General features: G+C 45.1%; 41 protein-coding genes (1 of these 41 cut by a window edge). 20 read left to right on the top strand and 21 right to left on the bottom strand.

The window, feature by feature from the left end:
• From BQ8014_RS09795 to BQ8014_RS09775, 5 genes are all read left to right on the top strand, one after another.
• Positions 1 to 1,101 carry the 3' portion of a SusC/RagA family TonB-linked outer membrane protein gene (locus BQ8014_RS09795; RefSeq protein ID WP_080904180.1) on the top strand. It extends 1,872 nt beyond the left edge of the window, so the window shows 1,101 of its 2,973 coding nt (coding positions 1,873-2,973); its start codon lies beyond the left edge, outside the window; it ends in the stop codon at positions 1,099 to 1,101.
• Positions 1,102 to 1,112: 11 nt separating this feature from the next.
• Positions 1,113 to 2,633 carry a RagB/SusD family nutrient uptake outer membrane protein gene (locus BQ8014_RS09790; RefSeq protein WP_080904179.1) on the top strand — a complete coding sequence of 507 codons (1,521 nt, stop codon included), beginning with the start codon at positions 1,113 to 1,115 and terminating at the stop codon, positions 2,631 to 2,633.
• 18 nt (positions 2,634 to 2,651) lie between these two features.
• Positions 2,652 to 4,142, top strand: coding sequence for a glycoside hydrolase family 30 beta sandwich domain-containing protein (locus tag BQ8014_RS09785; RefSeq protein ID WP_080904178.1), 1,491 nt, complete (start codon positions 2,652 to 2,654; stop codon positions 4,140 to 4,142).
• Between the two features lie 6 nt (positions 4,143 to 4,148).
• On the top strand, positions 4,149 to 5,486 hold the full coding sequence (locus BQ8014_RS09780) for a DUF5125 domain-containing protein (RefSeq protein ID WP_080904177.1): 1,338 nt from the start codon (positions 4,149 to 4,151) through the stop codon (positions 5,484 to 5,486).
• Between the two features lie 76 nt (positions 5,487 to 5,562).
• Positions 5,563 to 7,788 (top strand): glycoside hydrolase family 3 C-terminal domain-containing protein, encoded by a 2,226-nt coding sequence (locus BQ8014_RS09775; RefSeq protein ID WP_080904176.1) that lies wholly within the window; start codon positions 5,563 to 5,565, stop codon positions 7,786 to 7,788.
• A gap of 780 nt (positions 7,789 to 8,568) precedes the next feature.
• Here BQ8014_RS09775 and tatC read toward each other — a convergent pair.
• On the bottom strand, positions 8,569 to 9,408 hold the full coding sequence (gene tatC / locus BQ8014_RS09770; RefSeq protein ID WP_080904175.1) for a twin-arginine translocase subunit TatC: 840 nt from the start codon (positions 9,406 to 9,408) through the stop codon (positions 8,569 to 8,571).
• A 6-nt stretch (positions 9,409 to 9,414) separates the two neighbouring features.
• Positions 9,415 to 9,615 carry a Sec-independent protein translocase subunit TatA/TatB gene (locus BQ8014_RS09765; RefSeq protein ID WP_080904174.1) on the bottom strand — a complete coding sequence of 67 codons (201 nt, stop codon included), beginning with the start codon at positions 9,613 to 9,615 and terminating at the stop codon, positions 9,415 to 9,417.
• A 138-nt stretch (positions 9,616 to 9,753) separates the two neighbouring features.
• Between BQ8014_RS09765 and fabD the strand changes: the two genes are divergently transcribed.
• The 5 genes from fabD to BQ8014_RS09740 all read left to right on the top strand — a co-directional run bounded on the left by fabD (position 9,754) and on the right by BQ8014_RS09740 (position 15,985).
• Positions 9,754 to 10,635, top strand: a complete 882-nt coding sequence (fabD, locus tag BQ8014_RS09760; RefSeq protein WP_080905911.1) for an ACP S-malonyltransferase — start codon at positions 9,754 to 9,756, stop codon at positions 10,633 to 10,635.
• A gap of 95 nt (positions 10,636 to 10,730) precedes the next feature.
• Positions 10,731 to 11,411 carry a 7-cyano-7-deazaguanine synthase QueC gene (queC, locus tag BQ8014_RS09755; protein WP_080904173.1) on the top strand — a complete coding sequence of 227 codons (681 nt, stop codon included), beginning with the start codon at positions 10,731 to 10,733 and terminating at the stop codon, positions 11,409 to 11,411.
• Positions 11,412 to 11,422: 11 nt separating this feature from the next.
• Entirely contained in the window at positions 11,423 to 11,896 is a 474-nt protein-coding gene (queF, locus tag BQ8014_RS09750; protein ID WP_080904172.1) for a preQ(1) synthase, read from the top strand.
• 145 nt (positions 11,897 to 12,041) lie between these two features.
• A complete protein-coding gene (locus BQ8014_RS09745) occupies positions 12,042 to 12,722 on the top strand; it encodes a 3-keto-disaccharide hydrolase (protein ID WP_369808826.1) in 681 nt (226 codons plus the stop codon).
• Between the two features lie 851 nt (positions 12,723 to 13,573).
• Positions 13,574 to 15,985, top strand: coding sequence for a TonB-dependent receptor (locus BQ8014_RS09740; RefSeq protein ID WP_080904170.1), 2,412 nt, complete (start codon positions 13,574 to 13,576; stop codon positions 15,983 to 15,985).
• A 124-nt stretch (positions 15,986 to 16,109) separates the two neighbouring features.
• Here the strand turns inward: BQ8014_RS09740 and BQ8014_RS09735 are convergent, their stop codons facing one another.
• Positions 16,110 to 17,309, bottom strand: coding sequence for an L-serine ammonia-lyase (locus BQ8014_RS09735; protein ID WP_080904169.1), 1,200 nt, complete (start codon positions 17,307 to 17,309; stop codon positions 16,110 to 16,112).
• A 94-nt stretch (positions 17,310 to 17,403) separates the two neighbouring features.
• On the bottom strand, positions 17,404 to 17,904 hold the full coding sequence (locus BQ8014_RS09730; RefSeq protein ID WP_080905910.1) for a UpxY family transcription antiterminator: 501 nt from the start codon (positions 17,902 to 17,904) through the stop codon (positions 17,404 to 17,406).
• Positions 17,905 to 18,034: 130 nt separating this feature from the next.
• Between BQ8014_RS09730 and BQ8014_RS09725 the strand changes: the two genes are divergently transcribed.
• From BQ8014_RS09725 to BQ8014_RS09700, 6 genes are all read left to right on the top strand, one after another.
• On the top strand, positions 18,035 to 19,357 hold the full coding sequence (locus BQ8014_RS09725; RefSeq protein ID WP_080904168.1) for a Gfo/Idh/MocA family protein: 1,323 nt from the start codon (positions 18,035 to 18,037) through the stop codon (positions 19,355 to 19,357).
• Between the two features lie 136 nt (positions 19,358 to 19,493).
• Positions 19,494 to 21,029 carry a TldD/PmbA family protein gene (locus BQ8014_RS09720; protein ID WP_080904167.1) on the top strand — a complete coding sequence of 512 codons (1,536 nt, stop codon included), beginning with the start codon at positions 19,494 to 19,496 and terminating at the stop codon, positions 21,027 to 21,029.
• Positions 21,026 to 22,345, top strand: a complete 1,320-nt coding sequence (locus BQ8014_RS09715; protein ID WP_080904166.1) for a TldD/PmbA family protein — start codon at positions 21,026 to 21,028, stop codon at positions 22,343 to 22,345. The genes BQ8014_RS09720 and BQ8014_RS09715 overlap by 4 nt, the downstream gene beginning before the upstream one ends.
• A 365-nt stretch (positions 22,346 to 22,710) precedes the next feature.
• On the top strand, positions 22,711 to 22,935 hold the full coding sequence (locus BQ8014_RS09710) for a helix-turn-helix domain-containing protein (RefSeq protein WP_080904165.1): 225 nt from the start codon (positions 22,711 to 22,713) through the stop codon (positions 22,933 to 22,935).
• A complete protein-coding gene (locus tag BQ8014_RS09705; protein WP_080904164.1) occupies positions 22,932 to 23,246 on the top strand; it encodes a HipA N-terminal domain-containing protein in 315 nt (104 codons plus the stop codon). The genes BQ8014_RS09710 and BQ8014_RS09705 overlap by 4 nt, the downstream gene beginning before the upstream one ends.
• Positions 23,247 to 23,257: 11 nt before the next feature.
• Positions 23,258 to 24,196 carry a HipA domain-containing protein gene (locus BQ8014_RS09700; RefSeq protein ID WP_080904163.1) on the top strand — a complete coding sequence of 313 codons (939 nt, stop codon included), beginning with the start codon at positions 23,258 to 23,260 and terminating at the stop codon, positions 24,194 to 24,196.
• Positions 24,197 to 24,351: 155 nt separating this feature from the next.
• Here the strand turns inward: BQ8014_RS09700 and BQ8014_RS09695 are convergent, their stop codons facing one another.
• The 13 genes from BQ8014_RS09695 to BQ8014_RS09635 form a co-directional block, all read right to left on the bottom strand.
• On the bottom strand, positions 24,352 to 25,026 hold the full coding sequence (locus tag BQ8014_RS09695; protein WP_080904162.1) for an ABC transporter ATP-binding protein: 675 nt from the start codon (positions 25,024 to 25,026) through the stop codon (positions 24,352 to 24,354).
• A 42-nt stretch (positions 25,027 to 25,068) separates the two neighbouring features.
• Entirely contained in the window at positions 25,069 to 26,400 is a 1,332-nt protein-coding gene (locus BQ8014_RS09690) for a DUF4933 domain-containing protein (RefSeq protein ID WP_139785109.1), read from the bottom strand.
• Between the two features lie 35 nt (positions 26,401 to 26,435).
• A complete protein-coding gene (locus BQ8014_RS09685; RefSeq protein ID WP_080904160.1) occupies positions 26,436 to 26,867 on the bottom strand; it encodes an energy transducer TonB in 432 nt (143 codons plus the stop codon).
• A 15-nt stretch (positions 26,868 to 26,882) separates the two neighbouring features.
• Complete coding sequence (locus BQ8014_RS09680) at positions 26,883 to 29,234, bottom strand: ABC transporter permease (protein ID WP_080904159.1); 2,352 nt, start codon at positions 29,232 to 29,234, stop codon at positions 26,883 to 26,885.
• A gap of 105 nt (positions 29,235 to 29,339) precedes the next feature.
• Positions 29,340 to 31,703 (bottom strand): ABC transporter permease, encoded by a 2,364-nt coding sequence (locus BQ8014_RS09675; protein WP_080904158.1) that lies wholly within the window; start codon positions 31,701 to 31,703, stop codon positions 29,340 to 29,342.
• A gap of 11 nt (positions 31,704 to 31,714) precedes the next feature.
• Entirely contained in the window at positions 31,715 to 32,965 is a 1,251-nt protein-coding gene (locus tag BQ8014_RS09670; protein WP_080904157.1) for an efflux RND transporter periplasmic adaptor subunit, read from the bottom strand.
• A gap of 14 nt (positions 32,966 to 32,979) precedes the next feature.
• Complete coding sequence (locus BQ8014_RS09665; protein WP_080904156.1) at positions 32,980 to 34,461, bottom strand: TolC family protein; 1,482 nt, start codon at positions 34,459 to 34,461, stop codon at positions 32,980 to 32,982.
• A gap of 200 nt (positions 34,462 to 34,661) precedes the next feature.
• Positions 34,662 to 35,528 (bottom strand): hypothetical protein, encoded by an 867-nt coding sequence (locus BQ8014_RS09660; RefSeq protein ID WP_139785108.1) that lies wholly within the window; start codon positions 35,526 to 35,528, stop codon positions 34,662 to 34,664.
• A 950-nt stretch (positions 35,529 to 36,478) separates the two neighbouring features.
• Positions 36,479 to 37,939, bottom strand: coding sequence for a DUF4933 domain-containing protein (locus BQ8014_RS09655; RefSeq protein WP_080904154.1), 1,461 nt, complete (start codon positions 37,937 to 37,939; stop codon positions 36,479 to 36,481).
• 19 nt (positions 37,940 to 37,958) lie between these two features.
• Positions 37,959 to 39,530, bottom strand: a complete 1,572-nt coding sequence (locus BQ8014_RS09650; protein ID WP_160150066.1) for an ABC transporter permease — start codon at positions 39,528 to 39,530, stop codon at positions 37,959 to 37,961.
• Between the two features lie 233 nt (positions 39,531 to 39,763).
• Positions 39,764 to 40,318 carry an ABC transporter permease gene (locus BQ8014_RS09645; protein WP_080904152.1) on the bottom strand — a complete coding sequence of 185 codons (555 nt, stop codon included), beginning with the start codon at positions 40,316 to 40,318 and terminating at the stop codon, positions 39,764 to 39,766.
• A 105-nt stretch (positions 40,319 to 40,423) separates the two neighbouring features.
• On the bottom strand, positions 40,424 to 40,855 hold the full coding sequence (locus BQ8014_RS09640) for an energy transducer TonB (RefSeq protein WP_160150065.1): 432 nt from the start codon (positions 40,853 to 40,855) through the stop codon (positions 40,424 to 40,426).
• A gap of 26 nt (positions 40,856 to 40,881) precedes the next feature.
• Positions 40,882 to 43,254 carry an ABC transporter permease gene (locus BQ8014_RS09635; RefSeq protein WP_080904150.1) on the bottom strand — a complete coding sequence of 791 codons (2,373 nt, stop codon included), beginning with the start codon at positions 43,252 to 43,254 and terminating at the stop codon, positions 40,882 to 40,884.
• A gap of 805 nt (positions 43,255 to 44,059) precedes the next feature.
• On the opposite strand from BQ8014_RS09635, the gene BQ8014_RS09630 reads away from it, so the two are divergent.
• Positions 44,060 to 45,415 carry a sigma-54-dependent transcriptional regulator gene (locus tag BQ8014_RS09630; protein WP_080905909.1) on the top strand — a complete coding sequence of 452 codons (1,356 nt, stop codon included), beginning with the start codon at positions 44,060 to 44,062 and terminating at the stop codon, positions 45,413 to 45,415.
• The gene (locus tag BQ8014_RS09625) at positions 45,412 to 46,704 is read left to right on the top strand and encodes a sensor histidine kinase (RefSeq protein WP_080904149.1); all 1,293 of its coding nucleotides are present in this window, start codon (positions 45,412 to 45,414) and stop codon (positions 46,702 to 46,704) included. Before BQ8014_RS09630 ends, BQ8014_RS09625 begins: the two co-directional genes overlap by 4 nt.
• A gap of 25 nt (positions 46,705 to 46,729) precedes the next feature.
• On the opposite strand, the gene BQ8014_RS09620 is transcribed toward BQ8014_RS09625, so the two are convergent.
• The 4 genes from BQ8014_RS09620 to BQ8014_RS09605 all read right to left on the bottom strand — a co-directional run bounded on the left by BQ8014_RS09620 (position 46,730) and on the right by BQ8014_RS09605 (position 52,179).
• Positions 46,730 to 47,593 (bottom strand): N-acetylmuramoyl-L-alanine amidase-like domain-containing protein, encoded by an 864-nt coding sequence (locus tag BQ8014_RS09620; protein WP_369808790.1) that lies wholly within the window; start codon positions 47,591 to 47,593, stop codon positions 46,730 to 46,732.
• A gap of 8 nt (positions 47,594 to 47,601) precedes the next feature.
• Positions 47,602 to 49,620: an excinuclease ABC subunit UvrB gene (gene uvrB / locus BQ8014_RS09615; RefSeq protein WP_080904147.1), complete on the bottom strand. Its 2,019-nt coding sequence runs from the start codon at positions 49,618 to 49,620 to the stop codon at positions 47,602 to 47,604.
• Positions 49,617 to 49,820: a PspC domain-containing protein gene (locus BQ8014_RS09610; protein ID WP_080905908.1), complete on the bottom strand. Its 204-nt coding sequence runs from the start codon at positions 49,818 to 49,820 to the stop codon at positions 49,617 to 49,619. Before BQ8014_RS09610 ends, uvrB begins: the two co-directional genes overlap by 4 nt.
• 160 nt (positions 49,821 to 49,980) lie before the next feature.
• Entirely contained in the window at positions 49,981 to 52,179 is a 2,199-nt protein-coding gene (locus tag BQ8014_RS09605) for an alpha-galactosidase (protein WP_080904146.1), read from the bottom strand.
• Between the two features lie 127 nt (positions 52,180 to 52,306).
• Here BQ8014_RS09605 and mfd point away from each other — a divergent pair, with 127 nt between their 5' ends.
• Both mfd and BQ8014_RS09595 read left to right on the top strand, forming a co-directional pair.
• A complete protein-coding gene (gene mfd / locus BQ8014_RS09600) occupies positions 52,307 to 55,696 on the top strand; it encodes a transcription-repair coupling factor (RefSeq protein ID WP_080904145.1) in 3,390 nt (1,129 codons plus the stop codon).
• Between the two features lie 11 nt (positions 55,697 to 55,707).
• The coding region (locus BQ8014_RS09595) for a glycoside hydrolase family 2 protein (RefSeq protein ID WP_080904144.1) at positions 55,708 to 57,671 on the top strand (1,964 nt) is incomplete at its 3' end.

Here is a 57,671-nt window from a genome sequence, read left to right as displayed (position 1 = left end):
CAGTCGGGACTGAATGATTACGCCTATTTACAACGGTATAATATTAATCGTATTGACTGGACGAAACCGGAGAATGTAAATGCTGTACCTTCCATTACTCCGGCCAATCTCCGTACCCCCGATTTGAAATGGGAAACAACGACCCAAACCAATGTGGGTATCGACTTTACGGCCTTCAAAAGCAGATTATCTGTTACCCTCGATTATTATTATAAAAGTACGAAAGATATGTTGATGAACGTAACCCTGCCTTCCGGCGCCGCCATCGCGAATACGATTGCACGTAACGAAGGGGAAATGACCAATAAGGGATTTGAAGTCTCGGTTAATTCGAGGAACCTGGAAGGGGTATTCAGTTGGAATACGGATTTCAATATTTCTTTCAATAAAAACAAACTTACGAAACTGGAACTGACTCCGATCTATACAGGCGGTAGGACCAGTGATTTTGTTAATGAAGATGTGGTACGCAACGAAGCCGGACGTCCATTGAGCGGCTTCTTCGGATACATCAGCGACGGAGTCGATCCGGAGACCGGAGAATTAATCTATCGCGATATCAATGGGGATGGCAAGATTTCGTCGACCGACCGTACCTATATCGGCGATCCGAATCCAGATTTCACATATGGTCTGACAAATACGTTCTCATGGAAAAATCTGACGCTAAGCGTTTTCATCCAAGGATCCTACGGCAATGACATATTCAATGCCTCCCGCATGGAAACAGAAGGGATGTACGACGGAAAGAACCAATCGACACGCGTACTGGAACGTTGGAGAGTACCGGGGCAGATAACGGATGTTCCCAAGGCCGGATTTGATATGAAAAACTCAAGTTATTTCGTCGAAGACGGTAGCTATCTGAGAGTAAAGGATCTCTCTTTATCTTATAACGTTAAGGCAAATTTCTTACAGAAACTGGGCGTATCCCGCCTTCAGCCCTATTTTACGGCAACGAACCTCCTTACCTGGACAAAGTACAAAGGGATGGATCCGGAGGTAAACCAATGGGGAAACAGTGGGGCTATTCAAGGCATAGACTGGGGAACCTATCCTCACAGCAAGTCTTTCGTATTCGGTGTTAATGTTGAATTCTAACAAATAAAATCATGAAACTAACATATATATTCAGAGGCTTTATCGGATGCTTATTACTAAGCCTGGCCTCTTGTTCTTTAGACTATGAGCCGATAGATACTTACTCCGATATCACGCAGGGAGAAAGTGAAACGGGTGAAAAAATTGTTTTTAGAAACAAGGCGGATGTAGAAAGTCACATGAAGACAATCTATAATCAGATGAGAGACCGCCAGGAACACTGGTATGTAGATCTTCTGTTGATTGCCGATTCTCATTCCGACAATGCATATGCAGGAACAACCGGAGCCGAAGTCGTTCCGTTTGAGAACAATTCAATTGAAGGTTCCAATTCAGTCATCAAAAGGGACTGGGACAGGTACCTGGAGGATGTAGCCAGAGCCAATAAATTGATTGTAAATGTAGATTCCGTAAAGGATGACTCCTTTACCACGGCTGAACGTGAAAGTTATAAAGCGCAGGCCAAAATATTCAGGGCAATGGTTTTGTTCGACATGGTCCGCCTGTGGGGAAACATTCCGGTCATCACTACTGAAGCCGATGATATTACTTCGGAAAACATAGAAGAAGTCTATCCCCAATACTTCCCGAAACAAAGTACGGCGGAAGAGGCTTACAAACAAATCGAGCAGGATTTGCTGGATGCGCTGGCAGCCGCTCCGAACAACAATCCGAATGACAAAACGTTATTCACCAAGTCCGTTGCCCGCACCCTGTTAGCCAAGGTGTATGCGGAAAAACCGCTACGCGATTATGATAAAGTGATTAAATATTGTGATGAGGTAACGACCGATGGTTTTGATTTGGTGGCCGACTTTAGCGACTTATTCGGCATGAACGCAAACAATACCGACGCAAAAATGCGGAATACGAAGGAGTCGATCCTGGAGGCTCAGTTTACCTCCGGAAACGGAAACTGGTGCTCCTGGATGTTCGGACGGGATATTATCAACTGGAACAGTAATTTTACATGGGCAAAATGGGTTACTCCTTCACGTGACCTGATTAAGGCTTATACAAATGAAGGTGATAAAATCCGTTATGAACAATCAATCGTTTATTATGCTTGTACGTGGAGCAATTACTATCCGTCGGATAACTATCCGTTCATGTATAAATGCCGTTCGGCAAACAGCAGCATCATCAAATTCAGATATGCCGACGTTCTCCTTTTGAAAGCGGAAGCGTTGATCATGAAAGGAAGCCCGGATTTGAGTGCCGCCGCCGGCATCATCGACAAAATACGCCAACGCGCCGGACTGACTCAATTGCCATCGTCCGTCCGAAGCAACAAACAGGAGATGGAAGAGGCACTCTTGAAAGAACGTCGTCTGGAATTAGCCTTTGAAGGACAACGCTGGTTCGATTTGGTTCGCCTCGACAAGGTAGAAGAAGTCATGAATGCCGTTTATGCAAAAGATACGGGAAGAAAAACACAGCTCTATCCGTTCAGCACAGATTCTTACCTGCTTCCGATTCCACAGGGTGCAATCGACCAGAATCCTAATTTAGTGCAGAATCCTGGTTATTAATTTCATAATAGAAAAAAAATGAAGATAAAGCGAATTGCATTTATGTCGTGCTTCCTGCTGTCTGCCTTGACAGCCTGCGGGAAAGATAACCCCGGCGGAGGAGAAGAGAATCCGGATCCTCCGCAAACAGGGACAGATGTGACCGTATTTGTGACAAGCAATACACGATCCTATGATTTTACAAAACAGGAGATTGGATTTAGCGACACGCCGAACATGGCTCCCAGCACCATTACGCTCGTTCCTTCGACCCGTTATCAAATAATGGATGGCTTCGGTTCTGCCATTACAGGTTCAACCTGTTTTAATCTGCTACAGATGACGAAAGAAAACCGGACCAAGTTTCTGAAAGAGACTTTTTCGGATACGGATGGAATGGGACAAAGCTATGTCCGGATTTCCATCGGCTGCTCGGATTTCTCATTGAGCGAATACACCTGTTGTGATGTCCCTGGAATAGAGAATTTTGCTTTGCAAAAGGAGGAAAAGGAATATGTTATTCCCATTCTGAAAGAGATCCTGGCCATTAATCCGAAACTGAAAGTTTTGGGTTCGCCGTGGACTTGTCCCCGCTGGATGAAGGTGAATAACCTGAAAGATTTACAACCTTACGACTCATGGACGGGCGGACAGCTCAATCCGGCTTACTATCAGGATTATGGAGCCTATTTTGTCAAATGGATCCGGGCAATGCAGGATAATGGAATCGGGATTGAGGCGATTACGCCGCAAAACGAGCCCTTGAACCGCGGTAACTCGGCATCCTTGTATATGGGTTGGGAAGAGCAACGGGATTTTGTAAAGATGGCTTTAGGCCCGAAACTAAAAGAAGCGGGCTTGGCTACAAAAATCTATTTGTTCGATCACAATTACAATTACGACAATATCAGCGACCAGAACGATTATCCGATAAAAATCTATGAGGATGAAGCAGCCGCCCAGTTCGCCACTGGTGCCGCGTTTCATAATTATGGAGGAAACAGGGAGGAACTTTTGGATATCCAGGCAAAAAAGCCGGATAAAGAATTGATTTTTACGGAAACCTCCATTGGTACCTGGAACGACGGGCATAACCTGTCTGTCCGGCTCATGGATGACATGGAAGAAGTGGCTTTAGGCACTATCAACAACTGGTGCAAGGCTGTAATCGTATGGAACCTGATGCTGGATTCGGATCGGGGCCCCAACCGCGAGGGAGGGTGTCAAACCTGTTACGGTGCCGTGGATATCGACAATTCGGATTTCAAAACGATTACCAAAAATTCGCATTACTATATTATCGGCCATTTATCCTCAGTCATTAAGCCCGGCGCCACTCGTATAGGGACAAAGGGTTATACGTCAAACGGGGTAACTTATTCCGCCTTTGAAAATACAGACGGAACTTACGCTTTCGTTTTATTAAATAATACAAATGAAGTAAAGAAAATCGTTTTAAGTGATGACAATAATCATTTCAGCTATGATATTCCCCTTAAATCGGTCGTTTCTTTTCGTTGGAAAAAATAAAAAGACATGAAAAAACAAATCTATTTATTATGCATGATTTTGTCGGGAGTTCTCCTCTTTAATGCATGTTCGGACGATGACGATGAAAGCAATCCGGGCAACCCGACGATCGAGGTTAAAAACCAGATAGCAACCGCCCAATTCGGAGATAGTCTAAGCTTCAATATAGGCGCCTCCGATCCGGAAGTACCTCTTTCCACCTTAAAAGCGAGACTTTATTTCGGTGAAGAGATGGTTTCCGAAACGGTGATCCGTACAAAAACAAACGGGGATTACAACGGGAAGATATTCATTCCGTACTATAAAGACATACCGAACGGAACAGCGACTTTGAAGTTTGTCCTGCAGAATATTCATCTAACGATCAAAGAGGAAACGATTAACTTGCCGGTTACCCGGCCTGATTATCCATATCTGACACTTGTTGCGGGTGAACAGGAATACCGCATGGAGCGTACGGGATTATACCAATATGAAGCAAAAAAATCTTTCCCGGTAAAGGTATCGGGTTATATCAAAGCGCCGGCAGCGGGGAATGCGGGAAATGAAATAACATTCGGATGGGCGGACAATGCGATCACCCAGGGAGTGACCGCCAATATTCCTTTCTCCAACTCGTCCGCCGGAGAATATGCGATCACATTTAATACGCTTACTTACGAAGCTTCTCCTTTCATCATCGCTTACGCGATCAATGATGTCATACTCGAAAGAATCGACGATAACAATTATAAGGCGGATCTGGAACTGACCAAAGGACAGGAAATGACCATCACCGGTATCGACAATATATCAGACTGGTGGATCGATCCGGACTTCTTCAGTGTCGGCACAGATGGAAAAGTAACCTTCGTCCCGATTAGCGGCAAATACCGTATCACAGCCAATTTCGAGAAAGAATACTTCAAAGTAGAAGCGATGACGGGAAATAATTTCGTTACTTTGCAGGACGACGGGTCAGGCGTTGTATGGATTATCGGTGATAATATCGGCAAACCGTCAGTCGCAACCAACGTAGTCGGCTGGGAACCGAACAATGCGATTTGTATGGCTCCTATCGGAGATAAGAAATATCAGGTGACGCTTATAGCAGGAAAGAGCGTATCGGCGGAGAGTATTAATTTCAAGTTCTTCCATCAGAAAGGATGGGGAGGGGAATTCGGGGCTTCCACCCTGACTACGGATAGTGACCTTATTTTTGTCGGTGACGGGAATAACGGTAGAGACTCCGGAAATCTGGGTATTGTCGAAGGGAAAACCCTTACGCTAGACGCCACTTATGTATTCACGCTGGATGTTTCAAAAGGAAAGGGTGAGGCAAAGTTAACAGTAGAACAAAAATAGGAAATTAGTAACCATAAGACGGGCAGTTCTCAAACTGCCCGTCTTTTAAAAGGAAAAGGAAAAGGAAGTAAACCCTATGCAAAAGACAATTAAAAGTTTTATAGCGATATTGCTGGCCGGTTCTCCGGTTTGCCTGTCCGCTCAGTCATCCGTTCCCGTCTATCTGGACGAGACAAAACCGATAGAACAACGAGTAGAAGACGCACTCTCCAGAATGACGCTGGAAGAAAAAGTAGCCATGTGCCACGCCCAGTCCAAATTCAGTTCGCGGGGAATTCCCCGTTTGGGAATACCGGACAACTGGATGAGCGACGGACCTCACGGGATCCGTGCGGAAGTATTCTGGGACGAATGGGATCAGGCGGGATGGACCAACGATTCCTGCACTGCATTTCCGGCCCTGACCTGCCTGGCGGCTTCCTGGAATCCGGAAATGTCGGCGCTCTACGGCAAATCGATTGGAGAAGAGGCGCGTTACCGGAACAAGAATGTGTTGCTTGGCCCCGGTGTAAACATTTACCGTACGCCGCTGAACGGCCGTAATTTCGAATATATGGGTGAAGATCCCTATTTGTCTTCCCGCATGGTCATACCCTATATACAAGGGGTACAGTCCAATGGAGTAGCCGCCTGCGTCAAACATTTCGCCCTGAATAACCAGGAAACCAATCGCCACACGGTCAACGTCAACATCGATGACCGCACGCTCTATGAAATTTATCTGCCCGCATTCAAGGCGGCCGTTCAAGAAGGAAAAGCCTGGGCGATCATGGGCGCTTATAATAAATACAAAGGCCAATGGTGCGGCCAGAACCAATACCTGCTGAATGATATTCTCCGCGGGGAATGGGGATTTGATGGAGTAGTCGTTTCGGACTGGGGAGGCATAAACAATACCCGGCAGGCCATATACAACGGACTGGATATGGAATTCGGCTCCTGGACGGACGGCCTGAGCGAAGGTACCAGCGATGCATACTCCAATTACTATCTGGCAACTCCTTTCCTCAAACTGCTAAAATCGGGGGAAGTAAAGGAGGAAGAGGTAGATAAGAAAGTACGCAACATTCTCCGGTTGGTTTTCCGCACGACAATGAATACCAAACGTCCCTGGGGTTCATTCGGCACTCCCGAACATGGAGCCGCCGGACGCAAGATAGCCGAGGAAGGCATCGTTCTTTTAAAGAACGAACAGAATCTGCTTCCCATCGACTTAACGAAGGCCAAAAAGATCCTGGTCGTAGGCGAAAATGCCGTCAAAGTGATGACTATCGGCGGGGGAAGTTCTTCCCTGAAAGCCAAGTACGAAATCTCTCCACAGGAAGGAATCAAACAACGCATCGGAAACCAGGCGGAAGTTCTTTTCGCCCGCGGTTATGCCGGGGAAAAGTCTAAGGCGCAGGACGGATTGCAAGTCGGCCAGGATTTAACGGATAACCGTTCGGAGGACGAACTGATTGCCGAAGCCTGCAACCTGGCCAAAGACGCCGACTATGTCCTGTTCATCGGAGGGTTAAACAAAAACGACGGGCAGGATAGTGAGGGCAACGACCGATCCGGCTTGGGATTGCCGTACAATCAGGATAAAGTGATCGGTGCATTGGCAAAGACGAACAAAAATCTCGTTGTCATCAATATCTCCGGAAATGCCGTCGCAATGCCCTGGGTGAATGAAGTTCCCGCAATCGTGCAAGCCTGGTATCTGGGTTCGGAAGCGGGTCATGCCATCGCCTCCATCCTGACCGGCGATGTCAATCCTTCGGGAAAACTGCCTTTTACCTTCCCTGTCAGGTTGGAAGATAACGGAGCTCACAAGCTGGGCGATTACCCAGGGAAGGAAGAAGAAACCTACCGGGAAGGCATCTTTGTCGGATACCGTTGGATCGACAAGGAGAAAATCAAACCCCTTTTCAGCTTCGGACACGGATTGAGTTATACGACCTTCACTTACGGCAAGGTAACGGCCGATAAGAAAGAAATGACTCCGGAACAAACCCTTTCACTCCGTGTGAAAGTGAAAAACACGGGGAACCGGAAAGGAGCCGAAACGGTTCAGCTCTATATCCATGATGACAAATCATCCTTGCCGCGTCCGGTAAAGGAACTGAAAGGATTCAAGAAAGTATTCCTGGAACCCGGAGAAGAACAAGAGGTCGTCTTCACCGTTGACAAAAAAGCGCTGAGTTTCTTCGATCCGGCCAAACATGACTGGATTGCCGAGCCCGGCACATTTGAAGCCTGGGTCGGAGCATCCTCAACAGACATAAAGAGTAAAATAACTTTCAAATTAAATAGTCTTTAAGGTTATCAGATTCAGTTAATAACCAAAATCCTTAACTATAAAAAAATCAAACCATTAATAGTGAATATTGAATTTTCCGGACAGGTAAGTCCAAGGAAAGAGGGTGAACATCATTCGATGCACCCTCTTTTTATTTTCCACCCTTGCCCTACTCCACATATCACTCAATCCTGGCATCAAGAGAATATCAAAAATTAGGGAAATAATAATAGGTTATTCATCCGTTTTATTAATAAACAACTTATTATGAAAGTTCAGTACCCCATTTTCATAGAAGGGAAAATCCAATAAATATAATTGTACAATCTTATCTTAGTGCGAATCGGGATACGAGTAGACCATATAGCCGAGCCCATTCCAATAAACGCATACCCATTTGTTCGGCGGAGTGCTCTCACTCCATCGTGTTGGAATTGCCTATCCTTAAAAAGGATAAGCATTGCGAGGCGGGAGCTTCGCTTTTATCACCGAAGGAAGCTAGAGCTTCCGCCGAACATAACTGGTAGTTTGCCCTGTTCACCGAACTCAATTTAGTGTTTGATGGCTATAGAACACGTGTTTCACAGCCGTAAAACACGTGTTCGACAGCTGTGAAACACGTGTTCGACAGCTGTAAAACACCCAATCAGATGAGATAAAAATGACAGAGAAGTATGTATCTGAATGAAAGTCAATATACAGGTATTCCGTTTTCCCGCTGTTGACCGGAAAAGGGCGAAAAAAAGAGGGCGCTCGCTGTTCGGCGGCACCCTCTTCTTCTATTTTATAAAAATAGAATCTTTATTCCCGGGAAGGCAGGACTTCTTCTTCTTCATCCTCGTCATCCTCTTCTTCTTTCGGCGCTTTCTTGACAAACAAGGCGCTTAATTCAAATAATCCGTATAATGGTAAGAATACGATCGACAGGGTGAACGGATCGCTGCTCGGCGTAATCAAAGCCGCAGCAACCAATAACCCGACAATGGCATGGCGCCTGTATTTGTGAAAGAAGGAACGGTTCAAGAGCCCTAATTTGGACAATAGCCAAGATACCAAAGGCATCTCAAAAACGATGCCCATAATAAAAATCAGCATCAGGAAATTATCCATGTATGAATCGAGGGATACTTGTTCGACAATCGCTGCACTCAGTTGAAAGGTAATCAGGAACCGCAGGGTCATAGGAAATACCAAAAAATAACCCACGGCGCATCCCGTAAAAAACATCACCGTTCCAAAGACGAAGACCCAACGGACGTTCTTCTTCTCATTCTCGTATAAAGCAGGACTGACAAACCGCCAGACTTCAAACATCAGATAAGGAAAAGCCAAGACTAAGGCGAACCAAAAGGAAGAGGTCATGTAAGTAAAAAATTGCGACGCCAATTTAATATTGACTACATCGACATGAAAATTATCGTCGCAGAAATCCGGAATGAAAGAAAAATGCGAACTAATGTTACACATCAACCTATATATGACAAAATCCGAGGAACACGGCGCCATAATCACTTTATCGAAGAGATAAGGCATAACCGCTAATCCGAGAATCGTAAATATAAAAAGCGCCAGTATAACACGAAATAAAGTCCAACGAAGTTCTTCCAGGTGATCCCAGAATGACATTTCTTTCTCCTGCATCGCCCCTTATTTCTTATCCGAATCCGTATCGTCTACTTTAATATCGTCTTCCAGCCCTTTTACTCCGTCTTTAAAATTCTTCACTCCTTTACCTATTCCTTTCATTAATTCGGGAATTTTCTTTCCACCGAACAAGAGAAGTACAATGATAGCAATAATGATTATCTCACCAGTGCCTAAATTTCCGATAAATAGTAATTGATCCATGTTTTTTTAGTATAAAATTACAGTTTAATATATGTATCCTGTAGGCAAAGATACGATTTGAAATAATACCCACTTCTATATATCCTAAAATTATTACTTTTGCAGAATATAAAAATAATAAAAATAGATTATCAAAAAATGAAGGCGTATGTATTCCCCGGTCAGGGCGCACAGTTTGTCGGTATGGGAAAAGACCTGTATGACAACAGTTCTCTGGCTAAAGAGCTTTTTGAAAAAGCAAATGATATTCTCGGATTCCGTATCACAGACCTGATGTTTGCCGGTACGGACGAAGATTTAAAACAAACAAAAGTCACCCAACCCGCAGTTTTCTTGCATTCCGTTATCTTACAAAAGACGTTAGGTACGGATTTCCAACCCGATATGGTAGCCGGGCATTCCCTCGGAGAATTTTCCGCATTGGTTACCTCCGGCGCCTTATCATTCGAAGACGGCCTGAAACTGGTTTCCAAAAGGGCGCAGGCCATGCAGAAGGCTTGTGAGGCACAGCCCTCCACAATGGCGGCAGTATTGGCTTTGCCGGATGAAACTGTTGAAAAAGTCTGCGCCGGAATTACGGATGAGATCGTCGTTTGCGCCAACTATAACTGTCCGGGACAAATCGTCATATCCGGGACGGAACGCGGCATCGAACTGGCTTGCGAACAATTGCTGGCCGCCGGAGCCAAACGGGCATTGAAACTAAAGGTAGGCGGAGCGTTCCACTCCCCGCTGATGGAGCCAGCCCGCGCCGAACTGGCCGCTGCTATCGAAAACACAACCTTCAACCGGCCGGTATGTCCGGTCTACCAGAACGTCAATGCAAAGCCGGAAACCGATCCGGAGAGCATACAGAAGAACTTGATCGCCCAGTTGACCGCTCCGGTGAAATGGACGCAAACCGTACAGAATATGATTGCCGACGGAGCGGACCACTTCATTGAATTAGGGCCGGGCGCCGTATTGCAGGGCTTGATAAAGAAAGTAAATAAGGACGTTCTGACCGAAGGGAAACAGTAACGCATCCTGCCGAAAGGCCGCAAGCTCTTTTAAAAGTAAGTTTGCGGCCTTCTTCCCACGTGTGCTTGACTACCACGATATAAAAAACAAGAAAAATGAATAAAAACAATTCCGCATTAGTCTGCTTTTCCGGCGGGCAAGATTCGACAACCTGCCTGTTCTGGGCAAAGGAACAGTTCACCGAAGTAGAATCCGTCTGTTTTACCTACGGACAGAAACATGCAATCGAAATTGAAATCGCCCGAAAGATAGCACAGGAAGCGAACGTTCCTTTCCAAGTGCTCGACCTTTCGTTGCTTAGTCAGATTACCGGCAGTTCATTGACGGATTCCAGCATACCCATGGATGAGGTACAGCCGGCCGGCGGTTATCCGAACACCTTTGTTCCGGGACGAAACATGCTTTTCCTCACCTTTGCCGCCGTCCTGGCGAGAAGCAAAGGTATTTTCAATCTGGTCACCGGCGTTTCCCAGACAGACTACAGCGGTTATCCGGACTGCCGGGACACTTTCATCCGTTCCTTGAATGTGACGTTGAACCTGGCTATGGACGAACAATTTGTCATCCATACCCCGCTGATGCGCCGGGACAAGGCGGAGACATGGGAATTGGCCGACGAACTGGGCGTATTCGACCTCGTCCGTACCCAAACGCTGACTTGCTACAACGGCATTCCAGCGGACGGTTGCGGCCACTGCCCCGCCTGCAAACTTCGCGCCGAAGGACTGAAGCGTTATCTGAGCAGAAGAAAAACATCCAATAAGGTTACACATTAAATAGATTCGCCATGGAAGAGCCGAACAAATTGCAGCATTTAGGAAAACCGACGGTTTACTATTCCGACTATGCTCCGCAGGTCTTGGAGACCTTTGCCAATAAACATCCCGAAAATGATTATTGGGTGCATTTCGATTGCCCCGAATTTACAAGCCTTTGCCCGATTACCGGCCAGCCGGATTTCGCCACCATCTACATCGATTACATCCCGGACCTGCGGATGGTAGAAAGCAAAAGCCTGAAACTCTATCTTTTCAGCTTCCGCAACCACGGGGCCTTTCACGAAGACTGCGTGAACATCATCATGAAAGACCTAATCCGGTTGATGGAGCCCAAATACATCGAAGTCAAAGGCGTCTTTACCCCCCGGGGAGGAATCAGTATCCATCCGTACAGCAATTACGGCCGTCCGGGAACAAAATTCGAATCACTGGCTGAAAACCGGTTATTTAATTACCGCCCCGAGAACAATATATACAAATGATTCCATACCTTTACGGCATTATATTAACTTTTAAAAGACAAATATGAATAAGAAAAATCAATGGATAAAGGTAGCGTTTGCCTTTATCATTTGCACCGTAAGCACCTCTCTGCAAGCTCAAAAAGAGTATCCAAAGCCGGGACAAATGAAACCGGACATGTCGGAATTCTGGACGCCACAACCCCCGGTAGTCACTCCGGGAGATATCCGCACCTTTAGCGCTCCCTCGGATGCAATCGTACTTTTCGACGGGAAAGACTTGTCCGCCTGGGAGAACACAAAAGGCGAACCGGCAGACTGGACCGTAAAAGGCGGCGTTTTTACCGTCAAGAAATCAGCCGGAGATATCCGGACCAAACAAAAATTCGAGAATTTCCAACTCCATATCGAATGGCAGATTCCTGAAAACATCACCGGCTCAAGCCAGGCACGGGGAAACAGTGGGATTTTCCTGCAAGGAATGTACGAGATCCAGGTATTGGACAATTATCAGAACGAAACCTATGCCAACGGACAAGCCGGAAGTGTATATAAGCAGGCGACTCCTTTAGCTAACGCCATGCGCAAACCGGGTGAATGGAATGTATACGATATCATTTATTCCGCTCCCGTATTCAAAGAAGACGGCACTTACCGCATTCCTCCGCGCGTCACCTTGATTCAAAACGGAATCGTTTTGCAGAACAACACGACGATCCTCGGCACTACGGAATATATCGGCTTCCCGAGAGTAGTGAAACATGGCGCCGGCCCTATCATTTTGCAGAGCCACGGCGACCCCAGCGAGCCCATCAGTTTCCGCAATATCTGGATTCGGGAACTCTAAAGTCAAAACATTTTGCTCCTATTGCCGAGGAATATTAAAAGACTCCCTGATACAAAAGTCCGGATTTTCCCAAGTCCGGACTTTTTTGCCTTTCCCTAAGATATCCGATAGATCCAGAAAAAAAAAACTGTTTCTTATAAAAAGTGATTCAAGAATCGGGAAATTATATAAAAAAATCACGTAAATTCGCAATCATAATGATTAGCAGGATAAAAAGGGAGAGTCGGACAAGAATCAGCATTGCATGGTTGTTGCTTATAACGCTCATGCCACTCGGTGTAGTCAAATGCACCCACCATCATGATTCTGCTTCTCATCAGTCAAGCTGCCAACATCATTCCGATGGAGAAGGCAACTCTCAGGATTCCTGCCTTATTTGCCATTTTACCTTATCTCCCTTTATTCAATCCGATCCTTTTCACATTGTATTTATAGCGGAACTCCTTCCTTACGAGGTTCCGGTTTACTTGAGTAGAGCGACATTCCATGTTTCCTATTTCCATGGTTTGCGTGCACCTCCCGTCATTGCCTGATACATATTTATCTTAGTAACTTTTTAAATTTTCCGAAAGCATTTTAAGAAAGACAATTTCGTTATTTGTTTGTCCTGTTTTTGTGTATTTGCTCCCTTTGCTCAGCTCAAATAGCCCGCTATTTTCGCTTTACAAATGTATCAACTACCCTAAAAACAGAGCTAAATAAATGAATGAGCAAAATTTAAACAGTTACTTAATGTTCTCTGTATATATCATATAAGAGACGATTCCGTATATCGGAAATAAAAACATTTATTAAATAAAGTCAGGATTCAAATATCTTATTTGGATCTTGAACATCATAAATATATAATAATGAAAACTATATATATCATTATCTTATTTGTCTTCTCCGTGGGAACTATATTTGCAAATTCTCCGGCCGGAAGCAAATCATTGAGCGGAAAGGTCACAGACAAAATAGATGGAAATGCACTCATCGGGGTAAACCTATATTTTCCCGAATTAAAAACAGGGGCCATCACCGATGAGCAAGGCAATTACAAGATAACCGGTCTACCCGCTATAAAAACAATTCTGCAGGTAAGTTATCTGGGACACCAAACTATTGTACAAACAGTGGATTTGAAAACGACCGAGACGCTTGATTTTATATTAAAAGAATCCAATGCTACCATGAATGAAGTGGTAATTACCGCATTGACAGGAAATTCCCTGAAAAAGCAAACCCCATCTCCGGTTTCTTATGTATCCCAAAGAGAGTTGAAGCAACAATCATCTACCAATATTATAGATGCGGTAGCCAAACAACCCGGCGTATCGCAAATAACAACAGGCAGCAGCATTTCCAAACCGGTGATCCGTGGATTAGGCTATAACAGGGTAGTTGTTGTTAATGATGGCATACGCCAGGAAGGACAACAATGGGGAGATGAACATGGGATTGAAATTGATGCACAGAGTGTCTACGCCGTTGAAATATTGAAAGATCCCGGCAGCTTGATTTACGGCTCGGATGCCATGGCCGGTGTCCTCAATTTCATCTCGGAGCCGATCTTGCCTCCGGGTTCGATAAAAGCCAATGTAGCTACGGAATACCAAACAAATAATGGGTTGTTTAACTATTCTCTGAATACTGCAGGCAATCAAAACGGCTTTGTATGGAACTGGAGGTATAGCGATAAAATGGCACACTCCTATAAAAATAAATATGACGGATATGTTTACAATTCAGGTTTCATGGAGAAAGCGGTATCCGGTTTGTTAGGCATAAACCGAAATTGGGGATATTCACATCTTACGCTCGACTACTATCATCTTACTCCGGGAATAATAGAAGGAGACCGGGATGAAGAGACCGGCAAATTCCTCAAGCCGGTTATTGTAGACGGAGAGGAAGGAGAGGCAATCGCAACGGATAAAGACAGTAAATCATATAGCCATCAGATGCCTTATCAGCAAATCTATCATTATAAGGCCGTATCCAACAGCAATATAATCATAGGAAAAGGGAGCCTTCGGACTATCATCGGTTATCAACAAAACCGTCGCCAGGAATTTGAAGAGATTGCATCTCCTGATGATTACGGGCTTTATTTCCAGTTACATACCATAAACTACGACGTACGCTATTCACTACCTTATATTAACGGTTACAAAATAGTAACAGGAGTGAACGGAATGTATCAGAAGTCCCTTAATAAAGGGACCGAATTCCTTATTCCCGAATATAATCTGTTTGACCTTGGCGCATTCGTTTTGGTAAGCCGGAATTTTAATAGGCTGGATGTAAGCGGCGGCATACGCCTCGATCGTCGCAATACACATGGCGAGCCGTTATATTTAAATGAAGACGAGGAGGTCGTGGATCAGAATGAGGCCGGAGCAGAAGAAAAATTCACCAACTTTTCCCGTCATTTCTTCGGAATCAGCGGTAGTTTAGGATTGGCTTATCAGTTAACCGATTCATGGTATACCAAATTGAATCTGTCAAGAGGCTTCAGGGCGCCCAATATCAGTGAACTCGCATCGAACGGCGTACACGAAGGTACGGTACGGTATGAGAAAGGAAATACGGAATTAAAAGCCGAGAACAGTTGGCAAATCGATTGGGAAGTAGGATATTCCTCTCCATGGGTGTCGGGAGAACTTTCGCTATTTGCCAATCGGATCAATAATTATATTTTCTCTCATAAACTGCTCGGCGATAATGGGGACGATTTGCTGACTGAAGGCTATCGAACATACCAGTTCGTATCGGGTGATGCCCGTATATTAGGAGGAGAAGCAAGCATTGACATACATCCGGTAGAACGGTTGCATTTTCAGAACACATTCTCGTATGTAAATTCAGTTCAGTCCGATCAACCTGATTCCAGTAAATATCTTCCTTTTACGCCTGCGCCTAAATGGATTTCCGATCTCCGGTATGATCTTATACGACATGGCAAAATACTGAATAACACCTATATATCATTAGGTATAGAACATAATATGAGGCAAGATCATGTCTATTCCGCATTCGGAACTGAAACAGTAACGCCGTCGTATACCTTGCTTAATGCCTCGTTCGGTACGGATTTTGTCCACAAAGGACATACCTTGGCCTCTTTATACTTTACAGCCAACAATCTGACAAACAAAGCTTATCAGAACCATTTGAGCCGGTTGAAATACACCGACGAAAATCTGGTAACCGGAAGGCCAGGTATCTTTAATATGGGGCGTAATTTCGGGATCAAACTGATTGTTCCGCTTAGTTTCTAAAATAATAATAAAAGAGGGTATAAAAAATTCTTCCGTTTTTAGACAAAGTCCGGGCTTAGGGAAGCCCGGACTTTTTTTCTTCTCCGGCAGAAGGGTGACGCTCTCCCTCTCTCCCCATGCTCGTTTATTCGTATTTCTTTGCCAAACCTCCCTCAGAGGTCTCCTTGTATAAGCTGGGCAGATCATTGCCGGTCTGCCGCATAACTTCAACTACCTGATCGAAACTTACCCGATGTTTCCCGTCCGAAAATGTGGCAAAAGTATTGGCATCCAACGCCCGGGCGGCGGCAAAAGCATTTCGCTCAATACAGGGAATCTGTACCAAGCCGTCCACCGGGTCGCAGGTTAGTCCCAGATGATGCTCCAATCCCATTTCCGCCGCATACTCGATTTGTGCCGGCGTCCCGCCGAAAAGCTGACAGGCGGCCGCGGCCGCCATCGCACAGGCAACGCCGACTTCTCCCTGGCAACCCACGTCAGCACCCGAAATAGAGGCGTTGGTACGTACTACATTGCCGAACAAACCGGCAGTCGCCAAGGCGCGCAAGATGCGGGAGTCGCGAAATTCACGGCTTTCCCTTAAATGATATAAGACCGCAGGAATCACTCCGCAGGAACCGCAGGTAGGCGCCGTCACAATTCGTCCGCCGGCAGCATTCTCCTCCGATACGGCCAAAGCATAGGCATAAACCAGTCCCCGGCTTTTTACACTGGCGGTATATCCCTTGGCCCGGATCATATAATCGGAGGCTTTCCGGCGAAGATTCAAACTTCCGGGAAGTACGCCCTCCGCTTCCAAACCGCGTTTGATAGCATCCTGCATGACCTGCCAGACTTCCGCCAGATAGTCCCATATTTCTTCCCCCTCACATAAAGAAACGTATTCCCAATAGGCATGGCCTGTTTCGTAGCACCATTGCTCGATCTCCCGGATAGTATGCATCGCATAGACCTCCTTTGCCTCCTGTTCGTTGAATGATTCGTTGGCTAAAGTGCCGCCGCCGATACTGAAAACCGTCCATGATTCCTTTTTATTTCCTTTGCCATCGAACGATTCGAAAAGCATGCCGTTCGGGTGGAAGGGCAGTACAATCTGAGGCTCCCACAATATTTCAGTCTGGGCAACCGGTTCCAGCACGGCAAGGATAGCCCGATTGGTCAAGTGCCCTTTTCCCGTCGCAGCCAAGCTGCCGTAAAGGGTTACCCGAAACCGTGCAGCATCCGAATTACGTTCCAAAAACATCAATGCAGCCCGGCGAGGCCCCATTGTATGGCTGCTCGAAGGACCCTGTCCGATCCGAAAGACCTGTTTAATTGATTCCATATATATAATATACCTAAAACCGAATTGAGAAAAAGAGACCTTCCGGTTTCCTTATACAAAACTACACAATAAAAGTCACAAAATCGATGAATAGCTACCTTTTCAATAGTCTGTCTATCCGCGCTACGGATCCGGTTTTTACACAAACAGTCGCTCCTAATTGTTCAATATATAAGAGAAGATAATCCTTTCTGATTTTCCGGATTTTCCCCGAAACATGTTTCATCACCCCGGCAAGGATTTCCACTTCATCCCCCGAGCATAAAGGCTGTTCGGCCGCTTGTTCCAGAAAGGCCTGGATCGTATCGATCTCCTTCTGGCGGAGGACTGCCGGTTTATCACAATAAAAGACAATCCGTACTACCCCCGGTATCTTTAGGTAGGTCCGCAATTCCGTATCCGTCGTTCTGACAAACAGATAGGAATTATAGAGAGGGATATCCACCATCTTGACCCGGTCCGACCAGACACGGGGAGTCCGGTGCAAGGGCAAAAAGCATTCCCCCCCCCCCATCTCGATCCGTTCTTTCACTTTCTTTTCCGCCCGTGGAGCCGTATATAAGACAAACCATTCCGTTTGTTGTTTTAGAGACATATTTTTGTTATTTTGTAAAAAAAATAAAGCTTTCATTCACAGAAGCCAAAAATAAGAGTTTTTTTTGTAATATTGCACTTTAGTGTTAACGCGCACAGAGTATATTATTATATAATTCGACCAAAAATCCATGAAAAGAAGAAATTTTATTCAAAAAACGGCACTCTCCGTTGCCGGATTCGGCTTAGCACCCCTCATCGGCAATTCCTATCAATCGGTATACGGCGCCACCGCTCCGAGCAATAAGGTAAAAGTAGCCCTGATCGGTTGCCGGGGCATGGGATATTCCGATTTGAGCACTTTTCTGAAGTATCCGGAAGTAGAATGCATCGCCCTTTGTGACGTCGACGACGAATGGCTCAACAAACGGGCGGCAGACGTAGAAAAGGCCACCGGGAAAAAAGTGAAAAATCTCTACAAAGACTGGCGAAAAGTAATTGAGAACAAAGACGTGGACGTAGTCATTATCGGAACCCCCGACCATTGGCATTGCCTTCCGACCATCTACGCTTGCCAGGCGGGCAAAGACGTATACGTAGAGAAACCATTGTCCAATACGATCGAAGAATGCGAACTGATGCTCAAGGCCGCCCGCAAATACGACCGGGTTGTCCAGGTTGGCCAATGGCAGCGCAGCGATCCGCATTGGAACGAGGCCGCCGCCTTTATCCGTGAAGGAAACATCGGACGGGTACGTACCGTAAAAGTATGGGCCTACCAGTCGGGCAAACCGACGCTGCCCGTCAAGCCGGATTCCCCGGTACCTCCCGGTGTAGACTATGACATGTGGCTGGGCCCGGCTCCCAAGCGTCCGTTCAATATCTACCGTTTCCACTACAATTTCCGTTTCTTCTGGGATTATGCCGGGGGATTGATGTCGGACTGGGGCGTCCACCTGCTGGACTATGCTTTGGAAGGCATGGGCGTCGGACTTCCGTCCAAGGTCTTTTCCGGAGGCGGCAAATTCGCCTATCCGAATGATGCAATGGAGACACCGGATACATTGATGGCCATTTATGCCTATGACGATTTTAATATTGTCTGGGATCATGCCTGCGGCATCGACCACGGATTGTTCGACCGCCGGGAAGCGCTGGCGTTCTATGGAGAAAACGGAACCCTGGTACTCGACCGGGGAGGCTGGGAAGTCATTCCCGAATATTCCGGCAAAGAGGCGCGCATGGAGGCTGTCCCTCTGAAGAAAGGCGAAGGAAAGGGATTATACAATCATGTCGGTAACTTCCTTGATTGCATGAAAAGCCGTAACCGGCCGGCCGCCGACATCGAAATCGGTTCGCGCGTAGCCATCCTCTCCCATCTGGCGAACATCTCTTGCCGGGTAGGCCGGGAAGTACGCTGGGATGAGGCGAACCACCTGTTTGTCAATGATCCGGAAGCAACTGCTTTATCGAAGGCCGTCTACCGGGCGCCTTGGAAACTACCGCAGTTCTAAGTAAAAAACAAAGCGATTTTGTCATTTATTTGGCGGAAAATAAGTTTCTTTGTATTCATCTTAAAATCCGTTTCAGGATTGATGAATACAAAGAAACGCTTTTTAGTACCTATATATCAACCCTAAAGTACGTAATATGAGTTTAAACAGACGCGACTTTATAAAAAAAGGAAGTATGGCCATGATAGGAAGCTTGGCGGTCCCCTCCTTCTTGGGAAGCTGGACCGGAAGCAAAGAAGACAAGGCGGCCGCCATCTCTTTTGCACTCGATTATTTCGGCATTAATGAAACCGATTTAAAAAAAGTTCTGGCCGCAGCATTGGAAAAAGGAGGCGACTATGCCGACCTGTTTTTCGAACACAGTTATTATAATAACATCGGACTACAGGACGGATCCGTTAACCGCGCCTCTTCGAGCATCGATTTCGGAATGGGAGTAAGGGTATTGGCCGGCAACCAGACCGGCTATGCCTATGTAGAGGATGTAGCGCTGCCCGAAATGCTGAAAGCCGCCCATACGGCGGCAAGGATCGCTACCGGAACTTCCGGAAAAGCAGCGGTCAATCTAACCGAATTGCCGGGCTCGAACCATTTCTATGCGGTAAAGACCGCTTGGGACGAGCTGTCGGTCAAAGAGAAAACACCCTACCTGCAAAAGCTCAACGACCGGATCTTCGCATTGGACAACCGGGTAACCAAAGTTTCCGCCGGATTGGGTGATACGACTTCGCATATCTTCTTCTGCAATTCGGAGGGACAAATGTTTTACGATTACCGCCCGATGGTTACGCTCTACGCCCAATGTATCATGACGGAAAACGATAAGATCGAGAACTCCTTCGCCTCCCGTTCTTTCCGTATGGGAGCGGAATTCCTGACCGACGAGCGGATGGAAGAAGTGGCCCAGGAAGCTGTCCGGAAGACGGCGCTTCTTTTCCAGGCCATCAAGCCGAAAGGCGGCGAAATGCCGGTAGTGATGGGAGCCGGAGGCTCCGGCATCCTGTTGCATGAAGCCATAGGCCACACCTTCGAAGCAGACTTCAACAGAAAAAACACTTCCATCTTCGCCGACAAGCTGAACAAGAAAGTCTGCGACGAACATATCAACGTGCTGGACGACGGAACAATCCCTTTCAACCGCGGTTCGGTGAATATAGACGACGAGGGCGTCGAAGGGCAGAAGACTTACATCGTACGCGAAGGCATATTGACCAGCTACCTGCACGACCGCATCAGTGCCAAGCATTACGGTGTCCGCCCGACAGGCAACGGCCGGCGCGAATCGTTCCGCATGATGCCGATCCCCCGGATGCGCGCAACCTATATGGAGAATGGCAACTATACCGAAGAAGAGATCATCTCCACGGTAAAACACGGCATCTACGCTGCCAATTTCACGAATGGGCAAGTGCAGATCGGCGCCGGTGACTTTACCTTCTTCGTCAAGGACGGTTACCTGATCGAAAACGGTAAACTGACGCAACCCATCAAAGATATCAACATCATCGGCAACGGCCCGAAGGCGTTGGCGGACATCACCATGGTGGGTAACAATTACAAGATGGATAACGGCACCTGGACGTGCGGAAAAGACGGGCAATCCTGCCCCGTCACCTGCGGGATGCCGTCGGCCTTAGTCAGTAAATTAACGGTAGGAGGAGAAAACGAATGATATCAGCAGAGCACAAGAAATTAGCACAATGGGCGATGGAATTTGCCTTGAAAAATGGGTGCCAGGCAGCCCGCGTAAGCCTGTACAACGGTTCCAACAGTTCCTATGAAATCCGGGATAAAAAGATAGACCGCCTGCAACAGGCGTCCGAAAACGCATTGGCTATCACCCTCTATGTAGACGGAAAATACGGCAACTACTCTACCAACCGGCTTCAGAAAGTCGAACTGGAGAAGTTTATCCGGAACGGCATTGAATCGGCCCGCTTCCTGGCGGAAGACAAGGCGCGCACGCTCCCGGACGCTTCCCTTTATTACAAAGGCGGCAATCCGAACCTGGAATTATACGATGCAAAGTTCGAAACGGTACAGCCGGATAATAAAGTCAAATTGGCGATGGATGTCTGCGATGAGATTATGGGGAAAGACCCCAGGATCATCTCTGCGGAAGCTTCCTACAGCGATGGAGACAATTTCTCGTATCTGATCGCCAGCAACGGATTCGAAGGCGAAAGCCGGTCGTCCTACTATTCCCTGTATGGCGGTGTCAGCATCAAAGGCGACGGAGATGCCCGCCCGCAGGACTATTGGTATGACTCTTCGCTCTATTTCGATACATTGGAAAAGGCCGGCATCGGGCGGAAAGCGCTGGAGCGCGTCACCCGGAAACTGGGACAAAAGAAGGTCGCTTCCGGCAAGATGCCGATGATTGTCGATAACCTGAACGTCAGCCGCCTGCTCTCTCCCGTCCTCAACGCGATCACAGGTTCCGCTATCCAGCAGAAGAACTCCTTCCTGTTGGACAAGCTGAATGAAAAAGTCTTCGGCGACCTGTTCACGTTGACCGACGAACCTCATTTGCCGAAAGCCGTCGGCGCCCGTTACTTTGACGGGGAAGGCGTTGCGACCAAACGGTTGCCTATTTTCGAGAACGGCGTCCTAAAAACCTACTTTATCGACACCTATAATGCAAACAAGCTGGGCGTTCCGCAGACCATCAGTTCTCCTTCGATTGTCACCATGCCCTTGGGTACAAAGGATCTCAACGGCCTGGTCGCTTCGTTGGACAAAGGAATCCTGGTCACCGGCTTCAACGGAGGAAACAGCAATAGCACGACGGGCGATTTCTCCTTCGGAATCGAGGGCTTCCTGGTGGAGAACGGACAATTGGTGCAACCCGTTTCCGAAATGAACATTACGGGAAATTTAATTACCCTCTTCGGGAACCTGGCGGAAGTAGGCAATGATCCCCGGCTCTCATCCAGCCGCCGCATCCCCTCCCTCCTATTCAGCGATGTTAATTTCAGCGGTTTATAAAACGACAAACGAAGTAACAAATCCAAAGGAGGGCTATCCCCAAAGTAGTGATTTGTACAGAAAATTATCGAGTGCACTCGATTTTATCATTGAGTATATTCGATATCAAAAAGGAGTATACTCAATGAATTGAATGAGTATACTCCTTTTTCAGGTCGTCGCAAGGCTCTTTTTGGACATTCAGCCTCTTCTTCCGTCATCGAAACTCATTAGCAAATAAAAAATAATCAAAAATCGTATTATCTGTTAAATTTCCTCCAATAGATAACCCTTCGGGTATCGTTCTTTGGTTTTTCATATTTAAATACCCTCTCGGGTGTTTATTAAATAATATTCTTATATTTGTACCCGAAACGGTATCGAATATGAATAATCTACCATTAAACGAATATGTAAAAACCAAGCGCAAAGCACTTGGATTATCACGTGAAGAGTTCGCACAAAAAGCAGGCGTAGGGCTTCGTTTTCTGCGTGAACTGGAACAAGGGAAAGAAACCCTGAAAATGGACAAAGTAAACCAAGTTTTAAGGCTGTTCGGAATGCAAATCGGTGTTGTACCGATGGACAGGACTAATCTAATAGAGCCATGAAACAAGCCAAGATTTACATGTACAATACATTTGCAGGTATTCTGACGGAGGATGAAAACGGATATAAGTTTGAGTATGATGCGGACTATTTGACCAGCGAAAAAGTGGAACCGATCAGCTTAACTTTACCTCTAACAGACAAGCCTTATATTAGTAATGTATTGCATCCTTTCTTTGACGGACTGATACCCGAAGGATGGCTATTGGATATTGCCGAGAAGAACTGGAAAATAAGTAACCGGGATAGAATGTCTTTACTGCTTGCTTGTTGTAAAGATTGCATTGGTGCTGTTAGCGTTCAACCCTTTTAATCTTAAGTATTATGCAAAGATGTTTATATTGTTATCAGCCACTTGAAGAGGGACAGACAGACTTTCATCCCCAATGTTCAAAGAAAATATTTGGAACTGTTACCCCCCCTGTTCTTCCATACAGTAAAGCAGACATAGAATCATTGGCTTTAGAGGTTGTCCGTTCACAAATAACGATTACGGGCGTACAACCAAAACTTTCTGTCGAGTTAGAGAAGGAAAAAAGCGGAGAGAAGCGTTTTACAATAGTCGGCTTATGGGGAGGCTATATCCTGAAACCTCAAACAGAACAATATGCCAATCTTCCCGAAAATGAAGACTTAACCATGCATTTGGCAGAGTTGACAAAAATAAAAACCGTTCCTCATTCTCTAATACGTTTCAGAGACGGTTCATTGACTTATATCACAAAACGAATCGACCGGGATAAAAAAGGCGGTAAAATTCCAATGGAAGACATGTGCCAATTGACAGAGAAGCTGACAGAACAAAAATATAAGGGTTCACATGAACAAATAGCGAAAAAAATTGTAGAATATTCAGTCTATCCAGTATTGGACTTGATTAATTACTTTGAAGTTCTACTATTCTGCTATCTGACAGGAAATGCAGATATGCATTTGAAGAACTTCTCTCTTTATAAAGGAATGGGGGAATATACATTTGCTCCTGCTTATGATTTATTATCTACGAAATTGGTTATACCCGAAGATAATGAGGAACTGGCTTTGCCCTTAAACGGCAAGAAGCGGAAGCTAAAAAGAGCAGACTTTGATAATCTTCTAAAAAGCTTTAAGGTAGATGGAAAGGCAATTGAAAATGTCTATGATAAATTCAGGAAAGTATTGCCCCAATGGTATGAATTTATAGACATATCTCTTATGCCTGACAAAATGAAGGACGAATATAAACAGCTTATTCTGAATAGGTCTGCAATATTAAACACATAAAAAAGTTCCCGTTCCTTACGATGGAGTACGTTAAAAGTTCTCTTTCTGGCGGCACCACTTTTAGAGAAAGCAAAAAGAAGTAGAGGCTCTTTTTGGACATTTAGCCTCTTCCTCCGTCATACAAAGGCAAATCAACGGAAACGGCATTAAGGATTCTATAACCTTGCTTCCGAAACCAGTTGGCCATCAAACAAGTTGATGATTCGTCCGGCATAACCGGCATCATGCTGGCTGTGCGTGACCATGACGATGGTCGTTCCGTCGCCATTCAGTTCGGTCAGCAAATCCATGACCTCTTTCCCGTTGCGGGAATCCAAATTACCGGTCGGTTCATCGGCAAGGATCAGCTTCGGATTGGCCACGACCGCCCGGGCAATGGCAACCCGTTGTTGCTGTCCACCGGATAGCTGCTGCGGAAAATGCTTTTCACGATGGGTGATCTGCATCCGGTTCATCACCTCGTTTACTTTCCGTTTCCTTTCCGAGGCGGAAACGCCCAAGTAAAGCAGGGGAAGTTCGATGTTTTCAAAGACATTCAATTCATCAATCAGATTAAAACTCTGAAAAACGAAGCCGATCACACCTTTACGCAGCTTGGTACGCTGCGATTCGGTATAGGAGCTCACCTCTACTCCGTTCAGAAAGTATTTTCCTCCGGTCGGATTGTCCAGTAACCCCAGGATGTTCAGCAAGGTGGATTTTCCACAGCCTGAAGGCCCCATAATAGCCACAAATTCACCCTCTTTGATCTGTATGTTGATATTATTCAATGCCCAGGTCTCTACTTCGTCGGTGCGGAATACTTTTTGTAAATCCTCTGTCTTAATCATAACTGTAACGTATTTAAGTTTTATAAAAAAATGAATACTAATTTATTTCATGTACATCAGAAGAAATTCTCCATCTGCCATTTCATCACGCAGCGCAGCTACCTTATCCCGCTGTTCTTTAGATAGTCGTGCATCTTCGGACAAGTGTTTCAATGACGGCTCTGAACACAAGGTATATATGTACCCGTCTCCACAGGTAAGATTCTCCAGATAGATTGGGATTCCTTCGGTTATTGAGTTCTGTATCAATACCCGTCCCTTTTCTTCCGTATTTCCGGCCCGATAAAGCGCTTGCTCTATTTTGTCATAATAGTAAAGGATTGAACTACCTAATGAGAACAATAGAAACCGGTCGGTCTCCTTCAAATCCCGCGGAATCCGCTTGCCTTCCTGCTTGCCTTGCATCAGATCCTGAATCGTCGCCTGATGTGCGCCGGCATAAAAAACATAAGCAGGACAGATCCTATTCTCCGAAGTAAACCGGTAAACCGTATCATTCCCGATCTGTCTGACGGTCAACTGATCTTTCCAGTAATATAGATCCGAACTGCCCGGATTATGATAGGTAGATCCCTTAACGATCGGCAACATATTATGATTCAAAAAACGGCACAACGTATCACCTTTGGCATTCAGAGAATACATAAAAGGACTCTGCTTGTCATCGATCAATTTATAATCATAATCGATAAAAGTTTTATGTTTCGGATTTAAAAGCAAAGGTTGATGGGTCACAAGCATCCTTTTATATTCTTCCTGACGCGTTTTCAGATTATAGAAATGAACGCTAGCCTGACCTTTGGTGACGGAGGCATATAAACAAATGTCTCCGACAATTGTAAAACCTGCTAAGAGGCCATCTGCCAAATTCAGATCAATAGTTGCATCCGGCGGATTCTTTGCGGATAAGATCGTGTATTGATAAGTGCCGGCTTTGTCATAACAATACAGTCCCTGCATATTTCCGACAATCACCCAATTATCCTTCACCCGAACAGAAGGGAAGATTACCGGCGATGGAAGATTCGCCACATTGGAAATCATCACCATGCCTTGCGGAAGGAAAAAAGAAGTACCTTCGGATGCTTTCGGATGCTTTAGCTTTACATACTTAACCGTAGAAAAATAGTGACTTAAATCAAATGCTTTTGTCCGGAACTGTCCGGATACATCCAAGCTGACGGGAGGATTCGCCGGATCAACATGACGCACTTCCGGTTTTTCGGCAACCTCCAAGGTCGCGATCTCACCGTTCGTGAGCGTCTCTTCCTGCAAAGCAATTTCCTGCTTCACTTCCATCTCCAACGATTGCTTCTTTCCTCCGCCACAAGCAATCAGTAACAAGAAAACAAATAAGAATTGTATGTATTTCATTCGATTTTATTAAATTATCTCTTCATTCATTCGATTTATTCCGCAGGAAAATGTACGAGAATGGTCCAAAGTGAGCGGACCAACTTTCTGTTTCCTTTTTCTGCCGGAGTAATTTTCGCTTCTTTAATCAGACGGATCGCCTCATTATCCAATTCTTTATTTCCACATCCCCGAACTTGAATATTGGAAGCCGTGCTGTCTTTTTCAACGACACATTGGACAATCACCGTCTTCTTATCCTTCTGATCCCAATCCTTATATTTGTTATTCGTTCGGAAATATGCTTGCGCATTTTCAAGTATAGCTGTTGTTTCAACATCGGAAGCGGAAGCATAAATAGTGGTATCTTCTTCCGTCCGGAACGGTTGATTCTCCACATTTTCATCTACCACCGGCAAACTCTCTTTTTTCGGATTATGACAGGCAACGATCATAGCTAATAAAAAAAACGTCATCCACTTTTTCATGTTTTTCTATTTTAATTATTCACTTCTTAATGATTCCACAGGATTTTGCCGGGCTGTATAATAGACTTGTACGGCTATGACCAGAAAGGTGATCAACATCAGGAAGAAAGGAATCAATAGAAAGATCCACCAACTCAACGGCGTGCGATAGACGTAATCCTGCAACCATTCCGCCATCAGCAGGTAGCTGATCGGGATCGCAATGACGGAAGCAATCGCCGCTATCTTTAAGATATCCCCTGCAAAAAGCCGGATGATATCCAGAATAGTTGCACCATTGATCTTACGGATCGCGATTTCTTTCGTCCGTTTCTCAATCATAAATGAAATCATGCTGATGATTCCCAATAACGAAAGGACAAAGGAGATAATGGAAAATACCGAAAGCATACCTGCCGTACGAAGTTCCACTTCATACATCTTATTATAGTCGTCTTCTACCGTATGATACATCACCGGACGTTTGGCATAGTCGGGCTTCATTTCTTTATATTTCGCCAGGATATAATCTAACGTCTTTTGTTTGTCCTTACCGGTTGTTTTAATGAACAGACTCATACAGGATTCCGGATTAAAACTAATAATCAAAGGACTGATATTCTCTTTCAATGGTTTGAAATTAAAGTCTTTTACAACACCGATAATTTTCCCTTTCATCCCCCAGCCATAAAAGACTGTAATCCCGATCGGATTCTCCTCTCCCATCAGCTTTTTGAACGATTCGTTAATAACGATGTTAAATGATTTGGCTTCCGCGTATTGCCACCAGGTCAGTCCGGGCGGAATAAATTGTCCGTCCAGCATTTGTAAACCAAATGTACTCGCATAATTATGGTCGCAAAAGATTTGCGTAAATTCCATCTCTTTGACATCTTCTTTACACCCTTCCCAGGAGACACCGCTATATCCCCAGGAAGAGTTATAGGGAGCGCTGCCTGCGATCGTTGCCTCAAGGATATTCGGATTCTCCTGCTTGATAATCTTTATAAAATCTTCCGCCTGATACCACAACGAAGTTTCCAAGACGAGGATATTCTTCCGGTCGACTCCCGTCTCGGCGTTGAAGATGGCATGGATCTGTTTATACATCACAAAGGTACAGATCAGAACACCCACGGATAAGAAGAACTGGATACCAACCAAGACCATTCGTAATCGATCCTTCGATCCGGTCTTGGAACCACCTCTGAAGATAGTAATCGGACTAAAAGACGATAAATAAAAGGCTGCATATCCGCCGGACAAAATCGTAATCAAAAGGCAAACAAGAATCGCAATTCCAATAGATGCCCCATCAAAATCGAATACAATCTGATTCCCCATCACCTGGCTGAATTCCGGGAATAAAAGTTTCACCAGCATCAAAGCGAAGAGTACGGATACAAGCGACATGATAAACGATTCAAATAAAAAACGATCAATTAACTGCCGTTTGTTGGCTCCGGTTACCTTGCGTACGCCTACTTCTTTCATCCGGTTCATCGCACGGGCAATTGAAGTATTTACATAATTGATAATGGCTATAAAAAGAATAAGCAACACGGCCACCGAGAAAAAATAGATTTGCGATAAATTACCGTAAACAATATCGTCTGAGTTGACCGCTACTTCCTTAGGCGAATGCAAATGAATATCCCGAAGCGGCTGTAAAACCAGCGTGTTTTTAGTTTCTTTCGTCGTGGAAAGGAAATCTGCAATCTGTTTCCTTAATTCCGGACTCAGAGCCGTATGCTCTTTCAACATAACATAATGTACGCCATAGCCAATTTGGCCGGCAACATTTAAAAGGTCAAACCGGACTTGTGTATTTTTAGGAAGCTTGACCACTGCTTTAATAGTATAGCCTTCCTCAGATGCGAACGAGAGAGTTTTACCTATTGCCGACTCGTTTCCAAAAAACTTATGAGCGGCCTCTTCCGACAAGAGGCATCCTCTTTCCTGCGCCACACTCTGTGGCGATCCTTCTACGTATTCATAGTCGAACATACGCAGGAAATCTTCATTGGCATTTACGACATTCGCCATAATACCATCTCCCTCTTTTCCTTTTTCAATCAGGGGTAAACGCTCGTTGTACAGATACGTCGCCGCCTCGATTTGCGGAAACTTACTCTTCAAGTCATCCGCAATCCCCGGCCGGATCCAAAGGGAATGATGCAAGCCATCCGTCCGTTTTTCCACTTCCATCAAACGGTATGTCCGGTCGGCTTTTTGATAACAGTTTTCAAAACTCATTTCAAACTTCACCCAGAAGATGAGCAGAAAACAACAGGCTATCGCTATCGACAGTCCCAGGATATTGACGATTGAATATCCTTTGTCCCGGAGAATACTCCGGATCGCTATTTTTAGATAATGTATCAGCATAATTAGTTCCCTATTTTATTTCAAGATTAATTCCTGTTGAAAAATACTTTTGTAAATTCTCTGTTTTAATCATGATTGTAATGTTTTTATATTGTTTAAAACAAATTATTCTGATTTCAAGATTTCCGCCGGATTGACATTTGCCGCTTTTCGAACCTGGAACAGGAGTGTGAGTAAGGATATTGCCGCCGTCACAATAAAAGCAAGGACAAATAACCACCAAGACATAGGTGTTTTATAGGCAAAATCTTTCAGATAAGAATGAATGCCGAGCCATGCTAAAGGTGCCGCAATAACAAAAGCGAGGCAGAGTAATATCAAATATTTCTTCACTAATATCCGGACGATAACAGGAAAGGTCGCTCCATTGACTTTACGTATCGCAATCTCCTTATAACGTTGCTGTACATCAAATAGCGATATACTGAACAAACCCAGCGAAGAAACAAGAATCGCAATGACGGTAAAAATCGTATAAATGGTTGACACCTTTTTATCCTCTTTATACATATCATGCACTTCATCTTCCACAAACGTGTATTTAAATCCATCTCCAACCGTCTCGTCATGTAATTTCTTCAGGAATTTCAGAGCTTCTTGTTTATGTCCGGGAAGAATGGATGCGATTACAATAAGATCATCCTTCATTATACCTTGATAAAAGCCAGCGGAATAATACATAACCACAGGATATTGTTCCCGCCCCAAATGCGATACATAGAAATCGTTGACTACTCCTACCACTTTGTAAGAAAGATTACTATAATTAGGATTATCTAATCGAAGCCATATCGGATGTTCTCCCTCTAATTTGGCATCGTTAATGTCTTTTATTCCAAAATACTTACAAGCCGATTTACTTATTATCAGATTGCTCTCGGAAAGTTCTTTGCTATCGTCCCAACGCCGTCCTTCGATCAGTTTGATATCGAATAGATCCATCCATTCGTTTGAAGTGCCAAGTAGGGTTACTTTCTTCATGCCGCTATCGCCTGAACTGAATTTCATCTGATTTTCCGTACCGGGGTATATATAATTCGGACTTTGTCCGCACGTCCAACCGCTAAAGAGAGGAGATGCGGACATCTGCTGTTTGATGACTTCCCTGTCTTTATATTGAAAAGATACTTTAATAATGTCTTTTGTCTTATATCCGAGGTCTGCATTCAACATGTAATGAAGTTGTTTCATGAAAAAGGCAGAGATAATGATCATAAAAATGGTGATAGCATACTGGAGTAATAAAAAAGCCTTACGGGAAAAACCACGACCTCCTGTGTTTCCCACACTTTGCAATGATTTTATCGGCGTTGAATAGTGATAACGAATGAACTGGGAGAAAGCCGCGATCGCAGGGATAAGAAATAAAAAAGAGAGCAGAAGCGCAACATCAAATTTCAGGTCTGATACCTGATCGACTCCTAAGGCCTTACTAATATATAGACCAGCCGTTTCAGTCAGAGCTAATGCGATTATCAAGGCGACACCGATCATTGCCATACATTCAACCGTCAACTGGATGAAAATAGAGAACCCGTCCGCTCCGAATACTTTTTTCATTCCCAATTCACGTCCGCGCCTCGACAAGATAACCGAATAGATATTGATGAAATTAACGGCTCCGACAATCAATAATAAAAAACCGACACCAGTCAAAATCAGAATGTATTTATAATCCGCCGTTTTAAAAACCGTAGATACTATACCCTTGCTTAAATATACCTCAGATAGAGGATAAAGCTGGAAACGAAGGTCCATATTCCAATATTCCATGTGGAAAAAGTCTTTATACTCTTCATTTATCTTCTGATAATCAACATTCGGGAAAAGCAAAACTAAACCCACCGGATTCAACAATATCAAAGATTCCGATTGGTTGAACATAATAAGGTCGAAATCAAGACTACTTTTGGTTTGCGGTTCTTTCATCACGCCCACGATCACCAGTTCTTTATTATCTTTTTCATAATGAATTGATTTTCCGACAGCCGACTCTTTCCCGAATAGTTTTTGGGCTAAAGAAGATGTTACAATAATCTCATCGGGACGCTTGATATTGGACAGTCCTTCAGCGACGGGATAAGTCATGATATCCAGGAAATTGCTATCGCTTACCAATGCGGTTATTTCAAATTCTTTTTTCCCGGATATGATTTTTTCATTTTCGTACAAACTGAACTGAGTACTTTTTTCTATACCCGATGCCTTTGTTATATCTCTGTATGAAGTTTCTTTTCCCGGATTGAATGCCCCTTGGAATAGAGTCTTCCCGGATGGGCTATATCCGTCCAAAGTTGTTACATAGATTCGATCCGATTTTTCATGGAAACGGTCCACATTAAATTCGCTGTTCACATACCTGAAAAGAATGATGACACAAGCCAGGCTGAGAGCCAATCCCAATATATTAATTATGGTATATGACCTGAAATGCAAAACCGCACGTAACGCCAAGCCTATTATTTTCATGGTTATTTTCTTTATTTCAAGATCAGTTCCTGCACATCGCCAAAGTTATCATAACCGGAGATAATAACGCGGTCGCCGGCTTTTAATCCTTCCAGTATTTCATATTGCCGGGGATTTTGCCGGCCGATCCCGATCGGTGCCTTCACGGCCTTATTCTCATCTTTATTCAGTTTAAAGATCCACTGTCCGCCGGTCGCCTGGTAGAAATTTCCTTTATCAACCACCAAAGCATCTTCGGGTTGGCCTAATTCCACCTGAAGACGGTAACTTTTTCCGATCCGGATGTTATCCGGCGTCTGCCCGGTGAAAACCAAATCGACATCGAATTGCCGATCCTTAACCTCCGGATTGATTTTCGATATCTTTAACGGATATTTTTTCTCCTGGTAAAGGATGGAAGCCGGGAGGCCGACTGACAGCCGGTCGATATAATATTCGCTGACTTTCGTGCTGATCTTCAAGTGGTCGATCACTTTTTGCTCGCCGAGGCTGTTGCCGGCCGAAACCCGCTCGCCGGGCATTACACTGACAAAACTCAATTGTCCGTCCATCGGCGCCCGCACAATCAGGTCATCGAGGCGGTCATGACTCCGTTTAAACCGTTTTTCTTCGCGCAACAGATCGCTCCGCATCAAGTCCGTTTGGATGAGATTCGTCAACGAGTCATGCCTTAACTCCTGCAGCAACAGTTGCGTATTTTTCTGATTATAATCGTAATCGTCCGAAGCCACTTCCAGTTGGGCTTTGCTTTTGATACCTATTTTATACTCTTCCTGATCCAGGTTATATTGCTTGCTCAGCCGGTCTAATTCGTACTTCGTTTTCAAAACAGTGCGTTTCAGCTCGGAAGTTTTCCGCTCCATTTGCAACGCTTTCTCCTTATAGGACACCTGTTGTTTCTCCAATTCATCCCGTTCGTCTTCGATCGTACGCTGCAAATCGGGATTTGTGAGGATCAGGATGGTATCGCCCCGCTTTAACATGCTCCCGTCTTCCGCAACAATCCGTTCGACAATGCCACTTTCCATACTGTTCAACTTGATCGTCAATTTGGGTTGGGCCAGCCCCTCCACATCCAGGTATTCCATAAACTTATCCTGTTTCACTTCCACAATCTGTACCTGTTCCCGGTCATACCGCAAGCGGGAAGGGCCGGTAGCCAATACCAGCAAATAGATAAGAAGCGCCAGCAAAACCACACTCCCTCCGATCAGGTATTTGTATTTCCAGACCGGATGTTTCTTTTTCAAGGGTATATCCATACTCATAATCGTTTTTATTTCAATAGGGATTCGTAATCTTCCGTCAAAGGCATTCCCTTCACAAAGTCGAACAGAGTCAGGCTTCGCAGGGTATAATAAAGCGTCCAATAATTATACAACGCATTAATATAATTCCGTTTTGCCGTATCTTTCTCCGAAATGGAAGCATTCAGATCCAGGATTGTCGATTTGCCCAGGATATACAGCCGGCGCGCCACCTCGTTCCGGCGATTAGCCGTCTGATCGGTCTTAGCCGCCACATTGACTTTACTCGTTTGCAAGTTGAATTGCTTTACCACTTTCAGCACATTGAGTTCAAAGTTAGTCATATCCTGCTCCACTTGCGTATACACCATGTCCCGATTCGATTCGGCCACACGGATCCGCCCTTTCCCCCTCCCCCAGTCCAGGATGGGCAAACGCAGCCCTAATTGAATATATTGCTGGTTCAACGGATCTTTATAGGCGGAACTGACTTTATCCCCCGTTTGCGTCAATCCGACCTGTGCATAGATATCGGCCTTCAGACCGGAAAGAGACCGGGCATACGCCACATTACTCTCGCTCTCCCGTTTCCTGCGTTCCATCGTGATCCTGTCGGGACTATTGGAGAAAGCAAGGCTTAATGCCTCGTCCAGCTCCACCTGTGCAGCAGGGATCTCCGGACGGACTTCCACTTCAATGACCACCCGATCCGTCATCCCCAGGTAGGATCGCAATTCCTGCATATAATCATCCACCTCGATTTGGGCATTCATCCGGTTGCTTTCTTCCGTCAACCGGTTCACCTCCAATTGCAACATCTCATTCTCTGTGATCGTTCCGATATTATAACGCCCCTGGGCAAATATGTATAAAGTGTCCGCGTTCGCATAGTTCGTCGACGCGATACGCAAATTCGTTTGTGCCCGGGCCAGGTCAAAAAACTTAGTCACGGCCCGGGTCGAAACCAGTTCCAGTGTCTCCACATAAGATTTCTTCGCTTCTTCGAAGCGCAACGGTTCTATCTTTTTATCCCATTTCAAAGAATTGTAACCGAATAGCGCTTGCTCGTATGTCACCGTCACCGGATTGGATTTGTAAGTATGCGTCCGGCTGTCTCCGTATAAATCCAGGCGTTGCAAGCCGCTATTGACAGACAAGGAACCTCCGGTCCACGGAATATTCTGTGTAATCGAAAGAGCCCCGTCTGCCATCAATTGGTTTTGTTCCACATAGTGGGAAGAACCGTCCGATAAATTAACGACATTGATTTGGTGGTTGAAATTGGGAGTTGATGTAAACGTCAGTGAGGGCCGGTAGTTTGCCTTATAGAAACAATAGTTCCAGTAGGCAGAACGAAAGCTATGCCGTGCGACCAGCACATCCGGTGACTGCCGGCGGGCGATCTTCACAGCCGTCTCCACCGTCAGGCGCAGCGTATCGTACGACTGGCTTCGTACAACGTACGAAACCATTCCCAAAAGCAGTATCACGTATGCGATTTTTCTTCTCATCTTTTGAAGTATCTGCTATAAGGAAATCAAGAATCATGCCATTGGATTAAAGTACTAAATAATAGCAATATATAAAAATAACACCACCCATAAAATGTGCAAATACGCACACCAAGGGTGCGAAATCGCACGAATAGTAGAGATTAAGCTGATAACGGCTCAACCTCTATTTCGATTGTCTAAACAGGAAAAGCCTGTGTCTATTTTATACAATTTTCAGTAAACGCTTCCCTACTAAAATTGATTGGTTCTGAATATTTTTTATTTAGCTCATCGTTGATTTTCCGGATGCAATTCTCAAACGGGATTCCGTATATCTTTTCAAAATCGCCCATGCCGTTTTGCCACAACTGCTTGAAATTTCCTATTCCATAATTATCAATTAGATAACCTACCATATAGGCTGCTTGATTATAAAATATTTTTCTTTGAATCAAACTATCTCCTTTCTGGTAAAAATTCATGGTTGAATCAGGAGGTATAAGTTTTCCGTTTTGCAGGAAATATACATACCGTTGTTCGAAAGTATACCCATCGCAATCTTCTGTTTCAGGGGAGGATAATGTGGCCAGACCTTCTTCAAACCAAGGAGAAAAGTCATGTGTCTGTCCCCATTTGAGAAAGGCTACCATATGCATCACTTCATGCCCGAGCGCGTTATGTTTGCCTCCATGTACCGCATATATTAAATTTACATCAGGTCTTGCACCCTCGGGATAAGATTCGTAATCTTTGGGGAAAGCAGTTCCTCCAATACCTGTTCCCAAAAGATTTTTCATATCATTCCTGGTAGGAACCAATACGAAATGGATAGCGTCATCGAACGGCGGCTCATGGATTAATTCAAGGCTTCGCGTAATGCACTCCTTGGTCCTTGTTATAAGTTCTTTCCGCTCGGAACGGCTCAATGTTTTCGACATGGAGAATTTAAAGTTCCCTTCCTTTTGGGTCACCATTCCTGCTAATCTCACTTGCCGATCGAGAGGATTTTCTGAAAGCCTGCCATATACAAATAACGATAGAAGTACGATTAATAGTAAAGAAAGTAATAGTATCAGTTTTTTCATAATATTTGTTGTTTGGTTGTAGTACAAAATTACATAATAGTTTTTCAGTTTATTCACAGACATGTAAAAATATTGAAACGATATTTCGGCTATTTTTGTCGAAGTACAATCAATCCTTTTTCGCTAAAATACTCCGTAAATGATAGAAAGCGGTCTTGACGTTCCCCTCAAAAAATACGATATTTTGTTGCATCTGGAATGAGAAGAATCATATGGAAGTAAAAGAATCAATTATGCATATTTTAAATTTATTAAAAAGACAAAATTTAAAAACAAAATGCTTTGATAAAGATATTCTCATGCCATTTTTGCTGGCTTATCCTGGATAAATCGGAACATAGCAGTTCTTCGTAAGCTCCCTTTTAGGTGAAAATACAGAGGTCGGAGTAAATTCGCCGTGTTCTTGAACCAGTCATTGAAATAGGTTGGGATATCTTCAGCCCTTGCTGTTTGAATATTTCTATCTTCAAGGATTTATTCTCAGTACTCTCTTTAGGAAATAAGCCTGAATTAGGAGTTGAAGTAAACGTCAGTGAAGGCCGGTAGTTTGCTTATAAAAACAATAATTCCAGTAAGCGGAACGAAAGCTATGCCGTGCAACTACTACATCCAGCGATTGCCGGCGAGCAATCTGCACAGCTGTTTCCACCGTCAAGCGCAGCGTATATCGTATGTCTGACTCCGCAGGTAAGATACCATCCCCAGAAAAAGTATCACTAATGAAATATATCTTCTCATCTTTTGACTTATTTATTAACAATAAAGCAAGAATCGCACCATTCCAACAAATGACTATATATGAGAATAATACAAAACGTAGACATATCCCAAAAGGTGCATATATGCACATATTAGGTACGGAATCGCATTGAAAGACCTTCCCTGCGGCGTAATGATTGCAATATTGTATCTTTCACTTTTTAATGATTCTGCCGGTATGATAGATAGAATTAAGATCTTTCCAGAATCATCAATACCAACTCATCTTCGTTCGTCGAATCGTACATTTCTCTTGTTTTTTGTTGCTGTGAGGTTGATAATTCAGAGAAGTAATTACTTCTGAGAATTTCTCCCAACTGTTGTTTGGTGTAGGTCGCATAAAGCGATCTCCCATTCCACCGTGCATCTGATATTTTAAGCGGGAGAGTGTCTTTAAGACTATTCTTGATAATAGAACCTTCCGGAAATGTACTCATTTGAATACGATATAAATGTTTATCTTTCTTATCGAAAAAATAATCTCTAAATTTTACTTGATTGGTCTCTACCATATGGGGCACATCCCTATCCAAAGAGTAATGGAGATATAAAAAATCATTTGTCTCCAGACAGAATCCAAAAATCAACTTGTCTTTTGTTTTGGCAGTGGCCGCATCTTTAACTGTCAGTTTTTTATTCCCTGTATCAAGGATATATACAGCTTCCAATGTTTGTGGAGACTGGACTTTGTATATCGTGTCGTTAAAAGCTTGACGTAAAAAAAGCTGATCATTATAGTAGTATGCTATATTATATTCAGGAAAAGTGAAGACCTTCTCATCAGGGTCTAATATAGGATTGAAACTGAGAAATTCCGAAACAATATTTCCTTGTATTCCATTAACAACACTCCAAATCGCTTTTCGCTGTTTAAAATCAGGGAGCGGATTGTAACTAATATATTCATTCCGATTAATCAATCTGGCTATATCAGGTCGCTTATCATAACTTGTCGTGTATTCTCCTTTTCTTCTTTTGAGGTTATAAAGATGCATTTTGTAGAGGCCATCTTCTTTCGTAGCAATCAGTGCCGTCTCTTTAAAGACAGAAAAGTCTGTAATTTCTCCTTTCATCCCATTAGCCTGTAAATAACCATGGTGTTGCTGTTTGTCAAAAGAGGGAAGTTTATCAGGTAGAGCTAAGGTATAAGAAAACTTTCCAGACAAGTCGTAAACATGATAACCCAAATAACGATCTCCTGCAATAATATCTTGATCCGAAAAAAACACTTGTGGGTTACCTATATAATCAAATGCCATACTATTTCCAAAATCCACTTCAATCGTTGTATTGGCTAAGAAAATACCCTGTCGGGAGGACAAAGGATGTTTCAGCTTTACATAACGTACTTTTTTATAATAATCAGCCAAGTCAATACCCTTTGCCTCCGTATCTTCTTTCAATAGATTAAGTTTCACCGGAGGGCTACTGGAATTTATTTCTCTTTTTCCTATACCCGAAGATTGTTTTTGAAGAGCTGGTTGTGCTTTGGCTGAGTTATATACGACTTTTGATTCTTGGAGTGAATCCTTTGGAGCGATTATTACAGCCTTTTCTTGATTTTCTACAGTAAGAGATTGTTTTTTTGATTTTCCGCAACTGATAAACGTGAGCGTACAGACTATCGGAATTAAAAAGTATACGTTTTTCATCTTATTTTAGTCTTTTGAATTATTCACTCCGTAACGATTCCACCGGATTTTGCCGAGTGGTAAAATAGACCTGGGTGGCAATAACTAAAAATATAATAAACACTAACCATAAAGGTATTAATGCAAATATCCACCAGCTCAACGGCGTACGATAAACGTAGCTCTGTAACCATTCGCCCATCAGCAGGTAACAGGCCGGAATAGCAATAACGGAGGCAATGGCGGTGATTTTCAGAATATCATTGCCGAAAAGCATAATTATATTCCGCATGCCGGCGCCGTTGATCTTACGGATAGCTATCTCTTTCGTCCGCTTCTCAATCATAAACGAGATCATGCTGATAATTCCCATCAACGATAAGATAAATGAAATAATAGAAAATACGGACAAAACTCCCGCAGTCCGCAGCTCGGCTTCATACATCTGATTATATTCATCCTGAACGGTATGATATAATATAGGACGTTTAGCCCATTTTACCTTCATTTCCTTATATTTTGATAAAATGTAATTCAAAGTATGCTGCTGATCTTTTCCCGTAGTTTTGATAAAAAGTTCGTCACTGACTTCCGGATTAAATGATATAATTAATGGAGTAATCTTGTCTTTAAGCGGTTTGAAATTAAAATCCTTCACAACACCGATAATCTTTCCTTTATATCCCTCATTGTAAGTGATTGTAATTCCTATGGGATTCTCTACACCCATTAGTTTCTTGAATGACTCATTTATGACTATATTGAATGATTTTGGTTCTGAAAACTGCCACCAGGTAAGATTCGGCGGGATAAACTCACCTTCCACCATCTTTAAACCAAAGGTGTTAGCATAATGACAATCACAGGATATTTGTGTGAACTCTATTTTCTTTATCTCCTCTTTACAGCCTTCCCAATAGATACCGCTATATCCATACTTCGCATTATAAGGGGCGCAACTGGCAATAGAGGCATCGATAATGTTCGGGTTTTCTTGTTTAATGACCTGAATAAAATCTTCCGCCTCATACCATAGCCAGGTCTCCAATACAATGATATTTTTCCGATCCACTCCGGTTTCAGCTGTAAAGATGGTATGTATTTGCTTGTAAATAAAAAATGTACAAATCAACACTCCGACCGAAAGGAAGAATTGAATGCCTATCAGCAATGCACGCAATCCTTTTTTCGAGCCTGTTTTACTTCCACCCCGAAAAATCAGAATGGGTGAAAATGACGAGAGGTAAAAGGCAGCATATCCTCCCGATAAAAATGAAATCAGGATACAAAAAAGCATAGTAATAAGAAATGATTGCCAGTTAAGATCAAACGTAAGTCGATTTCCCATCAGTTGGGTAAACGAAGGAAACAGAAATTCCACCAGCAATAATCCCAAGAGAACAGCAACGAATGAAACGAGAAACGCTTCAAATAAGAAACGTACAATCAATTGCCGTCTTGTAGCGCCGGTCACCTTTCGAACCCCCACCTCTTTAATCCGGTTCATCGCTCGGGCGACGGAAGTATTCACGTAATTGATTATCGCTACGCAAAGAATTAATAGGACAGCGAATGAAAAAAAATAAATCTGGGAAAGACTGCCATATTTCATTGTCTCCTCTTTGGATGTAATATTACGGGGAGTGTATAGATGAATCTTCTTTAATGGTTGTAATTCAAGCGTATTTTTTGTATCTCTTGTTGTAGTCAAAAAGTTGGCAAGCTGATTTCGAAATTCGGGTCTAATTCTCGTGCCTTTTTTAAGCATAATATAATGTATCCCATAATTAATCTTATCAGAAACATATAGAAGATCAAACCGGATTTGCGTATTTTTAGGAATCCTCACAACCGCCTGTATTGTATACTTAAATACTCTTCCGGTCCATTAGCCAACGTTCGTCCGATAGCAGAAGAATTACCAAAAAACTTGTGTGCAACTTCCTCAGACAATACACATCCCCTTGTAGCGACAACATTCTGCGGCGAACCTTCTATATATTCAAAGTCGAACATAGCCAGAAAATCCAGATCATTAACCTCCGTAAAGTTTAATATAATTCCATCTCCGGGCTTACCAACCTCCCAAAAAGGACTTAACATACTGAAAACAGTCGTGACTGCCTCGATTTGCGGAAAGGTATTCTTCAATCCCTTTGATATTTCAGGATGAATATTAGTTGTATGAGATAATCCATCTTCCCGTTTTTCCACTTCCATTAGGCGATAAATCCGGTCAGCATTCACAAAGCAATCCTCGTAGCTCATTTCGAACTTCACCCAGAAGATGAGCAGGAAACAACAGGCGACCGCGATCGATAAACCCAAGATATTGACTACGGAATATCCTTTATCCCGGAGAATGCTTCGAATCGCTATTTTTAAATAATGCATTAGCATAAGGCCGTCTGTTTGTATATAGTATAGTTTTTGGAATTAATTTATTCCATTGATAATATAACTATCATGCGTTATCCCGAATGAATATATAGAATTTAAAACTCATTATTTAGGGGGAAAATCCACTACTATTGTAAACCGGCTTCTTACGGCTTCACCCCTGGCATCTTTCCCGGGAATAACCTTGGCATCTTCGATTAAACGGATGGCTTCCTTATCCAGTTTTTCATTTCCGCAACTTCGGCGAGCTATAACATCCGAAGTAGTGCTATCTTTTTCTACCACACATTTTATTATAACCATTTTTCGGTTTTTTTCATCCCAATCTTTGTATTTGTTATTCGCTTTAAAGTAAGCTCCTGCATTTTCAAGGACAGGAGTAGTGTAAGGGGGTTCATCTAATGATGCATCTGCCTCGGTTACTTCCGTAGTATCTCTCTGTCCAACCGTCGCAGGCTCTTCTTCCGGCAAAGTCTGTTTTTTGTTGTTACCACAAGCTGTTATTAAAATGGCTAAAAGAATAATTACCTTTTTCATAAAAATCTGTATTAATCGGTTTATAATCATTCACTCCGTAAAGATTCCACCGGATTCTGCCGGGCTGTAATATAAACTTGTATAGATATTACAACAAAAATAACCAACAATAAGCACAACGGAATCAGTGCAAATACCCACCAGCTAAGCGAGGTACGGTATATATAGTCTTCCAGCCATTTTGACATCAACAGATAACAGATAGGAATAGCAATAACGGATGCCACTGCGGCCATTTTTAATATGCTGCCTGCAAAGAGTTTGACGATATCCCAAATTCCCGCACCGTTAATCTTACGGATCGCAATTTCTTTTGTCCGTTTCTCGATCATAAAAGAAATCATACTGATAATCCCCATCAAAGAAAGCAGGAAAGAAATCACAGCAAAAACCGACAATATCCCTGCCGTACGAAGTTCGGCCTTATACATTTTGTTATACTCACTTTCAACCGTGTGGTACATTACAGGACGATTAAATAAATCGGATTTCAACTCTTTGTATTTCTCTAAAATATAACTAAGCGTTTTTTGCTTATCCTTTCCCGTTGTTTTTATATAAACGATTTCACAAGCCTCCGGATTAAACGAAATAATTAATGGAGATATTTTCTCTTTCAACGGTTTAAAATTGAAATCTTTTACTACGCCGATTATCTTACCACGATAGATAACATTTATGCCATAAGTAACGGTAATCCCGATTGGATTCTCTACCCCTATTACTTTCTTAAAAGATTCATTGATTACTATATTAAAAGATTCGGCCTTTGAATCCTGCCACCAAGTTAAACCGGGAGGAATAAATTCACCTTGTAGCATTTTTAATCCGAAGGTGTTGGAATAGTGATGATCACAAAATATTTGAACAAAACCAATATCATTATCAGCGTCGTTACTCCCCTCCCATGAAACATTACTATACCCCCATGTTGCATTATAAGGGGGGCAATTTGCTATTGTAGCATCAATAATATTTGTATTTTCTTGTTTGATCACTTGAATGAAATTTTCCGCACCATCCCATAATCCGGTATCCAACACTATTATATTTTTCCGATCCATTCCTGTATCCGCATTAAAAATGGCATAGATCTGTTTATATATAAAAAAAGTACAGATCAGTATACCGACTGATAGAAGGGATTGAACACCAATTAATATTTTTCGTAAATTTTCTTTTGAACTCGTTTTTGATCCTCCGCGAAGAATATTCGCAATGCTAAAAGAAGAAAGGTAAAACGCGGCATAACCTCCTGATAAGAGAGTTATTATAACACAAAACACACAAGCGGTCAATATCGTTAGCCAATCGAATTTAAGTGGTACCTTATTCCCCATGATATTAGTAAACCCGGGGAAAAGTAATTGAACTAATACAAGAGCGACTAAAACGGCCAGTACAGATAGGACAAATGATTCAGATAGAAAACGTTCTATAATTCTTCGTCGGTTAGCTCCTGTTACTTTTCTAACTCCGACCTCTTTCGTTCGGTTAAGTGACCGGGCTATCGAGGTATTTACATAATTGATGATTGCTATAAAAAGAATAAGTAAGGCTGCAAAGGAAAAATAACAGATTTGGCTCAAACTGCCATAAATTTGCTCAATTTTATACATGACTTCTTCTGTAACTTCTTTGGGCGAATGCAGATGAATGTCTTTTAGCGGTTGCATGACTAATTTATTTTTTACTCCTTCAGAATTAGGAGGCATGCTATTCGCTATTTGTTTCTTTAGTTCAGGGGTTAATTTGATTCCCTCTTTTAACATAATAAAATGGGTACCGTAACGTATGTATATAGGGGCATTAATATCTAATATATCGAAACATATTTGCGTATTTTTCGGCATTTTTACTACAGCGCTAATCAAATAAAGATCATCGGACCTTTTTATCTTCTTTCCTACCGGAGATTCCTTTCCGAATATTTTTTCAGCTGCCTTTTCTGTGATAAGACATCCCTTGTTTTTCACGACACTTTGAGGAGAACCTTCTACATATTCAAACGAAAATATTCGTAAAAAATCTTCATTAGTGCTGGATAAATTGACCTTTATTCCATCACCTTCACTTCCTTCTTTTGAAACAAAAGCCTCCACACTATATAAAAAGGTAGATGCTTCTATTTGAGAAAAAGAGTTTTTCAATTCCCTAAAAATACCCGGGCGAATAAAGGTTTTATGAAATGCTCCGCTTTGCCTGTTTTCCACTTCCATCAGGCGATAAATCCGGTCAGCGTTAGAATAACAAGTCTCGTAGCTCATTTCGAACTTCACCCAGAAGATGAGCAGGAAACAACAGGCGATCGCGATCGATAAGCCCAAGATATTGACTACGGAATATCCTTTATCCCGGAGAACGCTTCGAATCGCTATTTTTAAATAATGCATTAGCATAAGGCCGTCTGTTTTTTCACTTATTTAGGAACAGAAACAAGAATCATGCCATTTATTTAAACAATTAAAAACAAATAGAATACGAAAATTCAGTCAATGCAAATAAGTGCAACTACGCACATATTAGGTGCGTAATCGCACAAAACTATCTTCTTTTTATAAAATAATATCATTACTGTCCGATAAAAAAGAAAAGGTCGAAGTTAAGCGCAAGCATAACCAAAAAAGATACGGCCAAGCAGGGCAAATGCATTTAAACTCCCATTATGTTCGGCGGAAGCTCCAGCTTCCGTCGGTGATCAAAGCGAGGCTCCCGCCTCGCAATGATTCTCCTTTTTTGATAGTCAAAGCAGGATCTTTGCTTCCAACACGACGCAGTGAGGACACTCCACCGAACAAAGGGGTAAAATGCCTTATACAGCCAAGGCGTTCAAGGAGAAGATTCGTTTATTGGATTGGCCTAACTCAAATTTGTTTTTAAGGCTATCGATTTCATTGTTATAGTATACTGATTTTAAATACAATTCACTGGCAAGTCAATTTTCACCCACCGTAAGAAGATCTTTTCCTGGCTGGGAAAAGATCTTCTACTGACCGGGAAAAGATCATCTTACGGCCAGAGAAAATTAGTTTCCTTATGCACAAAGTAAGCATCCGGTGTACTGGATTCTTGAAAAGGATTAACTCCGTCGGCATATGCTGCAGTCTGATCTGCGGCAAGGGAATCAGACCTAAGGAACTTATGGAAATTCGAGTTTGGAAATTATTCCGTACCTTAGCCGCATTGGAAAAATCAGGAAAAGAAATGGAAAAATCAGGGAAATTATTGGTCGTGGATGACAATGAGGATGTTCTTTTTGCCTTGCATGCCTTGCTTTCGTCGTATTTGGAAAAGGTGAAGGTAACGACCGATCCTGAACAGATTCCCCGCTTCATAAACGATTTCCAACCGGATGTCATCTTACTGGACATGAACTTCCAAAAAGAGGTGGCCAGCGGAAAGGAAGGCTTTTACTGGCTGGACACCATCCTGCAGATCGATCGCCAGATGGCGGTGCTCCTGATGACGGCTTATGCCGATACCGACAAGGCCGTGCAAGCCATCAAGTCCGGCGCTATCGATTTTATCCCGAAACCTTGGGAGAAAGACAAACTACTGGCAACCATCCATTCGGCGCTGAAACTGCGAAAATCGCAGAAAGAGGTGGCGCTCCTCCGGCAGCAGGTGCAGACTATCAATAACGGCAATTCCCGGGAGATCATCGGCGAGTCGGAAGAAATGCGGAAAATTTATGGAATAATCGGGAAACTGGCGGATACGGATGCCAACATCCTGCTAATGGGTGAAAACGGAACCGGCAAAGACCTGATCGCCCGGACGATCCACAACCATTCACGCCGCGCCGGAGAGGCCTTCGTCACCATCGACTTGGGCAGCATTGCCGAAAGCCTCTTTGAGAGTGAACTCTTCGGATACGAAAAAGGCGCCTTCACCGACGCCCGGAAAGAGAAGCAGGGACGGATCGAGATTGCTTCGGGAGGGACGCTCTTCCTGGACGAAATAGCCAACCTCTCCGCTCCCATGCAGGCCAAGCTACTGACAACGATAGAGAAACGGTACATCAGCCGGCTCGGATCCGTCAAAAACATTCCGATCGACGTGCGTTTCATCGCGGCGACCAATGCCGACCTCTACCAGTCGGTGGAGGACGGGACTTTCCGCCGTGATTTACTCTACCGGATGAATACGATTGAGATCCAGCTGCCTCCCCTGCGGGAGCGCGAAGGGGATATCAGCCTGCTGGCGGACCATTTCCTGAAAAGATATGCTGCCAAATATAAGAAAGAGATCCGCGGCCTATCGCCGGACGCAAGGAAAAAGCTGGAGGATTATCCCTGGCCGGGCAATGTGCGCGAATTGCAGAATGTGATCGAACGGGCGGTGGTGCTCTCATCTTCGAAAACGTTGACGGGAGACGATCTGATGCTGACCGTCAAAGAAAGCCGGAAAGCGAAAGATTCCGAAAACCTGAACCTCGAACGGGTCGAACAGGAGACCATCGAAAAAGCTTTGCAACGAAGCAAGGGAAACATGAACAGGGCTGCGGAGTTACTGGGCATCAGCCGGTTCGCCTTATACCGAAAAATAAACAGGAAATGAAGACCTATTGCAAGGGATTGGCCGTTCGCATCGCAGGGTTACTGCTGCTTTCCCTGTCGACCGGTTTTGCCGTGGCATATCAGAAATACTTCCTGGGAGGATTCCTGCTGCTTTTTCTTGCCGGGATCACGTACGATCTGGTGCGTTTCCACCGGAAGACGCTTTATTCAGTCAGGCGTTTCATCGACGCCGTCCGGTTTTCCGAATTTAATGTTTCATTTCACCCGAATGGAGAAAAGGGACTGTCGGAAGACTTGAACCGGGAGATGGAAGCAGCAATCGCCGTCTTCAACGAACGGATGCAAAGCCGGGAGGCCGAAGCCGGCTTTTATGACCTGCTGCTCAACCGGATCGACTTTGCCATCCTGGTGGTCGATCCTTCCGGCCGTATCGTATGGATAAACAAAAAAGCGGCGGATCTGGTGGGCAAGCCGCAACCCCGTCGGCTTTCCGATCCGGCGCCGGACTCGGAAGAACTATTCGCCATCCTTCGGGAAATGGCGCCCAAAGAGGTAAAAATCCTCAAACGGCAGTCCGATGGGCAGGAATACAACCTGGCAATCACCTTGGTGCCGGCCACTATCCGGGGAAAGGCCGCCCGCATCTTCAGCCTGAAAGACATCCAGGAAGTTGTCGACAAAACGGAGAGCGATGCCTGGAAAAGGATGATCCGTATCCTCACGCATGAGATGATGAATTCCATCACTCCGATCATTTCCCTGGCCGAAACCTTCTCTGAGGTCGGCCGTCCCGACGATCCGGAACTGATGTACAAGGCGATGCAAACGATCCATCGCCGGAGCCAGGGATTGATCCGCTTTATTACAAATTATCAGCAGCTTACCCGCCTCCCTCCTCCCAAGATAGAAACAGTGGCGCTGAAGGAGATGATCGACGATATCAGCCGCCTTTTGAAGGCGCAAGGCATCCTCTTTTCCTGTAAACAGGAGGCGGAGCTTATCCTCCGCATAGACCGGGAACAAATCGAGCAGGTACTGATCAATCTCCTGCGGAATGCTTGGGAAGCTTGCGCCGGACAGGCGGATCCGCAAGTCGTATTGACAGTCTCGTCTGACGAATACCAGCGCCCGCTCCTCTCCGTCACGGACAACGGCGGCGGCATTTCGCCCGACATCCTCGACAAGATCTTTATTCCGTTTTTCACCACCAAGCCTAAAGGTTCCGGCATCGGCCTCAGTCTTTGCCGCCAGATCGTAACGGCCCACGGAGGTACCCTCAGCGTAGCCTCCCGTCCCGGAGAAGGCGCCTGCTTCAGCATAAGATTGTGATAATGAATGATGAGGATTTTTATAATTATTTTACGGGGCGGACCAGGATTATGCCTTTGTAGCGTTTGACGCTGCGGACGTAGGAAGGAAGGGCGCCTTCCTGGACAATGACTTTCTTCGCGGCGGAAGAAGCATGGATAAAGGTGGCCGTTACGCCTTGCCGATAGACAAATCCAACGTGGGAAACATCCAGGCCCGGAATCGTGGTGACAAAGCAGACAATATCACCGGACTGCATTTCCGGTAAATGGGACTGAATCTCTCCGGCGGGCAGGTAATAATGAGGACGCCCATTTATTTCCTTTTCTTTTTCCGCTATTTTCCGAAGGAAAGCGGGATTGTCTTTCAATTGTCTGTAACTTCCGGGATGCGTGGACATGAAAGAAAGGGAGAGCGCCAAAGGCTTCCCTCCGGCTGCTTGGGTAATCTCTTTCACCCATCCTTTCCGTTCGTTTTCATACGCCCAATCGCTGAAATAATGCAGGCGATCGGTATAATCGCGGATAACTCCGCCGCGGTAGCGGATAGACTGTAACTGATGGCAAAAGTTTTCGAACGTAGGTTCCGGTTCTCTTAACGTGCGGGACAGGGCGAGAACGGTTTCGACGAAGGTCGTGCAGTCGAACTCCCGTAGGTTTACGGTCAGCTGTTCCGGTTCCCGCTCCAAAGTAGAGGCTACATAAGGTGCGCCAAGAAAAAAGAGTGCGGTTTCCGAAACAAGTTCCCCGACAGGTAATTCCTTCTTCGCCTGAAAAGAGCTGATATAGCGTTCGAATATACGCCTGTCTTCGTCCGCAGGATTGCTTCCTCCGGGAGAAGCGGCAGGCTGTCCCTGCATCCGGAAAGCCATGCAGAAGAACAGAAGAAGGGAAAAGAGACGGATTCTCATTGCGCCGGTCATTTTTTGATAGCCAGTAACTCCTGCAGTTTATGCATCTCATCCCGGTATTGGGCCGCTTCCATGAAATCCAACTTCTTGGAGGCTTCCTGCATCTGTTTCTTCGTCCGCTCGATCGCCTTTTCCAGTTGGGACTTATTCATATATTGGACAACCGGATCGGCAACCAGGTTGGGTTCCGGTTCCACATAGGCATAGGCTCCCGCTTCTTTCTGCTTCTCCCCGACCAGAGAAACGGTATTCTTTACGATTTGGGTCGGGGTAATGCCGTATTTCTCATTATAAGCCAGTTGCTTTTCCCGGCGGCGATTCGTTTCTTCCATCGTGATACGCATACTCTCCGTAATCTTATCGGCATAAAAAATCACTTTCCCATGTACATTACGGGCGGCACGCCCGGCCGTCTGCGTCAGCGAACGGTGCGAACGAAGGAAACCCTCCTTATCGGCATCGAGGATCGCCACGAGGGAAACTTCGGGAAGATCCAGCCCTTCACGCAGGAGATTCACCCCGACCAGCACGTCGAACAAGCCCTTCCGTAAATCGTCCATGATCTGAATCCGGTCCAGCGTCTCCACATCACTATGTATATAGTTACACCGGATTCCCATACGGAGCAAATAAGTCGTCAGTTCTTCCGCCATCCGTTTGGTCAAGGTTGTCACAAGGACACGTTCGTTGGCTGCCGTCCGTTGCGTAATTTCCTCCATCAGGTCGTCGATCTGGTTGAGCGTCGGCCGTACTTCGATTACCGGATCCAGCAGGCCCGTCGGGCGGATGACCTGGTCGACCACCACGCCTTCGCTTTTTTCCAATTCATAGTCGGCCGGAGTAGCGCTGACATAAATGGCCAGAGGAGTCATGGATTCGAACTCTTCGAAGGTCAACGGCCGGTTATCCGTCGCCGCCGGAAGGCGGAACCCGTATTCCACCAGATTCAGCTTGCGGGAACGGTCTCCGCCGTACATCGCACGGATCTGCGGAATAGTTACATGGCTCTCATCCACCACCAGAAGGAAATCCTTGGGAAAATAATCCAAAAGGCAGTAGGGCCGTTCGCCGGCCTGGCGTCCGTCGAAATAACGGGAATAATTTTCAATGCCGGAGCAATACCCCAATTCGCGAATCATCTCCAGATCGAACGTCACCCGTTCATACAAACGTTTCGCCTCGTAGGGTTTTCCTATTTCTTTCAGATAATTTACTTGCGTACCCAGATCGACATCGATCTGCCCGATTGCGGCGTTAATCCGCTCCTGTGTTGTCACAAAAAGGTTGGTCGGATAAATATTCAATTCGTCCTGTTCGTCGATTTCCACTCCGGTCAACGGATGGAAAGAAGAAATACGATCGATCTCATCGCCCCAGAATTCGATCCGGTAAGCGACTCCGTCGAAAGACTCGATCGCCGGAAAGATATCCACCGTATCCCCGTTCACACGGAAACATCCGCTGGTAAATTCCACCTTATTGTTCACATAGAGGGCGTCTACGAAACGGCGCAGCATCCGGTCGCGCTCCATCCGCATGCCCTTTTCCAAATGGATCACCTTCTCGGCAAAAGCCGTAGGATCGGCCATGCCATAGAGGCAAGAGACGGAAGAGACGACGATCACATCCCGGCGGCCCGACAATAGGGAAGCGGTCGCGCGTAAACGCAGCTTGTCGATTTCCTCATTGATGGCCAAGTCTTTTTCTATATAGGTATCGGTCGACGGCAGGTAAGCCTCCGGCTGGTAATAATCATAATAAGAAACGAAATACTCTACGGCGTTATTCGGGAAAAAGTTCTTGAATTCGCTGTATAACTGTGCAGCCAACGTCTTGTTATGGCTCAATACCAACGTCGGACGCTGTACCTTATCGATTACATTCGCAATCGTGAAAGTCTTTCCCGAGCCGGTAACGCCCAACAAGGTCTGAAAGGGTACGCCGTCTTCAATTCCACGGGAGAGCGCCTCGATGGCCTCCGGTTGGTCTCCCGTCGGTTTATACGGGGAGGATAGAGTAAAATTCATGCTTTATCGGAACCTTCCTTCGGCATAACCAGCCATAAAACCAAATAAGCCAGAACTCCGGCAAACACCGTAAAAATACTCAATAAGACGTAGCCTACGCGAACCAATGTCGGATCCCATCCGAAATAATCGGCGATGCCTGCACAGACACCTGCTATCATTTTATCATTCGAACGAGTCAATCTCTTTTGCTTTTCCATATTCATCCAATTAGTATGGGAACAAAGCTACTGAAATTCCCTAATATATACCAAATGATGAACTATAAACTACGAACGACGAACCAAAATTTCGAACATATGGCCGTACAGGGCAAACTCTTAGATTTGCCCTGTATGGCCACAAGCGATAGGGATAAAATCAATGGCTCATTTCCGTTAGTTCTATGATCCGGCTATGGGTTTTTCCCGTGGTAAAAACATCCAGTCCGACTTTCATCAAATAATCACCTGAATAAGTCTGCTGGTTGGCCGGGAGATTCGACTTCTGTCCGGGCATCAGGTTGATTTCCTCTATACGGTACTGTGCTTCGGGCGATAATCCTTGTAATCTGACCGGAAAGAGTTTCTCGCCGAAACGGGGATGAATGTCATAGGCATACAGGACAGCTTTGTCCTTTGCCGGAGCCACCTGCATGACGGAGGTATGATTCGTTTCGTATGGAGAGACCAGACGGTATAAATCACCGTCCAAAATAACAGGTTTGAGCCGTTTATAGTTGGTTACCGCTTGTTGACAGAAGGTCTGTTCTTCCGTTGATAATTCTTTCAGGCTGATATCAAAACCGAGCTTGCACATCATTGCCACATCAGTACGGAATTTAATGCTTGTATTCTTGTTCCAACTGGTCACATGAGCGTCCATAGCCTTGGAAGGGAAAATCTGGGAGAATCCCCACTGAATATATAGCCGCTCTACCGGATCGGTATTATCGCTGCACCAGAATTCGGTAAAATATTTCAAAGCCTCGTAATCACACCGGGCTCCGCCTCCGGAGCATAACATCATCGGCACTTCAGGATATTTTTCTTTTACCCGTTGAAATACTTTATAGATTCCACGCACATGGTCGATATACAATTGCTCCTGTCTTTCCTTCAGGTAAGGAGAATAGATATTGGTAATCGGGCTGTTGCAATCCCATTTGAAGAAGGCGAGTTCCGGATTTTCAGTCATCAGGCGGTCGACGATCCCAAAGACATAATCCTGCACTTTAGGATTGCTCATATCCAGCACTAACTGGTTTCGATAATAATAGGTATCCCGGTTTGGCAAACGGATCGCCCAGTCGGGATGCTTTTCCATGAGTTCGCTTTGGGGATTCACCATCTCCGGCTCAATCCAGATACCAAATTTCACACCGGCTTTTTGGGCCGATTGAATCAGGTGGGGCACTCCGTTCGGAAGTTTGCTTTTCATCACTTCCCAATCACCCAATCCGGCGCGATCGTTTACACGCGGATATTTATTGCCGAACCAACCGTCATCCAATAAGAAGAGATCGACTCCCAAATCTTTCGCCTCTTTCATCAATTCTTCCAACTTCGCCTCATTGAAATCAAAATAAGTCGTTTCCCAATTGTTGAGCAGCGTCAGGCGGTCGCCTTTTCCGTCCTTTAATTGATAGTTTCGCGCCCATTGATGAAAATTCCGGCTAGCTTTCCCAGCTCCTTCCGTACTAAGGGCAAAGATGAATTCGGGCGTTACGAAGGGTTCTCCGGGCTGTATTTCATAATTGGAAGCGTAAGGATTGATGCCAGACAGAATCCGCAGGTTGCTGACATTATCCACTTCGAAGGTAAAACGGAAATTACCCGTCCATCCAATCGTACCAACCAGCACATCCCCTTTGTTCTCTTCTACCGGTTGTCCCAATCCAATTTGGAAAAAAGGATGTGCATGCATGGCCGCCCGGGAACCGAGTTTGGTATCAATGACTTTTTTCCCAAAGAAGAGAGGCTGGGTACTCATCTGTGCTTCCTTTGCCCAATCGCTGCTGAATTCGGTCAGATAGTAAGTCGGCGCCTGAAAATAAAGCATGGATGAATAGTAACTGCTCATCGTAACAGGTTTTTTCTCTTTATGCAGAATTTCACTCCAGGTTTTAATCACATTTTCATTGGCATAGGAGATATAATGAAGGGTTACCTCCACCGGATAAACTTTGTCTTTCAGTAAAACGGTTGTTTCCGTCACATTGGCATCCAATGGCCGGGTTTGGTGAGATACATAGTTGAGGACGGTGGTAAGGTTGCCGTCGTTATGTTGGATGGAGAAGGCCGGTTCAAAATAATCTTCCGCACCGGAACCGGGATAAACTTCCCATCCGCGGGTGGAAACGCTGCCGTCTGTTCCGCCGCGTACATAGACCGGTAATTTAGCAATATCGCTTTCCTGAAGTAGCTTGGCACCTAAATAAGATTGGTATAGCCGGCCGTTCTGCGCTACTTTTAAGATCAGATCCGTCTCATGGGTAGAAATCCGAATGGTTTGCCCGTTTGCTTGATATATTCCTCCGGTTAAGCAAAAGAAGAAAAACAGAGATAGAAATTTTCTCATGATAGATTTTATTGTTTATTTTAATGTTAAAACAAATGTAATAGTTAAAATAAAGGATTCAATTCGGATGTAAAGATATGAAATTCATTCCGTATCTTTGTGCTGTTTTTGCCAAACAAAAGACATTTTGGATATACAGGATTTAGTAAAAGTCTATGCCGCTCATCCGCAAGTGGGGGCATTAAGCGCTGTGTTGGCGGACGGGACGTCCCGCAACATATTCCTCAAAGGGCTGAACGGCTCGGGGGCTGGCATCACCATTACATCTCTTTTTTTGAAAAGAGGGGGATGCTTTGTGTGTGTGTTAAACGATTTGGAAGAAGCCGGATACTTCTATCACGACCTGATGCAGCTTACGGGCGGTCATTCCATCTTCTTTTTTCCTTCCGCCTATCACCGGCATATCAAATACGGGCATACGGATGCCGCCAATGAAATCTTACGGACGGAAACGCTCAATTTCCTGCAAGAGCCGGAGCCTTCTTATCTGATCGTTACCTATCCGGACGCTTTGGCTGAACGGGTGATTACGCGGGAAGCGCTAAAGGAAAACACTTTGCAGCTTCGTGTCGGCGAAAAAATCGATAACATGTTCGTTTCGGATATGCTGGACACTTACGGATTCGAACAAGTGGACTATGTCTATGAACCGGGACAGTATGCCATGCGCGGAAGTATTCTCGACATATTCTCTTTCTCCTATGAGTTTCCCTACCGCATCGACTTCTTCGGGGATGAGGTGGAGACCATCCGCTCGTTCGATGTCGAGACACAGCTTTCGAAGGAAAAGTTGGAGCGCATCTATATCGTTCCCCGCATGGACAAAAGTAGTCTTCCGGGTGGTTCCCTTTTGGAATCTGTAGGCGGAAAGACGATACTGGCCTGCCAGGATCTGGAATGGTGCAAGGAACGGATCGCAAGCATTTGGGACGAACAACCGGTCGTCGCCGACGAAGAGTCGTTCGCTGACCAGGAGCAGATGCGGAAGAAACTGATCCGGGCGGAAGATTTTCTGCGCTCGACGCTCGACCACACCCGCATCCATTTCGGAGCAAAGCCGTTGGGCGTAGCGGATGCAACGTTGGAATTCGCCATGCATCCACAACCCCTGTTCCATAAAAACTTCGATCTGGTCAGTGATAGCTTCCGTTCCTACCTGGAGTCGAACTTCACGATTTATCTGTTGAGCGACAGCGAAAAACAGGCGGCCAGGATCACCGCCATCTTCCAGGAGCGCGGAGACGAAGGCATTACCTTCACGCCGGTCAACAAAACCATTCATTCCGGTTTTATCGACGACACACTGCGCATCTGCCTTTTTACCGACCACCAGATCTTCGGGCGGTTCCATAAATACAACCTGAAAAGCGACCGGGCGCGCAGCGGTAAAATATCACTGAGCCTTAAGGAATTGAACCAATTCGTTCCCGGCGATTACATCGTACATATCGACCATGGCGTAGGACAGTTCGGCGGCCTGGTACGCACCGAAGTCAACGGAAAAGTCCAGGAAGCGATCAAGCTGATCTACCAGAATAACGACATCATCTTCGTAAGCATCCATTCTCTTCATAAACTTGCCAAATACAAGGGAAAGGAAGGGGAACCTCCGCGGTTGAACAAACTCGGCTCCGGCGCTTGGGAAAAGATGAAAGAGCGGACGAAGAAGAAAGTCAAAGACATTGCCCGCGATCTGATCCGGCTTTATTCCCAGCGGAAAGAAGAACAAGGCTACTCCTTCAGTCCCGACAGTTTCATGCAGCACGAACTGGAAGCCAGCTTTATCTATGAAGATACGCCGGACCAGGAGAAAGCGACGGCGGAAGTCAAGGCGGATATGGAAAACGCCCGTCCGATGGATCGCCTGATCTGCGGCGATGTAGGATTCGGAAAAACGGAGGTAGCCGTTCGCGCCGCTTTCAAGGCGGTAAGCGACAACAAACAAGTGGCGGTTCTGGTACCGACGACCGTACTGGCCTTCCAGCATTACCAGACCTTCAGCGAGCGGCTGAAAGACTTTCCCTGCACGATCGATTATATCAGCCGGGCGCGCACGCCGGGAGAGATCAAGAATACGCTGGCGGCACTCGAAGAGGGCAAGGTCGATATACTGGTCGGTACCCACCGGTTAGTCAGCAAAGATGTGAAATTTAAGGACCTGGGACTGTTGATTGTCGACGAAGAACAGAAATTCGGCGTTTCCGTCAAGGAAAAACTACGCCAGATGAAAGTCAATGTCGATACTTTGACGATGACGGCCACACCGATTCCACGGACGCTCCAGTTTTCCCTGATGGGGGCACGCGACCTGAGCAGCATCACGACGCCGCCGCCCAACCGCTACCCGGTACAGACGGAAGTGGAACGCTTCAACCCGGACATTATCCGCGAAGCGATCAACTTCGAAATGAGCCGGAACGGGCAGGTCTTTTTCCTGAACAACCGCATCCAGAACATCTACGAGATCGAAGAACTGATCCATCGGGAAGTACCGGATGCCCGCATCTGCATGGGGCACGGACAAATGGATCCGGACAAACTGGAAAAGACGATCCTCGATTTCGTAAACTACGAATATGACGTCCTGATTGCCACGAGCATCATCGAAAACGGACTGGATGTCTCCAATGCCAATACCATCATTATCAACAACGCCCACCAGTTCGGGCTTTCCGAGCTCCACCAATTGCGCGGACGGGTCGGAAGAAGCAACCGAAAGGCCTTTTGCTACCTGCTCTCCCCTCCGCTCTCATCGCTGACCCCGGAAGCAAGGAGACGTCTGCAGGCAATCGAAAACTTCTCCGAACTGGGCAGCGGCATCCATATTGCCATGCAAGACCTGGACATCCGGGGAGCCGGTAACCTGCTGGGGGCCGAACAGAGCGGATTCATTGCCGACCTGGGGTATGAGACGTACCAGAAGATATTGGAAGAAGCGGTAGGCGAATTGAAAACCGAAGAATTTGCCGATCTCTACGCCGGCACGCCCGAAGAGGCAAAAGGCAGAGACGGCAGCGCCTATGTGCAGGAAACCTTTATCGAAAGTGATCTGGAATTAATGTTTCCTCCCTCCTACATCCCGAACGATTCGGAACGTGTTTCAATTTATAGAGAACTGGATTCCATTGAAAATGAACAAAAATTGAGTAGCTTTACGGCACATCTGATCGACCGTTTCGGAAAGATCCCGAAAGAAGGAATGGAATTGATCCGCGTGGTTCGCTTGCGGCGACTGGGCAAACAATTGGGTATTGAGAAGATCGTATTGAAGCAAGGAAAGATGAACCTCGTGCTCGTCTCCAATCCCGACAGCCCCTATTACCAAAGCGAAGTCTTCGGCAAACTGCTGGCCTATCTCCAGAAATATCCCCGGGTATGCAGCCTCCGGGAACAGGGGAAAAGGCGCAGCATCGTCATCAAAAACGTGCCGACGATCGAAGCCGCTTGTTTCTATTTACAGGAAATCGAAGAAACAAAAGATCCGACCCAAAAAGAATTAGAAAAAACAGAACATTAAATTAAACCCGTATGAAACTGAAAAACACGCTTCTCTTGTTTGCGTATCTATGCGCAATAGCGGCTATCGCCTTGCCGGCCGGTGCACAAAATGTAGTGCAGCAGGAAATAAAGGAAAACTGGACCTTCAAGCAGGTTCGCGGCAATAACTGGTATCCGGCAACCGTCCCGAGCGTCGTTCATACCGACCTGATTGCCAATAAAATAATAGAAGACCCGTTCTTCCGCCTGAATGAACGGGGAGTGCAATGGGTGGACAAAGAGGACTGGGACTATAAGACGACGCTGGACGTAGCGCCGGAAGTCTTCAACAAAGAGAATATCGAACTTTATTTCAAAGGACTCGATACCTATGCTGACGTCTATCTAAACGATAGTTTGCTTCTCCGGGCTGACAACATGTTTCGTGAATGGCGAATCAATGTTAAAAAACTGCTAAAGAAAGAAGGGAACGAACTTCGTATCCGCTTTCTTTCCCCGTTTCCTATCGACATACCAAAATTTGATGCATTGCCCTATGCACATGAAGCCGGCAACGACCAGTCCGAAAATGGCGGCGTATTCAACAAGAAAGTGAGTGTCTTTGCCCGCAAGGCAGGTTATCATTACGGTTGGGACTGGGGGCCGCGTCTTGTTACCGCCGGAATCTGGAGGCCGGCCTATCTGGTGGGATGGAATAACGCCCGCATCGAAAGCGTCCAATACATCCAGGAGAGCGTGACTGCCCAACGGGCACAGGTCAAGGTGATTGCCGAAGTTTTAGCCGACAAGGCCGGTGAAGCAACCTTGGATTTGAAAGCAGACGGCGTAAAAGAAACGTGGAAGCAAACCGTACCGGTGAAAAAAGGAACCAATTTTATTGAAACGAATCTGACAATCAGGAACCCGCGGCTTTGGTGGAGCAACGGTTTGGGCGAAGCCCACCTATACCCATTTACGGCAACCGTCACCATGAACGGACAGAGCGACAGCCGCATGGAACGTATCGGCTTGCGTGACCTGAAAGTAATCCGCGAAAAGGATGCCGCAGGCACCTCTTTCTATTTTCGCCTGAACGGCGTGAATGTATTCGCCAAAGGAGCCAATTATATTCCGCAGGATAATTTTATTCCGCGTGTCACCCCTGAAAAATATGAGAAAACCATTTTCGATGCCGTTAATGCAAATATGAATATGCTTCGCGTATGGGGCGGCGGATTCTATGAAAACGACCTATTCTATGATCTTTGCGATCAATACGGCATCTTGGTATGGCAAGACTTCATGTTCGGATGCAGCCTCTATCCGGCGGAAGGCGCCTTGCTGGAAAATATTCGTCAGGAAGCGATTGAAAACGTGAAACGATTGCGAAATCACCCGAGCATCGCCCTCTGGTGCGGAAATAATGAAAACCAAGCCGCTTGGTTCGGCTGGGGATGGAAAGGAAAATATGAAGCAATGGGTCAAGGGATTGCCGATAAACTTTGGAAACAATTCTCCGACCAATATTTTGTAGTCTTGCCCGAGGTGGTTAAAACCTATGACCCGACCCGCTTTTACTGGCCTTCCTCTCCTTTCAATGGAAATCAGAACGAGAAGCCGGAGACCGGAACACCCAATTGGAATCCGAACGGAGACGCCCATTATTGGGGAGTATGGCACGGCAAAGACTCTATTGCAAACTATAACGTGGTTCGCTCCCGTTTCTTCTCCGAATATGGCTTCCAGTCTTTTCCCGAATACCAATCCATACTTAAATATGCACCCGAAGAACGGGATCATAACATCTTTTCCGAAGTCATGATGGCGCACCAACGCGGAGGAAGTCATGCCAACGGATTGATCGAGTGGTACTTGCTCAACGAGTATCGCAAGCCGAAAGATTTTCAAAATTTCCTCTATATGGGACAGCTTTTACAGGGAGACGCCATTAAAACGGCCATGGAAGCGCATCGCCGGGATATGCCCTACTGCATGGGCTCACTCTTCTGGCAGCA

The sequence above is a fragment of the Parabacteroides sp. Marseille-P3160 genome, from assembly GCF_900162725.1.
Lineage (GTDB): Bacteria > Bacteroidota > Bacteroidia > Bacteroidales > Tannerellaceae > Marseille-P3160.
The sequence above is the reverse complement of the archived record's forward strand: the minus strand, read 5'-3'. Positions and strand labels throughout refer to the sequence as shown.

Excerpts from the sequence above, each read along its gene's own strand:
- BQ8014_RS09790 (WP_080904179.1), top strand. The coding sequence starts at position 1,113 with ATGAAACTAACATATATATTCAGAGGCTTTATCGGATGCTTATTACTA.
- BQ8014_RS09785 (WP_080904178.1), top strand. The coding sequence starts at position 2,652 with ATGAAGATAAAGCGAATTGCATTTATGTCGTGCTTCCTGCTGTCTGCC.
- BQ8014_RS09780 (WP_080904177.1), top strand. The coding sequence starts at position 4,149 with ATGAAAAAACAAATCTATTTATTATGCATGATTTTGTCGGGAGTTCTC.
- BQ8014_RS09775 (WP_080904176.1), top strand. The coding sequence starts at position 5,563 with ATGCAAAAGACAATTAAAAGTTTTATAGCGATATTGCTGGCCGGTTCT.
- tatC (WP_080904175.1), bottom strand. The coding sequence starts at position 9,408 with ATGCAGGAGAAAGAAATGTCATTCTGGGATCACCTGGAAGAACTTCGT.
- BQ8014_RS09765 (WP_080904174.1), bottom strand. The coding sequence starts at position 9,615 with ATGGATCAATTACTATTTATCGGAAATTTAGGCACTGGTGAGATAATC.
- fabD (WP_080905911.1), top strand. The coding sequence starts at position 9,754 with ATGAAGGCGTATGTATTCCCCGGTCAGGGCGCACAGTTTGTCGGTATG.
- queC (WP_080904173.1), top strand. The coding sequence starts at position 10,731 with ATGAATAAAAACAATTCCGCATTAGTCTGCTTTTCCGGCGGGCAAGAT.
- queF (WP_080904172.1), top strand. The coding sequence starts at position 11,423 with ATGGAAGAGCCGAACAAATTGCAGCATTTAGGAAAACCGACGGTTTAC.
- BQ8014_RS09745 (WP_369808826.1), top strand. The coding sequence starts at position 12,042 with ATGAAACCGGACATGTCGGAATTCTGGACGCCACAACCCCCGGTAGTC.
- BQ8014_RS09740 (WP_080904170.1), top strand. The coding sequence starts at position 13,574 with ATGAAAACTATATATATCATTATCTTATTTGTCTTCTCCGTGGGAACT.
- BQ8014_RS09735 (WP_080904169.1), bottom strand. The coding sequence starts at position 17,309 with ATGGAATCAATTAAACAGGTCTTTCGGATCGGACAGGGTCCTTCGAGC.
- BQ8014_RS09730 (WP_080905910.1), bottom strand. The coding sequence starts at position 17,904 with ATGTCTCTAAAACAACAAACGGAATGGTTTGTCTTATATACGGCTCCA.
- BQ8014_RS09725 (WP_080904168.1), top strand. The coding sequence starts at position 18,035 with ATGAAAAGAAGAAATTTTATTCAAAAAACGGCACTCTCCGTTGCCGGA.
- BQ8014_RS09720 (WP_080904167.1), top strand. The coding sequence starts at position 19,494 with ATGAGTTTAAACAGACGCGACTTTATAAAAAAAGGAAGTATGGCCATG.
- BQ8014_RS09715 (WP_080904166.1), top strand. The coding sequence starts at position 21,026 with ATGATATCAGCAGAGCACAAGAAATTAGCACAATGGGCGATGGAATTT.
- BQ8014_RS09710 (WP_080904165.1), top strand. The coding sequence starts at position 22,711 with ATGAATAATCTACCATTAAACGAATATGTAAAAACCAAGCGCAAAGCA.
- BQ8014_RS09705 (WP_080904164.1), top strand. The coding sequence starts at position 22,932 with ATGAAACAAGCCAAGATTTACATGTACAATACATTTGCAGGTATTCTG.
- BQ8014_RS09700 (WP_080904163.1), top strand. The coding sequence starts at position 23,258 with ATGCAAAGATGTTTATATTGTTATCAGCCACTTGAAGAGGGACAGACA.
- BQ8014_RS09695 (WP_080904162.1), bottom strand. The coding sequence starts at position 25,026 with ATGATTAAGACAGAGGATTTACAAAAAGTATTCCGCACCGACGAAGTA.
- BQ8014_RS09690 (WP_139785109.1), bottom strand. The coding sequence starts at position 26,400 with ATGAAATACATACAATTCTTATTTGTTTTCTTGTTACTGATTGCTTGT.
- BQ8014_RS09685 (WP_080904160.1), bottom strand. The coding sequence starts at position 26,867 with ATGAAAAAGTGGATGACGTTTTTTTTATTAGCTATGATCGTTGCCTGT.
- BQ8014_RS09680 (WP_080904159.1), bottom strand. The coding sequence starts at position 29,234 with ATGCTGATACATTATCTAAAAATAGCGATCCGGAGTATTCTCCGGGAC.
- BQ8014_RS09675 (WP_080904158.1), bottom strand. The coding sequence starts at position 31,703 with ATGAAAATAATAGGCTTGGCGTTACGTGCGGTTTTGCATTTCAGGTCA.
- BQ8014_RS09670 (WP_080904157.1), bottom strand. The coding sequence starts at position 32,965 with ATGGATATACCCTTGAAAAAGAAACATCCGGTCTGGAAATACAAATAC.
- BQ8014_RS09665 (WP_080904156.1), bottom strand. The coding sequence starts at position 34,461 with ATGAGAAGAAAAATCGCATACGTGATACTGCTTTTGGGAATGGTTTCG.
- BQ8014_RS09660 (WP_139785108.1), bottom strand. The coding sequence starts at position 35,528 with ATGAAAAAACTGATACTATTACTTTCTTTACTATTAATCGTACTTCTA.
- BQ8014_RS09655 (WP_080904154.1), bottom strand. The coding sequence starts at position 37,939 with ATGAAAAACGTATACTTTTTAATTCCGATAGTCTGTACGCTCACGTTT.
- BQ8014_RS09650 (WP_160150066.1), bottom strand. The coding sequence starts at position 39,530 with ATGAAATATGGCAGTCTTTCCCAGATTTATTTTTTTTCATTCGCTGTC.
- BQ8014_RS09645 (WP_080904152.1), bottom strand. The coding sequence starts at position 40,318 with ATGCTAATGCATTATTTAAAAATAGCGATTCGAAGCATTCTCCGGGAT.
- BQ8014_RS09640 (WP_160150065.1), bottom strand. The coding sequence starts at position 40,855 with ATGAAAAAGGTAATTATTCTTTTAGCCATTTTAATAACAGCTTGTGGT.
- BQ8014_RS09635 (WP_080904150.1), bottom strand. The coding sequence starts at position 43,254 with ATGCTAATGCATTATTTAAAAATAGCGATTCGAAGCGTTCTCCGGGAT.
- BQ8014_RS09630 (WP_080905909.1), top strand. The coding sequence starts at position 44,060 with ATGGAAAAATCAGGGAAATTATTGGTCGTGGATGACAATGAGGATGTT.
- BQ8014_RS09625 (WP_080904149.1), top strand. The coding sequence starts at position 45,412 with ATGAAGACCTATTGCAAGGGATTGGCCGTTCGCATCGCAGGGTTACTG.
- BQ8014_RS09620 (WP_369808790.1), bottom strand. The coding sequence starts at position 47,593 with ATGAGAATCCGTCTCTTTTCCCTTCTTCTGTTCTTCTGCATGGCTTTC.
- uvrB (WP_080904147.1), bottom strand. The coding sequence starts at position 49,620 with ATGAATTTTACTCTATCCTCCCCGTATAAACCGACGGGAGACCAACCG.
- BQ8014_RS09610 (WP_080905908.1), bottom strand. The coding sequence starts at position 49,820 with ATGGAAAAGCAAAAGAGATTGACTCGTTCGAATGATAAAATGATAGCA.
- BQ8014_RS09605 (WP_080904146.1), bottom strand. The coding sequence starts at position 52,179 with ATGAGAAAATTTCTATCTCTGTTTTTCTTCTTTTGCTTAACCGGAGGA.